The organism is Streptomyces sp. NPDC060232, from assembly GCF_042726555.1.
GTDB lineage: Bacteria > Actinomycetota > Actinomycetes > Streptomycetales > Streptomycetaceae > Streptomyces.
The window spans coordinates 1-41,050 of record NZ_JBHXAG010000039.1 but is presented as its reverse complement, the minus strand read 5'-3'; the positions used below and the strand labels follow the sequence as shown (position 1 = coordinate 41,050).

The window sequence follows — 41,050 nt, the reverse complement described above, 5'->3', positions numbered from 1 at the left end:
CCGAGGAGACACCCCTGCCCGGCACCGCGACCGGCCCGCACCACTCCAGCCCCGCCGGCGTTTGAGGCGCGGGGCCTGGGGCGGAGCCCCAGCACCACCCCGCCCGGCAGGGCGAAGACCCGGGCCCGGGGCGTGCTCCGGATCGCTACCCGCCGCGGGAGCGGAAGGGCGGAGACCCGGGCCCGGGGGCCGCCCCGGACTGCTACCCCCGCGGGAGCGGAACGGCGTGGCGGGAACTTCACCGGCCGCCCAGGAGTCGGATGCTATGCAGACAAAACCGGCGCCCCCGGGGGAAGGCAGGAGCACGTGGAGAACAGCAGCACAGCCGGCGGTACAGCCGGCGGCACCGCCGCGCCGCCGGCGCCGCCGCCCACCCGCGGAGCGTTCGTGTTCAACGCCGCCGACGAGGAGCGCCGCCGCGGCGTCCGCCGGATGAAGGCCACCGCCACCGGCCTGCTGCTCCTGGTCGCGCTGGTGTACGTACTGGCCACGTACGCCGAGCACGCCGGCGCCGGCGGCTGGGCCGGCTACGTCGCCGCCGCCGCGGAGGCCGGCATGGTCGGCGCGCTCGCGGACTGGTTCGCCGTCACCGCCCTCTTCAAGCGGCCGCTCGGCCTGCCCATCCCGCACACCGCGATCATCCCGACCAAGAAGGACCAGTTCGGCGCCACCCTCGGCGAGTTCGTCGGCGAGAACTTCCTCTCCTCCGACGTGGTCCGCACCCGCCTCCACGCCCTCGGTATCGGCGGCCGCCTGGGCGCCTGGCTGACCGAGCCCGGGCACGCCGACCGCGTCACGGCCGAACTGGCCACCGCCCTGCGCGGTGCGCTGACCGTCCTGCGCGACTCCGACGTGCAGGCCGTCGTGGGCGAGGCCATCACCCGGCGCGCCGAGTCCGCCGAGATCGCGCCGGGGCTGGGCAAGACCCTGCAGAAGGTCGTCGTCGACGGCGGCCACCGCCGCGCCGTCGACCTCGTCTGCGCCAAGGCCCATGACTGGCTTGTCACCCACGGGGACTCGATCACGGACGCCGTCCAGGGCGGCGCCCCCGGCTGGACCCCGCGGTTCGTGGACCGCAAGGTGGGCGAGCGCGTCTACAAGGAGCTGCTCCGCTTCGTCACGGAGATGCGGGACATGCCCGAGCATCCGGCGCGCGCGGCGGTGGACCGTTTCCTGCGGGACTTCGCGGCCGACCTCCAGTCGGACACGGAGACGCGCGCGAAGGTGGAGCGCCTGAAGTCCGAGATTCTGGCCCGTGACGAGGTCCAGGACGTCATCGCCTCCGCCTGGTCCGCGATCCGCTCGATGATCCTCTCGGCGGCGGAGGACGAGCAGAGCGAACTGCGCCTGCGGGTCCGCGCCTCGCTGATCTCGCTGGGCGCGCGCCTGGCCACGGACGGCCGCCTGCAGGCGAAGGTGGAGGGCTGGATCGAGGGCGCGGTCGTCTATGTCGTCACGACCTACCGGAGGGAGATCACCTCGCTGATCACCGACACGGTGGCGGGCTGGGACGCCGAGCACACCTCCCGCAAGATCGAGGCCCACATCGGCCGCGACCTGCAGTTCATCCGTATCAACGGCACGGTGGTCGGCGCCCTGGCGGGCCTGCTGATCTACTCGGTGTCCCGCGCCTTCGGCGCGTAAGGGGGGCTCGGGAGCGGCAGTTCCAGCTGGGCGTGGCCGCGGGCGGTGACGCGGGGTGGGGCGGGGCGGGCGGCGCCCAGGGCGAGGAGCGCGCGGAGCGCGGCGATCAGGTCCGCCGGCTCCTCCCGCAGGAGCCCGGGTGTCGTACTGGCCACCAGGACGCCCCGGGCCTCCATCCGCAGTCTCCGGCGCAGGGTGGCCTGCCAGGAATCGCGGGTGTAGTGGTACTCCGCGGAGTCGATCTCCAGTGCCACGCCCTCGTCGGGCCAGTACGCGTCGGGGCTGGCGAGGAAGGCCCCGTCGGGTTGGTAGAGCCGGGCGTTCCAGAGCGGAGCGGGCAGGTCCGTGGCAGACAGGGCGTCGCGTGCGCGGCCTTCGGCGATCGAGCGGACTCCGGCGAGCAGCTCGGCGGCCGCCGTCCGGACGGCCGGGCGGTGCCGGACCCGGCCCGCGCGCAGTTCGGCGTGCAGGTCGTGCGGGTGGCACCAGCCGCCTTGGACGACGTTCGCGAGGACGGAGCGCACCAGGTCCGGGTCGTCCGTACGGGCCGCGAAGTCGGTGGCCGCCCGGACCGGACGGGTGCTGGGCACCCCGGCGATGGTGATGGTCGCGGGCCAGCGGGCGGTCGAGAGGGGCCGGACGCGGCCGGTGGCCGCCACCGACCGCGGGGCGCGGACGAGGACGTCCAGTGGTTCGGGTGGCGCGTCGCGGATGCCGAGGAGTGCGAGGGCCGCGCCGCCGGTGAGCGCGGCGGCGGTGCCGGAGAGCGGGTCCGCGGAGGACGGGGCGGCGTACAGGACGGCGGCGAGGGCCTGCTGCCGGGGGTCGGGCGGGCCGGTCTGCAGGAGGTACACCCTGGGCAGGAGCCGCTGCCAGGGTCCTCCCCGGCGGCTGCGGCCGCTGATGGTGGCGGCCGGGATGCCGGCTTGGCGGAGCTGGTGGCTGGTGGCCATGTTCAGCTGGCGTTGGGCGGTACGAGTGATCACGCCCCCGGTATGCCCGGTGGCGGGCCGCCGACGCTCAGGCCGAAGGGTGGTTCGGGGCGAGGAAGACGGCGACGCCGTTCTCGGTGCCGGGCAGCGGCGCCACCTCGTGCCAGCCGAGCCGGTGGTAGGTGGCCACGGTGTCGGTGGCCACGCGTGCGGTCAGCAGCCAGGCCCGGTCGTCGGGGGCGTCGGCGGTGATCTCCGCCAGCAGGGCGCGCCCGGTGCCGTGCCCGCGCGCGTGCGGGCGTACGGCGAGCTCGTCGATCTCCAGGGCGCCGACGAGGAGTTCCCGTACGCGCTGTCGGCCGAGCTGGGCGGCGACCTGCCGGTAGGCGCGGTCGGTGGGGAGGGTGCGCGGCGTCAGCCAGGCGGTGGCGAATCCGTCGACGCCGTGGGCCGACTGTGCGAAGGCGGTGCGGAAGCCGGCGCGGCGGCTGTCGGCCTGCAGCCGGACGGCGAATTGGCGAATGGTTTCTTCATCCTCGTTCCACGGCGGGGCGGAGAAGACCTCGCCATAGGCGTCGGCGAGTTCGTCCGTCAGGTCGAGGACGGCCGGTCCGTAACAGATCACGTTTGCAGCTCCTTGGGCCGGCTTGGGTGGCTTGGGTCGGATCGCCCCTATCGAAGACCGAATCTACGCCCGGGACGTTCCCTGGAGGGGAGGTCCGCAGATCCGGAGGGTGTGCGACAAATCCGACGTCCGTACGGTGTCGTGGACCACCCGTATCGACCCGCCCGGCCCGGCGTTGAGCCCGGCGTGCGCAACAACCTCCTGAGCAGAGCCCTGATGGGTCTGGCCGCCTGCGCGGTGGCGTTCTTCGTGGTCCTGGGGGTCATGGCCGTGCTCCCGCGGGGCCTCCAGGACGCGCTCCCGGACAACGTCCTGGGCGGGGCCGCCGTCGTGCTGGCGGTGGCGCCCGCGCGCCGCTTCGCCCGCCGGGCGCGTTAGCCTCGTGCGGTGACGTTCGAACGGCTGGAGGCCCCCACCATGGCGCAGTTCCCCACCTCGCTCGTAGCCGCGGGCGGCCTCGTCGGCGGGTACGCCGCCGCCCGCTGGAGCGGGAAGCGGCCGCTGGGCGGTGTGGTCCTCGCGGCGGCGGGCACCCTCGCCGCCCGCGAATGGCACCGCCGCACGTCGCCGACGACGACGGCCCTGCTGGGCGCGGCCTATGTCGCCGCGTTCGCGGCCTCGCACCCCCTGGCCAAGAAGATCGGCGCCTGGCCGGCAGTCTTCACCGCAGCCGCCGCCATGGCCGCCACCACATACGCCACAGCCGACCGCTAGCCGGCCGAAAATGCTCGCTCGGCCCTTGGGAATCCTTGGCATGATGCGCGGATGACTGCGCGTTCAAAACCGGTTTCCTTCGGTACTCCTGACGGCGTGACGGAGGGGGATTGGTTCAAGAGCCATGCCGATCTCTACGCTCACGGCCTGCACCGCTTTAGTGGCCGCGGCATCTCAGGGACGGAAAAGACAGGCGCCGATTCGATCGTGCTCTCCGGCGGATACATCGATGACCGCGATGAAGGCGACGTGATCGTCTACACGGGCGAAGGTGGGCGTGACCGGCACTCGGGGCGGATGAACGCTGACCAGTCGCTCGGCGATAGCGGCAACGCGGCGCTGGTCATTTCTCAGGCCCTGGGGCACTCCGTACGTGTGATCGAGGGACTGGGGATCACCAAGGGCAAGCGGAGGCGGGCAACCAAGGGCTACGTCTATCGCGGCCTGTTCAGGGTCGCCGAGCACTGGATGACGGTCGGGCAGGAAGGTTTCCGCATCTGCCAGTTTAAGCTCCGGAAGATCGAGCCGGGGCAGGTGCCGCCCCCTCAGCCGATGGACCCATTGGCCGGAACCGAGACGACCTTCGAAGAACAGGCCCGCCGCTACATCTCTCAGGACCGCCTGTTGCGCGATTCCCGAGTGGCCAGCGCGGTGAAGAGGATGTACGACAACACCTGCCAGATATGTCGCGCACGGCTGATCGTCTCCCCCGAGGGTGAGGCCTATAGCGAAGCGGCGCACATACAGGCCGTCGGCAAGCCGCACCACGGTGCCGACCGGATCGAAAATGTGCTGTGCCTGTGCCCGAATTGCCACGCCCTGTTCGACCGGGGCGCACTTCAGCTGACGGATGACCTCGACGTGATCAACGGGGTCACCGGTCAGTTCCGTGCGGCGCTTGCGCAGGTCAAGGGGCACAACATCGGCATCGAGTTTGCGCGCAAGCACCGCGAACGGTGGGCGGGCCGTCTCTTCTGAGTCGTTCTCTCGCGCCCGCTACCCCCCGTGGCACTCCGAGTACGGCTTGCCCGAGGTGCACCAGCAGGGGGAGGTGGGGGTGGGGGGCCAGGGGGTGGCCTTGCCGCGGGCTGCGAGGGTCGTGGCGTATTCGGCCAGGAGGCTGGGGGAGGCCGGGGAGGTCTTCTCGGAGGCCGCGAAGGCCTCGTACGAGGGGACGCTCGCCGTCACGATGCCGAGGTTGGTGGTGCCCGAGGCGGCCAGGGCGCGCAGGGAGGTTTCGATGTCGCGCAGGTGGGCCTCGTGCGACGCGTACTCCGAGCCGAGCGTCGGGTAGCTGGTCAGCAGTTCGGACAGTTCGCGCTGCGGCCAGTGGAGGATCGCCACCGGGAACGGGCGGGACAGGGCCGCGCGGCGGTCGCCCAGTTCGGCTCGCAGGCGGGCGATCTCGGCGCGCAGCTCGGCCGGGTCGTCGGAGCCCAGGGCCCAGATGCGCTTGGGGTCGTGGAGCTCGTCGAGCGGGATCGGACCGATGTGGCGGGTGTCGGCGACCATGTCCCAGTCGTCGTGGGGGCGCCCGAGGAGGCGGCGTACCCGGTGGCGGCCCGTCAGGAGGGCGGTGGTGGCCGGGGTGAGCGGGGTCGAGTCCGCGATCAGGAGAGTGGCGGCCTGGGTGAAGCAGTCCTCCGCGGCCTCCAACTCGTCGTGCGCCTCAAGGGCTTCCGCGATGACCTCCCACGGGGCCGGGTCCTTGGGGGAGGCGGCGCGGATGCCCGAGATGAGGGCGCGGGCCTCGGGCTCGTGGCCGTACTCCCAGAGGTTCGCCGCCTGGAGGGCCTTGATCAGGTGGGGGTCGGAGGGGGAAGAGGACAGGAGTCGGTCGTAGAGGGCGCTCGCCCGGTCTCGCTCGTCGGCCAGTTCGAGGTGGGCCGCGGCCTGGAGGAGCAAGGGCTCCTGGTCCTCGGGGTAGCGGGTCGCCGTGCGGATGAGGCGCTCGGCTTCGGCGATGTGCTCGGCAGGCGTGTCGGGGCGCATGGTTCACACCGTACTGCCGCTGGTCAGTTGACGGGGGAGGTCTTAAGGTGCGGCCGTGCGGGATCACATACCTGTGGTGGTTCAGGGCAGTGGCCGGCGGGCGCGCCGGGCCGGACTCGTGGGGGTCCTGTGGGCGAGCGCCGAGCTGACCGTCACCGTGGGCGTGGTGGTGTTGTTGCTGGTGGTGCACCAGGTGTGGTGGACCAACCGGCAGGCCGCGGCCGCGGCGCAGGAGCAGGTCCGATCCCTGGAGCGGGACTGGGGGCACGAGCCCGACTCCGGGCCTCCGCCGTCCGAGCCGCCCCTTCCGTCCCGTCCGTCTGAGGCCGCGTCGCCTTCCTCCCCCTCCTACTCGTCCCCTTCGCCTCCTCCGGCCCGGCCCCCCGCCGCCGAGCCGTCGGCGGTGCGGGAGGGGGCGTACGCCGTGCTGCGCATTCCGCGTCTCGGCCTGGCCGTGCCCGTCGCGCAGGGCATCGACAAACGGGCGGTCCTGGACAAGGGCTACGTGGGGCAGTACCCGGGAACCGCCGGGCCGGGGGCGGACGGGAACTTCGCGCTGGCCGGGCACCGCAACACCCACGGCGAGCCGTTCCGGTACATCAACCGGCTGCGCGCGGGCGACGAACTGATCGTCGACATGAGGGGGCGCAGGTACACGTACGTGGTGGGGAAGACCCTGAGCGAGACGACGGAGCGGGACACCGGGGTGATCGCGCCGGTGCCGCGGAGTGTGGTGAAGCCGGGGTACGGCTACAGCGAGCCCGGCGCGTACATCACGCTCACCACCTGCACGCCCGAGTACAGCTCGAAGTACCGTCTGGTGGTCTGGGGGACCCTCAGGTCCTGATCCCACGTCCCGTTGTCGGTGGGCCCGGTTACCATCGATGGGGAACAGGGTTTCGAGAACACCGAGCGGAGAGGGGGAGGTTCATATGGCCAGGCCGCGATGCGACGTCGTGCCGTTCGCCCGGATCGCCCGGGTCCTCTCCACGCTGCTCCCGCTCCTGGTGCTGGTCGGGGGAGCCCTCGGCCCGTTCGCCGGGGAGGGCGGGCTGGGCGCCGTGGTGGTGGCCCTCGCGGCGACCGTCGCCGCCGTCTCCGTGGGCGCCGAGGCGCTGGCCGCCGCGGCACGGCTCGTACGGCCCGTGCCGCCGCACCGAATTCGCACCGCGATCCGTGATCGCGAGCAGCGCACGGCGTTCCTACCGCAGCGTGATCCCGATGCCTCGGGCCGGTCCCGGCCCAGGGCGCCCGGCCGTCTCGTCCCGACGGCCGCGTAGGGGCGCGCAGTACCTCTCGCCTTCTGCTGACCGATCACTGTTGTCGCCCCTCGCGGGTCGTCACGCCGAAATGCACCTCTTTCGACGTTCGACGAGACCCCTCGGAGGGCCCACGTGTCCGTTTTCCCTCATGTTGTTGCTGAGCTGGGCCGGCTTCTGGAGCCGGCGCTGGCCGAGTCCGCGACCGCTGCCGCGATCGTGCTGTTCACCGTGCTCGTACGGCTCGCCCTGCACCCGCTGAGCAGGGCCGCCTTCCGCGGCGCGACCCCGGCGGCCGGCTGTCTGCCCCTGCTGCTGCAGCTGCCGGTGTTCTTCCTCATGTACCAGACGTTCACTTCGGGGGGTGAGCTGCTGAGCCACCGGCTCTTCACGGCGCCGCTGGGGGCCCGGTGGACCGAGGCGCTCGGGGAGGGCGGCCCGTTCGGGGCGCAGGGGCTGGTGTTCCTGGCGCTGTTCGGGGCAATCGCGGTGGTGGCCGCGTGGAGTGCCGTGCGTGGACGCCGGTCGGCGGCCGCGGCCGCGCAGGCTGCCGCAGCCGCCGCGGCTTCCGCTGCCTCTGCTCCGAAGAAGAAGCCCGCAGCCGGGGGTGCGGCTGTGCCGGAGCTGAGCGCCGAGCAGCAGGAGGCCATGCGCAAGCTGGGCGGGGTGCTGCCCTTGCTGTCCTTCGGGACGCTGATCACCGCCGCCGTGGTGCCGCTGGCCGCCGGGCTCTACCTGCTCACCACCACCGCCTGGTCGGTGGCGGAGCGGGCCTGGCTGGAGTACCGCAAGACGCGCGCCGCCGAGCGGGCATCCGAGGGCGCATCCGAGGGCGCCGCCGAACGCGCCGCCGAGCGCGGTGCGGGGCGTGGTGCGGGGCAGTCGGCAGTCGGCTGACGGAGCGGTGCGTTCCAGTCTGTGAACAGGGTCTTGCGGACGGGGTGGGCATCTTGGAGGATCGACCAATCCTCCGATGGCCGCAACCCATCGTCCGGCCCGGGGCATGCCCATGGGCCGACCACCCACGACCACGGGAGAATGCCCATGAAGATGCTGCGTGTCGGACCGGTCGGGTTGGAGCGCCCCGCGCTGCTCGACCAGGACGGGACCCTGCGGGACCTGTCCGGCCTGATCACGGATGTGGACGGCGCGGTGCTCGCCGACGACTGCGCGCTGTCCCGGGTGCGGGAGGCGGCCGCGTCGGGTGAGCTTCCGGTCCTGGACGCCGAAGGGCTGCGGATCGGCGCACCGCTCGGCCGCATCGGCAAGATCGTGGGTATCGGTCTGAACTACTTCGGGCACGCGGCGGAGATCGGCGCGGAGCCGCCGGCCGAGCCGATCCTCTTCCTGAAGGCCGCGGACACGGTGGTCGGCCCCGACGACACCGTCCTGATCCCGCGTGGCAGCGTGAAGACCGACTGGGAGGCCGAGCTCGGCGTCGTCATCGGCAGCACCGCCCGCTACCTCGACTCGGCGGAGCAGGGCCTGGCGCACGTCGGCGGCTACCTGCTGGTCAACGACGTCTCCGAGCGCGAGTTCCAGATCGAGCGCGGCGGCACCTGGGACAAGGGCAAGAACTGCGAGACCTTCACACCGCTCGGCCCGTGGCTGGTCACGGCCGACGAGATCCCGGACCCGCAGGTCCTGGGCGTCAAGCTGTGGGTCAACGGCGAGCTCAGGCAGGACGGCAACACCTCTGACCAGATCTTCCCGGTCGGCGAGGTCGTCCGGTACCTGAGCCGCTTCATGACCCTGCACCCGGGCGACGTCATCGTCACGGGCACGCCTGCCGGTGTGGCGATGGGCCGGCCGGAGCCGAAGCCGTACCTGCGGGCAGGCGATGTCGTGGAGTTGCAGATCGACGGGCTGGGCCGTCAGCGCCAGGAGTTCAAGGGCGCGTAGCCGCCGCGGAGCGGGTAGGCGGGACGGGCGGGGCCTCCGGCGTTGCGGCCCCGGCCCTTCCGTGTGCGCGTGGGCGTGTCCCAGCCGCATGCCCCGGAGGTCACGCGGCTCCGTGTTCCGTGGTGACGACGGGAAGCTCGACCGCCACGCCCTCGTGGGACGACATGCGGGCCGCCTCCAGTACGTCGAGGCAGTGTGCGGCCTCGCGCGCCGTGACCGGGGCCGGCCCGCCCGTCCGCAGGGCGGCCGCCACCGCCGCGTAGTACGCCGGGTAGTCGCCCAGCTCGGTCGGTACGGGGGCTCCGCCGCCGGTCAGCGGGGACTCGCCCGAGCCCACCCGCCCCCACAGGTGCGGGGGTTCCTCGCCCCAGGGCAGCCGCCCGTCCGGCCGCAGCCCCTCGCGCAGGGCGCCCTCCTGCGGGTCCAGCCCGTACTTGACGTAGCCGGCCCGCGAGCCGAGCACGCGGAACCGCGGCCCGAGTTGGGCGGTGGTCGCGCTGACGTAGAGGTGGGAGCGGACCCCGTTCGCGTGGGTGAGGGCGATGAAGGTGTCGTCGTCGGTCTCGGCGCCGGGGCGGCGCGCGTCGGTCTCGGCGTAGACCCGTACGGCGGGCCCGAACAGCACGAGGGCCTGGTCGACGACGTGGCTGCCGAGGTCGTACAGCAGGCCGCCGATCTCCTCGGGGGCGCCCGACTCGCGCCAGCCGCCCTTCAGCTGCGGGCGCCAGCGCTCGAAGCGGGACTCGAAGCGCTGGATCTCACCGAGTTCGTCGTCGGCGAGGAGGCGGCGCAGGGTGAGGAAGTCGTTGTCCCAGCGGCGGTTCTGGAAAACGGAGAGGAAGGTTCCGCGTCGGTCCGCCAGCGCGGCGAGTGCCCGGGCCTCGGCGGCGGTGGCGGCGAGCGGCTTGTCCACGACCACCGGGATGCCGGCTTCGAGGGCGGTGGTGGCGAGCGGGACGTGCGTCTTGTTGGGCGAGGCGACCACGACGAGGTCGAGGTCGCGCTGCCACACCTCGTCGGCGGTGGCGGCGGTGTGGACGTCGGGGAATTCCGCGCGGGCCTGGGCCTGCCGGGCCGGGTCGGAGGTGACGACCGTGTCGAGTACGAGTCCGTCCGTGGCGGCCACGAGGGGGGCGTGGAAGACGGAACCGGCGAGTCCGTAGCCGATGACGCCGACGCGAAGTGGTGAGGTGGGGGCGATGGGGGCGGGGGTGCTCATGAGGATCACTTTGGCAACAGTGTTGTCGAAGTGCAAGGAGGGTGGACAATGGGCTGGTGGACAGGGGTAGCAGGAACAGCGGACACGGCGGCTACGGCGGTCACGGCGGTCACGGCGGCCATGGCGGTCACGGCGGTCACCGGGATACGCACGGTCGGCGTGGCGGGGTGAACCTGCCTGCTCTGCGAGGCCACAACGACGCGCTGGTGCTGGAGTTGCTGCGCGGCGCCGGACCGGCGGGCCTGGGCCGCACGGAACTCGCCGCCCGCACGGGACTCACCCGGCAGGCCGTCAGCAAGATCACGGCGCGGCTCGGCGAGGGCGGCCTGGTGGCGGAGGCGGGCCGCGCCGCGTCCACCGGCGGCAAGCCGCGCACCCTGCTCCGGCTGCTGCCCGACGCGCGGCACGCCGTCGGAGTACACCTGGACCGCGACGCGCTCAGGGCGGTACGGGTGGACCTGGCGGGCCGCGTCCTCGCTGAGAGCGGCGGCCCGCTCGACTTCGCGGCCGGACCGGAGGCGGCGGTGGAGGCGGTCGTACGAGCGGTCGCGCGGGTCGCTGCCCCGGTCGGAACGCCGCTCGTGGGCGTCGGCGTGGCCGCGCCGGGCCCCCTTGACTACCGGGCCGGGGTGATGGGACGGGTGACGGGGTTCCCGAGCTGGAAGGGGTTCCCGATGAAGGGGGTGCTGGAGGGGCGGCTGGGCCTGCCGGTGCTGCTGGACAAGGACACGAACGCCGGTGCGGCCGCAGCCGCCGGGGCGTGGCTCCGGGTGAAGTGGCCGGATGCGGATGCGGATGCGGATGCGGATGCGGATTCCGGTTTCGGCGCAGATGCGGATGCCGATGTCAACGCCGATGCGGGGTGTGGTGTGGGGGTCGGGGCGGGTGTGGGTGCGGATGCTCTGGCCGGCGGTGGGCCCCGTACCTGTGTGTACCTGCACGTCGGGACCGGGCTCGGCGCGGGGTTGTGGCTGGGCGGCGGGGTGTACCGGGGTGCCCGCTCGGCGGCGGGGGAGTTCGGCCATCAGGTGCTTCTGCTGGACGGGCCGCCATGCCGGTGCGGGGCGCGTGGCTGCGTGGAGGTGCTGTGCCTGGAGGCGGTGGCCCGAGGCGACCTTCCCGAGGCGGCACGGATCGTGGGCGAGGCCGCCGCCAACCTGGTCGCGCTGCTGGATGTGGACCGTGTGCTGCTCGGCGGGCGGGTGGTGGCGGCTGCGCCGGACGTCTTCGTGGCCGGTGTCGGAGCCGTTCTTGCGGCCCGCGCGCTGGATCCGGCTCGGCCGGTGGTCGCCCTGGCGGGGGCCGGGGTGGCGGAGGGGGCGGCGGAAATGGCGCTCGCGCCGTTGTTCGGGCGCGGGTAGGACTGAGGCTCCGCCGCGGGGTTCATGTCCGGGTGCGGCTCCGTGCGGGCCCTTGTCCGGGTGAGGCGCCGTTGCGGGGGCGCTGCCCCCGAGCCCCTGCGCCTCAAACGCCGGCGGTGCTGAGATGAGCCGGCGGGGCTGGGAGGGGTCGGCGGGGCTGGGAGGGGGTGGTCGGTTGGGAGAGCGGGCCCGCGGCCCCGGGCCTTGGGCGTCGGCGGGGCGGCCGGGCTGGGGCTGGAGGGGGTGGGGTTGACGCCTGGGCTGTTCGGGCGTAAACCGGGATGACTCAGGCGTGGTGTGCGGTGAGGGCTCGCGCGTGGGTGGCATGGTGCGGGCAGGCCGGGGTGATAGTCACCTCGTCCGATGATCGTCCTGTCCGGCGAGCAGCGAAGGTCTTCCATGCGACTGCGCAAAGCCCTTGCCCTCACCGCCTTCCTCTCCGCCGCACTGGCCGCCACCACCGCGTCTCCCGCCGGTGCGGACATCGGCACCGGCGGCGGTGCCCGCCCCGCTCCCGCGCTGCCGTCCCGCGTCCAGGCCACCTGCGGGGACGGCAAGAGCGCCGCCTTCCCCATCGGGGCGCGCATCCGCGGTGGCCCCGCCGTGTACCGCACCGGCGGCGAGCCGCAGACCTGGTTCCTGGACCTGACCAACACCACGAACTCCGAGTGCACGGCCATCCACCCCGTCGTCGTCCTCACCGACAAGGCCCGCGCCCTGCGCCCCACCCATCTGCGGATGGAGTTCGAGGCGCCGGGCGGCACCCTGCCCGCCGGACTGGAACGCAGCGACCGCGACGAGATCATCGCCGTCTTCGACGGCGGCGACGCCTTCCCCGGATTCACCGTCGGTCCCGGCGGCACCCGGACCGTCAAGGTCGCCCTCGCCTTCGCCCCCGACGCCCCCACCGGTGAGGTCGTCGCCGACGCCGCGCTCGTCCAGCGCAAGGGCGACGACGGGGACTGGGTCGGCGAGGCGGGTGGCTACCGTTTCTCCGTCGAGCAGTCCGACGATTCCGTCGAGGGCGGTTCCCTCGCCCATACCGGTTCCCGCGAGTGGGCGTACGGCGCGGCGGCCGCGGCCGCCCTCGCCGCCGGCGGAGGTCTCCTGCTCGGGGCCCGCCGGCTCCGCACCCGCACCCGTACCACCTCCTGCGACCACTGACCGCGGCCCCCGCTCCGAACCCCCGCACGGCCGTCCCGGCCGCCCGCATACCTTCAGGCCACCGCTCCGGCGTTCCCGAGCAGGCCCGGTTCGCGCCGAGCTCCTCCGGCAAGAACTACGCCGCCCACCCGGGCTGACCTGGGGTTTGTCGCCCGCGACGCAAGGGGACACCAGCCGGTCACCAAGACGGTAGGCCCTCCCAAGGCATCGGGAGGGCCTGCTGCGTACCCGTCGGGACGGTCAGATGCGGTCGACGAGGTCAGCGATCGAGTCCACGACCGTGGTCGGCCGGTAGGGGAAGCGGTCGATGTCGTCGTTGCCTGTAAGCCCGGTCAGGACGAGGAACGTCGCCATGCCGGCCTCCAGCCCGGCGAGTACGTCGGTGTCCATCCGGTCGCCGATCATCGCGCTGGTCTCGGAGTGGGCGCCGATGGCGTTCAGGCCGGTACGCATCATCAGCGGGTTGGGCTTGCCGACGAAGTACGGCTTCTTGCCGGTTGCCTTCGTGATGAGCGCGGCCACGGCGCCCGTAGCGGGGAGGGCGCCCTCGGCGGACGGGCCGGTCTCGTCGGGGTTCGTGGCGATGAAGCGGGCTCCGTTGTTGATCAGGCGGACAGCCTTCGTCATCGCCTCGAAGGAGTAGGTCCGCGTTTCTCCCAGGATCACGAAGTCGGGCTCGTGGTCGGTCAGGATGTAGCCGATGTCGTGCAGGGCGGTGGTCAGACCGGCCTCGCCGATGACGTACGCCGTTCCGCCGGGTGCCTGGTTGTCCAGGAACTGCGCGGTCGCCAAGGCGGAGGTCCAGATGTTCTCCACGGGGACTTCCAGGCCGATGCGCGTCAGACGAGCGTGCAGATCGCGCGCGGTGTAGATCGAGTTGTTGGTCAGTACCAGGAACGGCTTGCCGGACTCGCGGAGCTTCTTGAGGAAGGCATCGGCTCCGGGAATCGGCACGCCCTCGTGCATGAGCACGCCGTCCATGTCGGTGAGCCAGGATTCGATCGGCTTGCGCTCTGCCACGGACTTCTCTCCGCTCCGCTGGGCCGCTGACCTGCGGCCTGTGGTCTGTACCACCACCCTATCGGCAGAGGGCGGTGGACGCCGAGGGTGTCCACCGCCCGGGATGTTGAACCGGTCATCCGACTCCGCGGCCGTCCACGCGGCGCTGAGCCCCGCACTTTCACGGGCCGCCGAGTCCACCTCGGCGAACCCGCTCCGCGGGTCGGTGACGTCACGCGACCGCCCGCCCACCGTCCTGATCACCCGCAGCGTCCAACTCCACCTCCTCCACCTTCTCCACCTCCTCGACGCCGACATCGGTGTGGCCGACGCATGCTGCCGCTGATACGACGGCAATCCCCTGGCACCGGTGCCAGACGGGCGACACCGGCGAGTCGCCCCCGAGTTGCAAACGGCGTCCATGTCACCTCCGGTGCAGGCGAGGAACTCCGCCCCGGCGACGGCCCAAGGCGCGGCTCGACCTGGCCGCGTGGTGGGCGGCGGCCGATCTCGCGCCCGGGGCCCTGCCGGCGGCGCGCGCCCCGGCGACGGCGCGGCTGAAGCACCGGCTGGCCAAGGCGCGTGTGTGCCTGCGGCCGCGAGGGGCGGACGGCGGGCGGTGGCAGGTGGACGTCGCGGTCACCGTGCGCGGGCGGTGGCTGTTGCGGCCGGTCGCCGCTGTCGTCCTGATGGCGGCCGGCCGCCCGGTGCGGCGGGGCTTCCGGTCCGCGGTGGAGGAGGCGGCCGAGGCATGCAACCGGTCGGTCGGCGAGCTGCTGGCGCTCACTCCGGACGACCTCCGGGCCGAGCTGAAGAGGCAGGCCACCGAGCGGACCCCGGAGGGGCCGATGGGCGCTGCGGACCGCTGAGCCCCATGGGTCGGCTTCCTGGTCTCCGGCTGCCCACAGGGCCGTTCGGCTGCGCCGTGCTCAGCAGTGACAGACTCAGGGGCAGTACCGCGTTTGCGGCGTACGGCTGACACGTACGGCGCCGCTCCGGATGCGGAGCGGCGCGCCGCGCGTGAGTCTCCTTGTCGAGGAGGTTCACCATGCGCAGTGTTCCGATCGCTGTCCGCACCGCCGCCGTGGCCGCCGCCCTGGCGGCGTTCTCCGCGGTGACCGCACCCACCGCCCTCGCGGGCGAGGAGGACCGCGGCGCCCGCGGCAGCATCGCCGTCGACCCGAGCCCGGCCCACCCCGGAGCGCAGGTCAAGCTGCGTGTCCACGGATGCGACGGCAACCGGGGAGCGGCCAAGTCCGCCGTCTTCGTGGCGGACGCCGACCTCTACGGGCGGGACGGCGGGCACCGCAGCCCGCTCTACGGCGACGCGACGATCAGCTCGCACGCCTCGCCCGGATGGCACGCCGTCCGGGTGTACTGCGACGGCGGCGAGAAGTTCACCGGTTCGGTCCAGGTCTCCGCGCACCGGCACCCCTCCCACCACGCCTCACCGATCTGGCCGGTCCACGCGGGCGGCGGCGGCATGGCGGACCGCCCGGCGCAGGCCCCCGGCCTGGTCACCGCCGCGAAGAAGGAGCAGGGGCACGACGGCCCGGGAATGCCGCACACGGTGATCGGTGCCGTGCTCGCCGCGGTGGCCACGCTGGCCATCGCAGGCCGGGCGCTGACCCTGCGCCGCCGTCGCAGCGGCGAGTGAGGGGACGGGCGTCACGTGAGCGAGTGGCGGACGGGGACGGCGGAGGTCAAGGCCTCCGCCGGGGGCCGGCTGCTGACCTTCGCGGCCTGGTCGGTACTGGTGCTGGGCCTGTGGCTGTGGGGCCGTGAGCTCACCCTGGCGCCGGCCCCGCTCTCCGGGCAGGCCGGCGGAGCGGTGGGCACGGGGCTGCCGGCCGCGCACGCCCCCGTCGCCGGGTCCCTGCCGCAGCGCGTCGACGTGCCGTCCATAGGCATCCAGGCCCCGGTGGTGTCCCGGGGCCTGGACAAGGACGGCGCGATCGATCCGCCGCCGTACGACAGCCCGGGCACGGTGGGCTGGTGGGGCCAGGGCGTCCAGCCGGGGGCGGCGGGGACGGCGCTGATGGTGGGGCACGTGGACACGCGGTCCAAGCCGGCGGTCTTCTACGGCCTGAGTTCGGCGCAGGCGGGTGACAAGGTGCGCGTGGTGCGGGCGGACGGTTCCGTCGCAGAGTTCACGATCGAGGACGTACGGGTCTACGCGCGCGCGGCCTTCGACGCGCACAAGGCGTACGGTCCGCGGGTCGCGGGCCGCGCGGAGCTGCGGCTGGTGACCTGCGGAGGCACCTACGACAAGGCGGCCAAGGAGTACACGGCGAACGTGGTGGTCTCCGCCTACCTGACCGGCGTGGGCGTCCGCCCGGGCACGTCGGCGTGAGCCGACCGGGCTCCGGGAACCGGGCGCCCGAAGCCGGGAGTCGGAGCGGGGAGCCCTGAGCCCTGAGCCGACCGGCAAATCGACAATCGGCAATCGGCAACGAAGAAGCCCCTCACAGCTTTCGCTGTGAGGGGCTTCTTCCATCTGTGCGCCGCCAGGGACTCGAACCCCGGACCCGCTGATTAAGAGTCAGCTGCTCTAACCAACTGAGCTAGCGGCGCTTGCTGACAGGGAAAACTCTACCCCACCTCTGCAGGTGTTCGTGACCAGCCACGCCCACCTTGTCCGATTAACCCATGTTTGAGGGGTCTATCGTGCACGATATGTCTGCGCCGACGCATCTGATGCTTTATCAGGTGCGGCCCCGGTCGACCACTGGAACAGCAGGGGAGTGGACGGAACCGCATGAAGAGGCAGCCCCCGACGCATGTGCAGATGCCGATGCCCGCTTTCGAGGAGTACGAGCCCGAGGGCGACTGCGTGTGCCGGGGATGCGCCCAGCGCCGCCGTTCCCTCGCCCGGGCCCGCGCCATACCGCTCCGGGACGGGGGGCACCCCGCGGCGCGCGGGGCGCGGCGGGCGCTGGTCCTCGCCACCGCCGCCGGCGTGGTCCTCGGCGGTGGCGGCGGTACGGCGGTCGCCCTGAGCGCACCGGCCACCGGGCCGGTGGCCCTCGACGACCCCGGCAGCCCGCAGGGCGGCCGCACCCCCCTGCACGGCCCGAAGGGCAAGCCGGGGAACCCCGGGGCCCCGGGCCGGCCCGGGGCCGTGAAGCGGATCGACCGCACGACGATCATCAACCGGGCGAAGCTGTGGCTGGACGCGCAGGTCCCGTACAGCATGTCCGAGTACTGGACGGACGGCTACCGGCAGGACTGCTCCGGCTACGTCTCCATGGCCTGGAACCTCGGCTCGAACGAGTGGACCGGCAGCCTCGACAAGTTCGCCACCAAGATCACGAAAGATGAGCTCCTGCCGGGGGACATGCTGCTCTTCCACAACCCGGCGGACCCCACCAACGGCTCCCATGTGGTCCTCTTCGGCGGCTGGGTCGACCAGACGCGCAATCACTACGTCGCCTACGAGCAGACGCGGCCCACGACGCGGAAGCTGGCCACGCCGTACGGGTACTGGGCCAACGCGGCGAAGTACGTCCCGTACCGGTTCAACGGGGTGACGGGCGGCATCGTCCCGCAGGTCCCGGGCGCCGTCCCCGCCCCCGCGCCCGTCCCCGAACCGCCGGCGGGACCGAAGCCGGGCGACCCCGCCAGGACCTTCCCGGGCGCGGACAAGTTCGCCCCGGGCGCCACCAACGACCACGTGGCGCAGCTCGGCCGGATGCTGGTCGAGCGCGGCGCGTACCGCTTCTACCCCAACGGGGTGGCCGACCGGACGTGGAGCGACCACGACAAGCGTGCCACCCAGGCCTTCCAGCGTGCGCAGGGCTGGACGGGCACCGACGCCGACGGCGTCCCGGGCGCGCACACCTGGCGCCTGCTCGTCGACAAGCAGGGCAAGAACATCCCGCCGACGGTGGGCGCGGCGCCCGGACCTGGCGGCGTACGGGCCTACCCCGGGGCCGCGGTGTTCCGGCCGGGCCAGTCCCACCCGGCCGTCGAGGCCCTCGGCCGGCAGCTGGTGAAGAAGGGCTTCGGCAAGTACTACACGGCCGGCCCGGGCGCCCGCTGGAGCGAGGCGGACCGCCGCAGCGTCGAGGCCTTCCAGCGCGCGCAGGGCTGGCGCGGGGCCGCGGCCAACGGCTACCCGGGCCCGGAAACCTGGCGCCGGCTGTTCGCATGACGGAGGTAACGATGTTCCCCACGCGCACCACCTCGACGACGGGCACCCTGCACGTCCCGGCCGCCGCCGCCACAGCCCCCACCACCTTCGGCTGGGCGACCGCCGCCCACTCGGCACCGCCGAAGCCGAAGCCGTCGCCTGGCGCGGCGGAGCCGCCGACCGCGACCGTCCGCCCGGCCGCCCAGGCTCCACCGGCTGTCCCGGCGCCGGGGGGCGAGTCGCCGCTCGGCGGCGCGGCGGAGGCGTCGCCCGCGCCTGCCCGCCCCGCTGTCCCGGCTCCGCCGGGCGCGGTGCCGCCGGGGGCGGCGGGTCCGCCGGCCGTCCCGGCCCTGCACGGTGTCCCCGTGCCGGCCGGCCAGGCTTCGCCCCGGGCGGCGGAGCACTCGGCCGTGCCGGCCCGGGATTCCGCGCCTCGCAGGACGGACCTGGGCGCCGCCCCGGCGGGGGTGTCGGCGTCGTCCGGCCGGGCTTCCACCGCGTACGCCGTCCCGGCCGCGCCGGAGGAGGTGCCGCCGGGAGCGGCGGGTCCGCCGGCTGTCCCGGTGGGGCACGGCGTCCCGGCACCGGGCGGCGAATCGTCGCCACGCGCGGCGGAGGCGACGGCCGCGCCTGACTCCGCTTCCCACGGGAGGGACCTGGGCGCCGCCTCGGTGGCGGTGCCGACATCGCAGGGCCGGGCTTCCACCGCGTACGCCGTCCCGGCGCCGGCCGGGGACGCTTTGCCCGGCGCGGCGCGGGCACAGGCCGTTCCGGCCAAGCGCGCCGTCGCAGGACCGGCCGCGCCTGCCGCGTACCCTGCGCCGGGCGCGACGGCCCTGGGCACTGTGCCGACGGAGGAGGCCGTCCCGGCCTCCGTCCCGGCCTCCGTCCCGGCCCCGGCCGGGGAGGCGCCGCCCCGCGCCGCGGAGCCGCCTGCCGCACCCCGCGCGACGGACAGGAGCGCTGAGCCGGCGGGGGCGCCCGCCCCGCACGCCGTCCCGGTGTCGGAGGGTGAGTCGCCGCTCGGAGCGGCGGCGCGTGCGGCCGTCCCGGCCACCGACGCGGCCACCCACCCGGCGGGGGTGTCCGTACCGCATCCCGTGCCGGCGGTACGGGAGGCCGGCCCGGAATCCGTGTCGGCGCTGCGCGCCGCGCCCGCGGGGCCGGTGCTTCCGCGGACCGTTCCTGCCTCCGGGGCGGAGACCGCCCCCGCGCCGCTCGGCGCGCACGCTTCACCCCTGGCGGCGGAGCCGCAGGCCGGGACGGGCTCCCGTCCGGCGGTGGTGTCTGCGTCGCATTCCGAGCCGGTGGAGCGGGACCGGGCGGTGTCCGCGCCGGCAGCGCGTGGCGCGCACGCTTCACCTCTGGCGGCGGAGCCGCAGGCCGGGACGGGTTTCCGGGCGGTCGGCGTGTCGGCGGGGGCGGGCGACGGGAGTGGGTCCGGTTCGGAAGTCGGTTCGGACGCCGGTTCGGCGGAGGCGGGAGGCGGGGTGGTGCCCGCCGCGCGGGGGGAGGCCGAGCCCGAGCCGGTGCACGCATCGGAGGAGGCCGGGGCGAGCCTCGACATCCCGCATCCGCAGCACGAGGAGCCCGCCACCCCGCGGCCACGGAACCCCGCCGACGCGGCGAACTCCGGCGTGCCCGGGCCCGGGGTGGCCGAGATCGTCGCCCAGGCGGTGGCCCGCGGCATGGAGGAGGCCGACACGCTGGACCTGCCGAAGGTCGCCGCCCCGCACCGCGGCACCTCCGTCACCGAGGTACCGGTGCACCTCCCCTTCCGCGGCGACGCGGCCAGCGCGCCCCCCCGCCCCGAGCCCACCCGCACGCGCAAGCCCGCCGCCCCGGCCCGGACCGCCCCCGGCCGCCGGGTCCCCCGTAGCGACGACCGCCTCCGCGAGCACCGCGGCCCGGTGCTGCCCGGCTGGGTCGGTGTCGCCGTCGGCGGCCTCGCCCTCGCCGGCTGCACGGCCGTGCTCTGGCGGGCCGGGATCGTCCCCGCCCCCCTCGTCGCCGCCTTCGGCGCGGCCCCCCGCGCATACCGGGGCCTGCACGCCGCCCACTGGCCGCCGCTCGCCTTCCTCGGCATCGTCGCCCTCGTCGCGCTCGGCGGCCTCGGCCGGGTCCGGACCGGCCACGCCTGGGTGCTCACCCTCTTCGGCCGCTACCGCGGCACGGTCCGCCGTACCGGCCTGACCTGGGTCAGCCCCCTGCTGCTGCGCAGCCGGGTCGACGTACGCCTGCGCCACTGGCGCAGCGACCCGATGCCCGCCGTCGACTCCGACGGCCTCGCCCTCCAGGTCGTAGTCCAGGTCGTCTGGCAGGTCGAGGACACCGCCCGGGCCACGCTCGCCGTCGCGGACCACACCGAGTACCTCGCCGAGCAGGTCGAGTCGGCCATGGCCCGCGTGCTCTCCCAGCTCCCGGCAGACGCCTTCCACGACGACACCCCGACCCTGCGCGACGCCGAGGCCGTCGGGGACGCGCTGACCCGGATGCTGGCGGCCGAGACCGAGGCGGTCGGGATCGAGGTGTACTCGGCCCAGCCGACCCGGATCGAGTACGCGCCCGAGGTCGCGGAGGCCATGCGCCGCCGCCGGGTCGCCGCGATCGACGCCAAGCACCGGGACGCCGTGCTGACCTCGGTGGTGGACGCCGTCGACGACACCGTCCACCGGCTGACCTCGCGCGGACTCGTCGAGCTCGACGACTACGAGCGCAAGGCCCTGGTGAAGGACCTCACGGTCGCCTTCTGCACGGGGCGCACCGAGTAGCCGCAATCGCGCATCACGCATCACGCATCACGCATCACGCATCACGCAGCAAAGGGAACGGGTGGCCGGAAGTGACCGGACCACCCGTTTCCTCATTGGTATGGACATGGCCAACTCTCGTCAATAATCTGGGACTTGGTCTAGACCTGAATCCCCATGTGCGCGCGCTCGCCGAACTCCCCCCACGCCCAAGGAGCATCATGCGCCCCATCCGCATGCCCGGAATGCCTGGAATATCCGGAGCGCCCAGAAGGGCTGGTGTCGCCGCGCTCGGCCTCGGCCTCGTCGCCGGCATCACCCTCGTCGGCGCCCCCACCGCCAGCAGCCACGGCTACACCGACACCCCCATCAGCCGCCAGAAGCTCTGCGCCAACAGGGCCGTCTCCGACTGCGGCGCGATCCAGTGGGAGCCGCAGAGCGTCGAGGGCTTCAAGGGCTTCCCGGCCGCAGGCCCCGCCGACGGCAGGATATGTTCCGGCGGACTCCCGCAGTTCGCCGAGCTCGACGACCCGCGCGGCGGCGCCTGGCCCACCACCAAGGTGACCAGCGGCCAGAGCTACGCCTTCCGGTGGCAGTTCACCGCCAACCACTCCACCACCGACTTCAAGTACTACGTCACCAAGGACGGCTGGACCGGCACCAAGGCCCTCACCCGCGCCGACCTCGAACCCCAGCCCTTCCTCACCGTCGCCTACAACGGCGCCCGCCCCGCCATGACCACCGTCCACCAGGGCTCCATGCCGAGCGGCAAGAGCGGCCGGCACCTGATCCTGGCCGTCTGGACCGTCAACGACACCCCGATGGCCTTCTACGCCTGCTCGGACGTTCAGTTCTGACGATACGTCAGCTACCCTCCGGCGGCATGCGGACGACGACGACAGCACCCGAGACCGTCGCGGAGCTCGTAGCGCGCCAATGGGGCGACCACCGGCCCGGGCTGATGTACGAGGACGGCGAACGCCGCGTCCTCACCCACCACCGGACCGCCCAGGAAGCCGCCGCACGCGCCGCGCTCCTCGTCGACCTCATGCCCGCCGGGGCGGAACCGCACCTCGGGGTCCTGCTCGACAACACCCCCGAGTTCCCGTTCTGGCTCGGCGCGGCGGCCCTCGCCGGGGCTGCCGCCGCCGGGATCAACCCCACCCGGCGCGGCCCCGAACTGGCCCGCGACATCCTGCACACCGACTGCCGGCTCCTGATCACCGAGCCCGCCCACCTGCCGCTGCTGCGCGGCCTCGACCTGCCCGGCGTACGCGTCCTGGTCACCGGCACCGAGGAGTACGAGGCCCTCCTCGCGCCCTACGCCGCCGCCGAACCCGGCGAGGCGGCCCTGCGCAGCCCCGCCCCCGGCTCCCGCCTCCTCCTCTACTTCACCTCCGGCTCCACCGGAGCCCCCAAGGCCGCCGTCTGCAGCCAGGGCCGGCTCGCGGCCGCCGGCGCCTCACTGGCACGCCAGTTCTCCGTCGGCCCGGACGACGTCCACTACGTCTGCATGCCGCTCTTCCACGGCAACGCCGTCATCGCCGACTGGCTCCCCGCGCTCGCCGGCGGCGCCGCGGTCGCGCTGCGCCGGCGCTTCTCCGCCTCCGCGTTCCTGGACGACGTCCAGGCCTACGGCGCGACGTACTTCACCTACGTCGGCCGGGCGATCCAGTACCTCCTGGCCACCGAGCCCCGCCCCGACGACCGCTCCCACAGCCTGCGGCTCGGCTTCGGCACCGAGGCCGGGGCCGTGGACGCCGCCCGCTTCGCCGAGCGCTTCGGCGTCCGCCTGGTGGAGGGCTACGGCGCCACCGAGGGCGGCGCCTCCGTCCAGCGCACCCCGGACACCCCGCCGGGCGCCCTGGGCCGGGCGGGTGCGGGGGACGACCTGGCGGTCGTCGACCCGGAGACGGGCCGGGAGTGCCCTCCGGCCGCCCTGGACGAGGACGGCCGCCTGCTCAACGGCTCCGCCGCGATCGGCGAGCTCGTCAACCGGGGCCGCAGCCTGTTCGAGGGCTACTGGCGCAACCCGGACGCGGAAGCCGACCGCACCCGGGACGGCTGGTACTGGACGGGCGACCTCTTCTTCCGCGACCCCGCCGGCTTCCTCTACTTCGCGGGCCGCACCGACGACCGGCTCCGCGTCGACAGCGAGAACCTCGCCGCGGCGGTGATCGAGAACATCCTCGCCCGCTGGCCGGACGCCACGGCGGTCGCCGTCTACGGCGTCCCGGACGAGGTGGCCGGCGACCAGGTGATGGCGGCCCTCTCGCTCCGTGACGGCGCGGTGTTCTCCACGGAGGACTTCGAGGCCTTCCTCTCCCGCCAGCCGGACCTGGGCACGAAGATGGCCCCGCGCTACGTCCGCATCGTCCCGGAGATGCCGGTCACCGCGACGAACAAGGTCCACCGCGTCGCCCTCCGCCGCACCGGCTTCCGCTGCGCGGACCCGGTCTGGCACCGAACCCCTGCCGGGAGCTACGCCCCACTGTCCAGGGAGGACGTGTCCGCCCTCCTCGCCGCCTACGAGGCCCACGGCCGCCTCGACCTCCTGCACCGCTAGCGGCGCACCGCCGCTCCGTTTCAGCCTCGCCGGCAGGGCGGGGAGAAGGCTCCGCGCAGCGGCACACCCGCGCCACCGCCCGGCACCGGCGGCCCTCGCGCACCCCGCGGGTAATGGTTTGGAGCACCCCCGCGGACCAGGTAGTATTTTCTCTGTCAGCAGGCGCCGCTAGCTCAGTTGGTTAGAGCAGCTGACTCTTAATCAGCGGGTCCGGGGTTCGAGTCCCTGGCGGCGCACCTGTCCTTCGGGCGGTTTCCGGTTCACCGGGAACCGCCCGAAGTGTTTTCCGGCCCTGGTAGGGAGGGCCTGGCGTCCCGGCGTCCCGCCCGCCCGCCCGCGCCGGAGCGGAGTCCCGCTAGAGCGTGAGCGACAGCAGCAGCGGTGCGGCCTTCCGGTTCAGGGTGTCGGCCGCGGCCCGCAGCCGGTGCGCGTGCTCGACCGGCATCGACAGGGCCAGGCAGCCGACCGAGGCGCCCGCCGTGATCGGGACGGCCGCGCAGACCGTGCCCACGGCGTACTCCTGCAGGTCCAGCATGGGCACGGTGGCCGGCTGGGAGTCCAGCTTGGAGAAGAGGATCCGCTCGTTCACGATCGTCTTCGACGTGAGCCGGGCGATCTTGTGCCGGGACAGGTGATCGCGCCGCCCGTTCAGGTCGAGCTGCGTCAGCAGGCACTTTCCGACCGCGCTCGCGTGCGCGGCCGACCGGAAGTCGACCCACTCGTGGACCTTCGGAGTGCGCGGGCTGTCCGCGAACTGCGTGATCTTGACCTCGCCGTCCACGTACCGGCTGATGTAGACGGCCGCGCCGACCGAGTCGCGCAGCCTGTCGAGGGTCTCCTGGAGCTTGTCGGTCAGGGCCTGCTGGCGGTCGGTGCCGGACCCGAGCAGGACGAGGGAATCCCCTATGGCGTACGCGCCGTCCGCCACCTGCAGGACGTATCCCTCCCGGCGCAGCATGAGCAGCATCGGGGCGAGATGGACTGCGGGCAGGCCGGTCTCGCGCGCGATCTGCGCGTCGGTCACGCCACCGGTGTGACGCGCGATCGTTTCGAGTACGCGTAGTGCGTACTGCACCGAGTGGAACGGCGCGGTCGGCTCGGGCTTCAGCGCCACGGTTTCCCCCCTAGCAGGTTGTTACCGCTTGCCCTACCACGATAGCCATCAAGCGGCCCATGTGGAGCGCCTGTTGGGGAGATTGATGGCTCGATCACGTCCGTCTGCCTGGATCTAAGCCGCTGGCATATGCCGCAGTCACGCGCACTGCACTGCTGTGCGGGGAATGCCCGGAGGCCGCTCACGGTTCGAGTTCTTCGTACGGTGTCGCACGGACGTCGTGCGGACGTGGAGAACGGGACGGGATCGACGATGAGTGACACCGGGGGCGTGAACGGCGTGCCGACGGGTGTACCGAACGAGGTGCCGGACGAGATGCCGAACCCGGTGCCGAAGGGGTCGGCGCAGGAGAGCCGTAGCGGTATCCGGGGCACCGCCCTCGGCCGGGCGCCCGTACCGCTCTCCGTCCTGGACCTCGCCACCGTCGGCGCCGGCAGCACCGCGCACGCATCCCTGCGCACCAGCGTGGCCATCGCCCGCCTCGCCGAGTCCCGCGGCTACCACCGCCACTGGGTCGCCGAGCACCACTCCATGCCCGGCGTCGCCAGCTCCTCGCCCGCCGTGATCCTGGCCCACCTCGCCGCGCACACCTCCCGCATCCGGCTCGGCTCCGGCGGCGTGATGCTGCCCAACCACGCCCCGCTCGCCGTCGCCGAGCAGTTCGGCACCCTGGAGGCGCTCGCCCCGGGGCGGATCGACCTCGGCCTCGGCCGTGCTCCCGGCACGGACGGTCGCACGGCCGCCGCACTGCGCGGGCCCGGACGCCTCGAAGAGGGCGCGGAGGAGTTCCCGCGCCGGCTCGCGGAGCTCACCCGCTTCCTCGACGACGACTTCCCCGACGGGCACCCGTACGCCCGCGTGCACGCCGTACCCGGCCCGGTGCAGGGCCCGGCCGGGCGGCCGCCGCTGTGGCTGCTCGGCTCCTCCGGCTTCAGCGCGCAGCTCGCCGGCGAGCTCGGCCTGCCCTTCGCCTACGCCCACCACTTCTCCGCGGCCGGCACCCTGCCCGCGCTCGACCTCTACCGCCAGAGCTTCCGGCCCTCGGCGGTCCTGGACGCCCCCTACGCCGTCATCGGGGTCTCGGCGCTCGCCGCCGACACCGACGAGGAGGCCCGCGCCCAGGTCCTCACGGGCGCGCTGTCGATGCTGCGGCTGCGCACCGGGCGCCCGGGGCTGGTGCCCACACCCGAGGAGGCGGAGGCGTACCCGTACACCCCGCTGGAGCGGGAGTTCGTGGACGGCTGGCTCGCCAACGTCGTCCACGGCACCCCCGACGCCGTCGCCGACGGCCTCGACGGCCTCGCGAAGCGCACCGGCGCGGACGAGTTGATGCTGACCGCCAACGCCCACAGCGGGGCGGCCCGACTGCGCTCCTACGAGCTCGTGGCGGATGCGTACGGCATGCCCGCACCGGCCCCCGCCGCCGACTGACCGCGCGACAAAGGGGTTTGGCTGGTTCATTGCCAAAACCTTGCCGGAGCGTGTCTCAAGGGAGCCTTAAACCGCTCGTCACCCGGGGTGGCGAGCGGTTTCTGCTGTGCGCCCAAGTCTCTGACTTGGGTAAATGGCGCGGGAGTGGTCTAGTCCTTCTTTGGTCCGAACCATTGACGCGGGGCTGGAGTGATCGCTATCACTTCTCTCACCCGAACCTCCAGCACTCTCCTCCCAGCCCCCCGGAGGCAGTTCATGCACATCCGTAAACCCCTCATCGCAGCCGCCGCCACGGCCGCGCTGGCAGCCGGAGCGCTTGCCTCCTTCGCGGGACTCGGCACCGCCCAGGCCGCCGACACCGCGGCCGGAGCCGCTGCGGGCGGCGTCCGCATCGCCTACTACGACCAGTGGAGCGTCTACGGGAACGCCTTCTACCCCAAGCATCTCGACACCCGGGGCATAGCGAGCAAGCTGGACATCATCAACTACTCGTTCGGCAACATCCACCCCACCGAGCTCACCTGTTTCGAGGCGAACAAGGCGGCCGGCGACGACAACAACCCCAACGCCGGTGACGGCGCGGGCGACTCCTACGCCGACTACCAGAAGTCCTTCAGCGCGGCCGACAGCGTGGACGGCGTCGCCGACACGTGGAACCAGCCGATCGTGGGCGTCTTCAACCAGTTCAAGGAACTGAAGGCCAAGTACCCCCACCTGAAGATCAACATCTCGCTGGGCGGCTGGACGTACTCCAAGTACTTCCACGACGCGGCCAAGACCGACGCCTCCCGCAAGAAGTTCGTCGCCTCCTGCATCAAGCAGTACATCAAGGGCGACCTCCCGGTGGAGGGCGGCTTCGGCGGCCCCGGCACCGCGGCGGGCATCTTCGACGGCATCGACATCGACTGGGAGTACCCGGGCTCCGCGGGCGGCCACCTGGGCAACCACTACGGCCCCGAGGACAAGCAGAACTTCACCCTGCTGCTCCAGGAGTTCCGCAAGCAGCTCGACGCCGAGGGCGCGGCCAACGGCGGCAAGAAGTACATGCTGACCGCGGCCCTGCCGGCCGGCCAGGACAAGATCAAGTACATCGAGACCGACAAGATCGGCCAGTACTTGGACTACGCCAACATCATGACGTACGACATGCACGGCGCCTGGGACGGCGACGGGCCCACGTACCACCAGTCCCCGCTGTACCCGTCCGCGGCCGACCCGACCGACCCGATCGCGCCGGGCACCGAGAAGTACAGCATCGACAACGCCATCGACTCCTGGATCGACGGCAACCCGGCCTACGGCATCACCGGCGGCTTCCCCGCCGACAAGCTGACGCTGGGCTACGAGTTCTACTACCGCGGCTGGAAGGGCGTCCCGGCCGGCACCGCCAACGGCCTCGCCCAGACCGCGACCGGCGGCTCCGGCGCGCGACCGCTCAGCCAGCAGGCGGGCATCGCGCACTACAAGGAGCTCGGCGGCATCGTCGACAACCCGTCGACCACCTTCTGGGACGACCAGTCGAAGTCCTCGTACTTCTACAAGGACGGCGAGTTCTTCGCCGGCCTGAACCAGAAGTCCATCCAGGCCCGGGTCGACTACGGCAAGCAGCGCGGCCTGGCCGGCGCGATGATGTACTCCCTGCTCGGCCTGGACAACAACGCCACGCTGCTGAACCAGATCTCCGACGCCCTGGGCGGCGCCACGCAGCCGCCGGTCACCACCCCGCCGACCACCACCCCGCCCACCACGACCCCGCCGACCACGCAGCCTCCGACCGGCTGCGGCTCGACCCCGGCCTACGTCGCGGGCACCATCTACACCGCCGGCAACGAGGTCTCCCACGACGGCCGCACGTACAAGGCCCAGTGGTGGACGCAGAACGAGACGCCGGGCACCACCGGTGAATGGGGTGTCTGGAAGGACCTCGGCGCCTGCTGATCTCCCCCCACCCCGCGCCGAGCGACGCCCCCGCCCCGTCCCCTCTCCCGGGGGCGGGGCGGAGGTGTGTGACATGGTTGTCGGATTCCGGACAGCGGGTCGTAGCGGTGTCGCTACTCTCGGCCACAAGCCCGTTTCCCGCTTGGGGGTGCCGTTCTCATGGTCCTGGCCCGCGACATCGATCCCAGCGCCTCGCCGCTGGACTACTACAGCTACGAACTGCGCCGGCTGAGAGAAGAGGCGGGCCTGAAGCAGTCGCAGCTCGGCGCGATCATTTTCTGCACGGGCTCCCTGATCGGCATGGTGGAGAACGGCCGCCGGGTCCCGACGCGGGACTTCTCGGAACGGGTGGACGCGGCCCTCGGCACGGGTGGGGTGTTCTCCCGCCTGGTGGGGCTTGTCCTGCGGAGCCAGTTGCCGAGCTGGTTTCAGCCGTACGCGGAGATGGAGGGCCAAGCAGCGTTCATCTCCACCTACCAGTGCCAGCTGGTCCACGGGTTGCTCCAGACGGAGGCCTATGCGCGGGCTGTTCTCGGAGTTGAGAGGCCTGACAAGCTCGACGCTGCCGTGGCGGCGCGCATGGATCGACAGCGCATACTGACCCGGGAGAACCCGCCGGTGCTGTGGGCGGTGCTTGACGAAGCGGCTCTGCACCGGGAGATCGGAGGCCGCGAGGTGATGCGCGACCAACTGGCGCATCTGCTGAGTCTCGAAGAGCGGCAGTGGCTGGAAATCCAGGTGCTGCCCTTCAATGCGGGCCAGCACGCTGGAATGATGGGCTCGTTCACCTTGCTGCGCTTCGACGGTGCCCCGGACATTCACTACAGCGAGAGCTACGACTCCGGTCACATGACAGCCAACGCGCAAGTGATCAAGGAGCGTTCAGTCGGCTACGCTCGCTTGCAAGCCGAGGCTCTCCCATCCCGGGCATCGGCTGAGCTGATCGCTCGCGTAATGGAGGAACGCTATGGCAAGCATCCGGATGCTGACGGGCGCACAGTGGCGTAAGTCGTCCTACAGCGGCTCCAACGGCGGCGAGTGCGTCGAGTGCGCACCCCACGGCGGCGCCGCCTGGCGCAAGGCTTCGTACAGCGGGAACTCCGGCGGCGACTGCGTGGAGGTGGCTGGGCAGCCCTGCGGGGTCGCCTTGCGGGACTCCAAGAACCCCGACGGCCCCGCCTTCACCGTCGCCCCGGAGGCGTTCACGGCGTTCGTGCGGAGCCTCTGACCGCGTGCCCGGGCGGCAGCCCCCGCCGGGGGCTGCCGCACCGGCATGTCAGACCTGGTACTGGCCGACCGTGATGAAGTGCCGCAGCTCCTCCGGGGTGCCGTCGATCGCCTTCTCGGCCGCCGCGCGCAGCGCGTCGCTGATGCCCGGGCGGGCCAGGATCCGTGCGACGTCCACGCGGTCGTCCTCGGCCCGGGCCAGGCGCAGGCCGGTGGTCAGGAAGGCCACGCGGTCGGCCGGGGTGCCGTCCAGGGCCTTGTTGGCCTCGCGCTTCACGGCCTTGCCGGTGGGCGGGTTGGTGGCCAGGATCCTGAAGATGGCGACCAGGTTGTCCTCGTCCTGGGCCTTGGCGAGACCGGTGGTCAGGAAGGCCACGCGGTCGGCCGGGGTGCCGTCCAGGGCCTTGTTGGCCTCGCGCTTCACGGCCTTGCCGGTGGGCGGGTTGGTGGCCAGGATCCTGAAGATGGCGACCAGGTTGTCCTCGTCCTGGGCCTTCGCGAGACCTGTGGTCAGGAAGGCCACACGGTCCTCGGGAGTGCCGCTGAGGGCCTTGTTGGCCTCCCGGATCACGCCCTTGCCGCTCGCCGGATCGGCGAGGATCTTGGCGATGGCGACGGCGTTCTCCGTGTCGGAGCCCACCACCGCGCTCGCCGGGGCGGACGCCGGCGCCGTGGCCGGCGCGGCGGAGGCGAGGGACGGGGTGGCGAGCAGCAGGGCCGGGGCCAGGGCGCCGGCGGTCAGGGCGAGTGCGGCTCGGGTCAGTTTCATGGTTCCCCCACGATCGAATGGCTGTCCGGGTCTCGACAGCCAGACGATCTTCACAAGCGGGTTGACAGCGGGACAACTGGCCACCGGGCCAGGCCGTTTGGTTCCACCTGCCGACGCATCTCACACTCCCCGTCAGACCAGGGGGTGCCGGGCCGACTCGTCGGGCTGGGAGGGGGCCGCCGCCTCCACGCGGCGGCCGATCATGCGGGCGATCACGTCCGGGGCCACCGCGCGGGAGTACAGCCAGCCCTGGCCCGTGTCGCAGCCGACGCGCCGCAGCCGGGCCGCCTGCCCCGCCGTCTCCACGCATTCCGCGGTCACCGTGAGACCCAGCCGGTGCGCGAGCTGGACCAGGGCCTCGACGATGGTCTCGTCGGCCGGGTTCGGGTGCGCGCCCTCGTCGTAGCGGAAGCCCCGGACGAAGGATCCGTCCAGCTTCAGCACCGAGACCGGCAGCCGGCTCAGGTAGGCCAGGTTCGAGTAGCCGGTGCCGAAGTCGTCGATGGCGATGCGGACGCCCATGTCGCTCAGCGCCTGCAGAGCCTGCAGCGGCCTTCCGGCCGAGCCCATCACCGCCGACTCGGTCAGCTCCAGCTGGAGCAGCTGCGGCGCCAGACCCGTCTCCGCGAGGATCTCCGCGACGTCGCCCACCAGGTCCGAGTCCCACACCTGCCGCACGGCGACGTTGACGGACACGAAGACCGGGGTGTCGCTGGGCTGTTCGATCTGCCAGCGCCGCGCCTGCCGGCACGCGGTGCGCAGCACCCACTGCCCCAGCTGGACGATGGACCCGTCCTCCTCGGCGATACCGATGAACCGATTCGGCGTCAGCGTGCCGAACTGCGGGTGCCTCCAGCGCACCAGGGCCTCGACCCCGCGCAGCGCGCCGCTCTCCAGGTCCACCAGCGGTTGGTACTCCAGCGCGAACTCGCCCTGCTCCACGGCCGGCCGCAGCGTCGAGGACAGTGCCTGCCGGGTCATGCGGTGCGCGTTGCGCTCCGGGTCGAAGAGGGTCCAGCGGGCCTTGCCGTCCGCCTTGGCCCAGTACAGGGTCGTGTCGGCGGCCTGCATCAGGCCGGTCGCCGTGGTCCCGTCCGTGGCCCGCTCCACCACGCCGATGGACGCGGAGACCGACAGCCGCTGCCCGGCCAGGTCGAACGGCTCCTGTACGGCGGCCAGTACGCTGCGCGCCAGGTCCGCGAGCTGCTCGGTGCCGGTGGAGTCCTCCACGAGCAGGGCGAACTCGTCGCCGCCGAGCCGTGCGACCAGGTGGCCGCCCATGCGCCCGTAGCCGGACTGGTCGGCGCACTGGGTCAGCCGGGCGGCGACGGCCGTCAGCAGCCGGTCGCCGACGCGGTGGCCGAGGGTGTCGTTGACGGCCTTGAAGCCGTCCAGGTCCAGGTAGCACAGGCCGATCCGGCCGGTGCCGCCGCCGTGGTCGTAGGAGGAGGCCTCCAGGGCGGCGGAGAGCCGCTCGAAGAACAGTGCCCGGTTGGGCAGCCGCGTGACCGGGTCGTGCATCTGGAGGTGACGTAGCCGGGCCTGGAGGTCGCGCCGGTCGCTGATGTCGGATACGGACAGCAGGACGTTCCCGGTGCCCGGAACGGGCCCCAGCGTGACCTCGGTCCACAGCGAGTGCCCGTCGGGGTGCTTGAGCCGGCGGGTGCAGCGCAGGCGGGCCTGACGGCCGCGCAGGACCTCCTGGTACGCGGCCCAGGTGCGGGCCTCCGCGGCCAGGTCCACCAGGTCGGCGGCGCAGCGGTGGACGAGCGCGTGCGGCTCGCTGCCGAGCAGGCCGGCGAAGGCCTGGTTGGCGGTGACGACGTAGCCCTCGCGGTCCACGACCGCCATGGCGAGGTGGGCCGCGTTGAACGCGGCCCGGTAGTCGCGCAGATCGGAATCGGCGCGAAGGGATGCCGACGGCACTGCCGGCACTGACGGGTGACGCTCCGTGATGGCCGATCGGATGCTGTCGGCCGCCGAACCGGTTCCCTCTGAGGTTCCGCTCACCGTTGGCCCCGCAGTGTTCGTGAGTGTCCGTGCAGGAAAGTGTGCCGATCATAGAGGCTGCCGGGAGGCCCTATCCAGCGGCGTCACCGGTTGAGACGGCGGAGTTCGGCGTGATGACGGATCGTCGGACCAAGATCGCGTGATCGTTTCTGCGCGGCTCTGAGCGGGAGGAGACCCTGGCTGATCTCGGGTGATCGGACGTGACGTTCTGTAGGCATCCGCGTGAAGTCCGGGGGTCACCGGCTTGCCTCATCGCTCACTCGTGTGGGGCAGCGGAACAGGGCATTGGTAAGACGATCGCCTCAAGGTGGCTAAACAGGTACGAATCCACCACCGGAGGTCGATGTGACGCGTCAGCAGACACCCGGGGGAGTGGACCGCTCTCGCGTCCGAAGTACCGCCGCGGCACTCACTTCCCTCACGGCGCTCGCCGCCATGTCGCTCGTCGCGGGTCCCGCGGTGGCCGATTCCGGCGCCGGGCCCTGCGCGCTGACCCGCACGGGGGCGCACCACTCCCTGGGGCTGGACACCTGGAACGGCGCCTACCCCAAGCCCGAACGCACACTCGACGCGGTCATGGTCTTCCTCTCCTTCCCCGACCACCGGAGCACCGTGACGCCCGAGCTGCTCACCCGCGACTACTTCCCCGCCACCAGCGACTTCTTCGAGCAGGCCTCGTACGGGCGGTTCCACCTGGTCCCGCACCCGCAGAAGCAGTGGATCCAGATGCCCAGGCCGTCCACCGCGTACGGGATAAGGCGTGACTGGGCCCCCGGTGACCGGGCCGCCTACCTGCGCGACGCGGTCGCCGCGGCCGACGCCGGGGTGGACTTCGGCAAGTACGACATCGTCTACTTCGTCGCCGACCCGGACGCGCCCGGGGTGGACTCCGACGCCACGAAGGTCGTCAACTTCGACCGCCCGATCGTCGCCGACGGTGCGCAGCTGCGGCGGATCGTCACCGTCTTCGAGCGCCACCCGCCGGACCGCAACGTGCTGGCCCACGAGACCGGACACGTCTTCGACCTGCCGGACCTCTACCACCGGCCCACCGACGGCAAGGGCGACTGGGACACCTACGTCGGCGACTGGGACGTCATGGGCAGCCAGTTCGGCATGTCCCCCGACCTGTTCGCCTGGCACAAGTGGAAGCTGGGCTGGCTGGACCCCTCCCAGGTGGACTGCGTGCAGTCGGGCTCGTCCCTGCACACCCTGCAGCCGCTGGGGCAGGCCCCGCCGAGCGGCGGCACGGGCGGCACCCGGCTCGCGGTCGTCCGTACGGGGCCCGGCAGCGTGATCGCCGTCGAGGCGCGGGGCTCGTCCGGCAACGACGGCGACACCTGCACCGAAGGGGTCCTCGTCTACCGGGTGCGCAACGAGGCGGCGTCGGGCGGCGGCCCCATCGAGGTGCTGGACGCGCACCCGGCGACGGAGGCGTGCTGGGACCGCTCGGTGTACCCGCCGCTGGCGGACGCGCCGCTGCAGGTGGGCGAGACGTACACGGTGCCGGGGGAGCGGATCACCGTCGAGGTGGCCGACCGCACCCGGTCCGGCGCGTACACGGTGAAGATCACGACGTGACGGCGTGGCAACGCTGACGGCGTGGCCGTGGAACGAGGAAGGCCCCCCACTCGCGTGGGGGGCCTTCCTCCGTCTGTGCGCCGCCAGGGACTCGAACCCCGGACCCGCTGATTAAGAGTCAGCTGCTCTAACCAACTGAGCTAGCGGCGCTTGCTGACGAGGAAGACATTAGCAGGAGGATCCGCGGAACGAAAAATCGATATCCCCAGGTCCCGTCGGCGCGGCGGTGCGCGCCGCCCGCACGAAGGCCCAGAGCAGGGCCTCGGGCCCCGGCAGCCAAGGCTCCCGGGCGTCGGGGGCCACCAGCCACCGCGACGGACCCGGGCCGGCGGCGAGCGGAGGCACGGTCACGGCGTCGCCGCGGCCGTGGCACAGGGGCGCGGGGGCGGGCCGGGAGGCCCCCCATTCCTCCCACGCCAGCAGTGCGGGCAGCCGGTGCGCGGTGCCGGGGGCGGCGAAGAGCAGCATCCGGCCGCGGTGCACGGCGACCGGGCCGGAGCCGGGTCCCTCGGCCCAGAGCAGGTCCAGGATTCGGCGCCCGAGGACGAGCGGGACGTTGACGACGTCGAAGGCGCTCCCGCAGGGCAGTGTCGCCGGGAGGCCGGGGCGGGCCTCCCACAGCGCGAGGGTGCGGCGGGGGTGAGCGGAGGCCGAGGTGAGCCATGCGGCGCCCTGCGGGGTGACGTGTGTGGCGGGCGCGGTGCGCGTGCGCTCGCCGCGGGCGTGGAGGGCGGTGCATCCGTGGGCCGTCGTCAGCGTCGTCATATGCCAAGGTCTACCCGCCGTAGCGGGTCGATCTCCGGGAGTCACCGAAATCGGGACAGGGGGGCCGGGCGTGGAGTATGGTGCCCCCCGCATATGACGCGCCGCGATGGACCCGGCCCCGCCCCGCTGCCTACGTCAGGTCGGCGCGGCCGTACTGGAGGGTCTCGCCGAACTCGATCATCTTGCGGGTGTAGTCCTCGGTCCACTCCGCCTGTTCGGCGATGGCCGCGGGGGTGAGCCGGTCGAAGCGCCGCGGGTCCGCCAGCTGGGCCGCGGCCAGGGCCTGGAACTCCACCGCCCGCTCCTGCGCCGCCCGGAAGGCCAGGGTCAGTTCGGTCGCACGGGCCAGCAGCTCGCGCGGGTCCTCGATCGACTCCAGGTCGAAGAAGTGCTCCGGATCCGCCACGGCCTCCGAGGGCTCGAAGAGCAGCGGCGCCGGCCGCAGCCGCCGCTCGGTCCGCTCGGGCTCTGCCATCCCTGTCCTCCTGCTGCGCGTGCGAAAACCTTCCTGGCCACCGTCCATTGTCCAACGCCCCGCAAGAGCGCGCCCCGACGGGTTGGAACACCTGTACGGCCGATGAGGTGCACGAGCAGCCCGAAGGGCTCAGTGGCGGGGGAGTCGCTCAGGCGATCGACCGGCGCCGCTGCCCGCCCCCCGGATCGTGCTGACCGGCCGTCAGTCGCACCCCCGCGTGCGACCGCCCGGCCGGCATCCGGGTCAGGCGGTGACGGCCTCCGCCCCGAGCTCGGCCGCACGCTTCGCCGCCAGCTCGGCCACGTCGGCCAGTACGGCGGCCAGCTCGCCCGCGAGGGCCTCGGGGGCCTCGAAGCCCTCGGCGCCGATCAGCTTCGGGATGCCCGGGACGGCGACGGAGTGCTCGGCGGGCAGCATGCCGAGGCGGGTCAGGACGGGCAGCAGCATCTCGGCGGCCGGGGCGCCGCCGGTGGGGCCGGCGCTGTAGCTCACGATGCCGACCGGCTTGCCCTTCCACTCGTTGTAGAGGAAGTCGATGGCGTTCTTGAAGGGTGCGGTGAAGCCGCCGTTGTACATCGGCAGGACGAAGAGGAAGGCGTCGGCGGAGTCGACCAGTGCGCTCCAGTCGCGGGTGTGCTGGTGGGCGTAGTTCCCGGTGGAGGCGTACTCGGGCTCGTCCAGGAAGGGCAGTGCGATCTCGGCGAGGTCGACGGGGGTGACGTCGAAGCCGCCGTGGGCGACCGCCTGGCCGGTGACCCACTGGGCGAGCGGGCGGCCGGAGGAGGTGGGGCGGGTGGCGGCGGAGATGACGTGCAGGCGGGTCATGGGGTGGGCTCTCCCGGTCGGCGCGGTTGTTGATGTGTCACCTAATGAAAGCGTTATGTGAGTGACGTGTCAACCAGGTAGATGATGTGTCATCGATCTGACTAGAGTGGAAGGCATGACCCCCGCATCCGAGCCCCGCTGGCTCACCGAGGCCGAGCAGGACGCCTGGTACGCGTGGCGGCGGATGTTCCCGCTGGTCAACGCGGAGATCGCGCGCGACCTGGGCCAGGACAGCGGGCTCTCCGAAGCCGACTACGACGTGCTGTCCGTGCTCGGCGACACGGACGGCCACCGCATGCGCATCAGCGCCCTGGCCGAGCTGATGCGCTGGTCGCGCAGCCGGCTGTCCCACCAGCTCACGCGCATGGAACAGCGCGGCATCGTCCGCCGCGAGGAGGTCGCCACCGACGGCCGCGGCGCCGAGGTGGTCCTCACCGACACCGGGGTCGCCGCGATCAGGGACGCCGCCCCGCTCCACGTGGAATCGGTACGCCGCCACCTGATCGACCTCCTGACCCCGCAGCAGCTCCAGGCCCTGGCCGAGGTGGGCGACGTGCTCCGCCACCGGTTCGGCGCCGCCCGCAAGGGGTAGAAGCCGCCCGTACAGGGGCTGCCCGGTGGATCGGGGGTGTGCCCCAGAACCCGCTACGGCCGCCAGGACACCCGGTGCTCCGCCAGGTGCGCCAGCACCGAATGGTTCGCCTCCCAGCCGTCCGGGAACTTCATCGTCACGCCCAGCTGCACCGGCTCCGTCGACGGATGGTCGTCCAGCAACTCCGCGATGCCCGCCCGGGCCACCACCACGCACGCGTGCCGGTGCCGCGAAGCCAGCACGCACAGGCGGCCCGTCTCCAGGTGGAAGGCCGTCGCGTCCGGGCGGCCCGACAGCGGGTGCAGGACCACCGTCAGGTCGTACTCGCGGCCCTGCAGCCGGTTCGCCGTGTCCACCGTGACCCCCGACACCCCCAGCGAGGCCAGCGCCGCGCGGACCGCGGCCGCCTGATCGCGGTGGGCCGTGCCGACCGCGATCCGGTCCGGCGTCAGCGGGGCCGGCGCCGGGGACTGCTCGTCGGAGGTCACCGCCCCCCGGTCCAGGGCCCGGCGCACCACCAGCGCCACCGCGCCGACCGCCTCCGGGTCGGTGCGCGGTGTGTGCCGCGCCGGCAGCTCCAGCAGGCCCCAGCCCGCCTCGGCGGCCTCGTCCAGCACCCGGTCCGGGCCCGACCCGTCCGAGGCCACCCCGTACGACAGCCTCCGCTCGCCCGGGCCCGTACCGCTGCGGAACTGCGTGTACGGGTAGAACGCGCGGGACACCAGCGGCGCCGCCGTCGCCGGGAGCCGCCACGACACCGGCAGCCGGTGCTGCGGCAGCTGCGGGTTGTGCGCCAGCAGCGTGCTCACCGCCGACGCCGAAGGGTCGTAGGACAGCCCCGCCCACTGCTCGGCCCCGACCACGCTGAAGGGGTCCAGCTGCCCCGGGTCGCCCACGAACAGCGCCCGCTCGAACAGCCCTGCGACGGCCAGCAGCGCGTCGGAGCGCATCTGGTACGCCTCGTCGACGATCGCGTGCTGCCACGGCTCGACGTCCTTGACGAACGCCCACTTGGCCGCCGTGGAGATGGTGACCGGCAGCTCCGCGAGGTCCCCCGGCCTGGCCGACAGGGTCACCGACGGCAGCTCCCGCAGCGCCGGGTCGTAGGCATCCCCGTCGCTGCTGTGCAACCGGCCGACCCTCAGCTCAGGGTCCTTGTCGGCCAGACGCAGCACCAGGTCATCGACCTGCGCGTTCGTCTGCGCCACCACCATCAGCCGGCGTCCCGCCGCGGCCAGCTCCCGCGATGCGCGGACGACGAGTGTGGACTTGCCGGCCCCCGGCGGGGAGTCGACGACGACACCCCGCTCGGTCCCGTGCAGGGTGTCGTGCAGGATCGCCGCGGTCGCCCGGGCGGCAGCGGCACCCGGGTCGAAGGCGGCCGGTGCGGTCACAGGAGTCACAGGATGTCCTCGTCGGTGACGGCGTCGGGAAGGTGGGCGGCGGCCCCGGACCCCGGCGGCCCGCCATGGGTCCACGGCGTCTGCTCCGGGTCCGGGAGCTTCGGACCGCCGCGAGCGTCGTGCTCGAAGAGCGTCCAGCACACGCGGTCGCCCTTCTCCGGCACGGAACCCGGCTCCGGGTCCCGACCCCGCCCCATCTTGTCGAGGAGCCGCAGCACCAGCTGCCCGTCCTCCTCGACCCGGACGAACTGCGCGCTCTGCGGCCGCCCGTCCAGCGAGCGGTACACCTTCGCCCCGCTGCCGTCGGCGAGCTGCGGCCGGTCCTCCGTGGACACCGTCACCAGCGGCCGGGGGCTGGGCCGCTTCGACTCCGTCCACTCCATCACCACGTCGGTGACCTCGCCGGCGAAGGCCTCGCCCGCCAGCCGCCGACCCGCCATGACCAGCGGGTCGTCCAGCGCCTCCTGAGCGTCCAGGCGCACCTGCTCGGTCTCCCGCGTGGCCAGCTTCTGCGCCGCCGTCACCGCGTCGTCACGGCGCGGCTGCGGCGGCTCGCCCGCCCGTACGCGGTCCCGGTGCCCGGTGTACGACCAGCGGTCGCGCGTCCAGCGCTCCTCCGCCCGCTCGCCCGCCGGCAGCGCGCGGACCAGGTCGATCGCCTCCCACGTGGCCCACCAGGTACTCGTCATCTGGTCCACCACCAGCCGGCGCACGGCCTGTTCCGCCGTGCGGACCCCGCGGTCGTCGTCCCCGGGCCCGGCCGCCAGAGCAGCGCGCGCCGCGTCGTAGCGGGTGATCGCCGGAGCCAGCAGCTTGTTGTCGAAAGCCGGGTCGGTGGCCGGACCGGCCGGCGGGCACAGCAGTTGGCCGTGCTCGTCGCGGCCCAGCTCCGCACGCAGGGCCGCCTCGGCCCCCGACCGGCCACCGGACGGCGCGATCCAGGCCAGGAGCGCGCCCAGGTGCTGGTCCTCCAGGTTGCTCTGGCCGGTCGCCCAGTGCCGCGACAGCAGGTCCGTCGCCGCCAGCAGCATCGAGGACCCGGGCACCCGCGCCCGTTCGCCGAGGTGCGTGAACCAGCGCCCCAGCAGCGGCACCCGCGAAGGCGCCGGATACGGATTGTCCGGATCCTCCTCCGCGGTGCGCCGGAACCTCATGGACCGCCCGAGCAGCCGCACGTACTCGATGCCCGCACGGCTCGGCACGATCAACTGCGGCGCGTCCACGCACAGCTCGGTCTCGACCTTGACCCGCTTGCCCGTATCCGGATCGGTCTCGCTGCGCTCGGCCGGCTCCACGGCATCGGCGTACGCGTCGATGTGGGCCAGTACGTGGACCGCGAGCTCGGCGAGGAACGCCCAGCGCAGGTCCCGGTCGCGGGGCTGGGGTATCACGAAGACCCGCGGCTCCGTCCGGTCGGTGCCGACCATCGCGCCCAGCGGGGCCCCGGCCTCACCGGCGGTCGTCAGCGGCACGAAGACCAGCGGGTTCCCACTCAGGTGGCGATGGCGCACCGTCGCGAGCGGCTGTGCGCGGCCCGCGCGGACGGCCTCCAACCGGGCCAGGGTGCTCAGCAGGGGCATTCGGGTGACTCCGGGACGTGTCGACGGGGAACGGCGGCGGCCAGTTCCAGCGCCTCCGCGCGCAGCCGGGCCGCGCGGTGCAGGGCGGCGGCCGTGGGGTCCTCGGCGCAGCCGGCGCCGGAAGCAGCCGCGAGGGCTTCCTCGACGGTGGTCAGCGCGCCCAGCTCGCCCCGTACGGAACGGCCCAGCGCCGTGACCTCGTCGGCGGCGCGGGCCCGCTCCCGGCAGTGGAAGGCCAGCTCACAGGCGGCCAGGCACTCGGGGGCGTAGGCGGCGTCCACCGCCGACACGGCCTCGGCCAGCTCCTCCGCGGTCCGCTCCGGGTCGAAGGTCAGCCCTTCGGGCAGCGCGGCGGCCAGCTCCTCGACCCGGGTCAGCCGGTCCAGCTGGCGCCGGGTCACCGCGCGCTCGCGGCGGATGTCGACGGGGGCGGCCGTGGGCAGGTTGGAGAAGTCCTTGGGGCACACCAGCAGCACGGTGTGCCCGACCTCGGCGCCGGGCAGCTTCTCGGCGGTCCGCTCCAGCGCCAGGACGTAGACGGCGGCCTGGCGGGCCGCCGCGCCCACCTTCGCGGCGTCCGCGGCCGCGTCGATCATGGGGAACGACTTGATCTCCACCACGGTCCAGCGGCCGTCGGGGTGCACGACGACGGCGTCCGGCTCCAGATAGGCCGGGGAACCGGCCACCTCCAGCGCCAGCATCGGATGGTCCAGCAGGGTCCAGTCCTTCGCCGCGGTGGCCTCGCGCAGGGCGAGCGCGGTCCGGGCGGCGCGGCCCTCGGGCCCTGCGGCCGTCAGGTCGGGGACGCGGGCGCCGGCCCCCGGCGGGGGCTCGGCGGCCGGATCGAGGTACCGGTGGACCAGCCGCAGCAGCTCGGCGCCGCCGTCGCCCTTGACCTTCGCCTCGAAGGAGTTCCCGCGGACGATGGCGAACTGCGACTGCCCGAAGGCGGCGGGCGAGCCGAGGGCCGTGGCGAGGGCGTTCTTGTCCACACCGGCGCCGTCGAGCAGTGCGCGTCTGCCGCAGCCGGGGTTGGCGGCGAGGGCCGCCAGCGCCCGGGCGTCGAGCGGGCGGGGCTGCACGGCGGGGCCTCGCAGGCCGGCGAGCCGCTGGCGCAGCGTGGTCGGCTGCGCGGGGCTGCCGGGCGGGTAAGAGCTCACCCGCGGAAGTCTCCCATCCGCCACTGACAATCGTGTGCGGAGCGCGAAAACGGGCCGGTGGGAGAGCAGGGCGGGGGCGTGATGGATGATGGACGGACGAGGAAACGCACCGATCGGGAGATTCGCATGGCCCCCCGTATCCTGCTGGCCCGCCACGGCCAGACGGCGTGGTCCCAGCTCGGCAAGCACACCGGACGCACGGACGTGCCGCTGCTGGAGGAGGGTAGACAGGGCGCGAAACTGCTCGGCGAACGCCTCGCCCGCGACCCGTGGAAGGGCCTGCCGGACCTTGAGGTGCGCACCAGCCCGCTGGTCCGCGCGAGCGAGAGCTGCGAGCTGGCGGGCTTCGGGGTGCGGGCGGAGCCGTGGGACGCGCTGATGGAGTGGGACTACGGCGACTACGAGGGCATGACCCCGGCCGAGATCCAGGCGGTCCGGCCGGGCTGGCTGATCTGGCGCGACGGCGTCCCCGGCGGCGAGTCCGTCGCCGACGTCTCGGCACGCGCCGACGAGGTGGTGGCGTGGGCGCGCTCGGCGGAGCGGGACGTACTGGTCTTCGCCCACGGACACATTCTGCGCACGCTGGCCGCGCGCTGGCTGGGCTTCGACGCGTCCTTCGGCGCCCGCATCCGCCTGGAACCGACGTCCCTGTCGGTCCTGGGCTGGGCCTACGGAGCCCCTGCGCTGGAACGCTGGAACGACACGGGCCACCTCGACGCCGATCCGCTCCCGCGGGGGTAGCAGTCCGGGGCGCGCCCCGGGCCCGGGTCTTCGCCCTGCCGGGCGGGGTGGTGCTGGGGCTCCGCCCCAGACCCCGCGCCTCAATCGCCGGCGGGGCTGGGGTGGTGCGGGCCGGTCGCGGTGCCGGGCAGGGGTGTCTCCTCGGCTCGGCGCCCTTCCGCTCCCGCGGCGGGTAGCAGT

At 73.2% G+C, this 41,050-nt stretch carries 38 protein-coding genes, 3 tRNA genes and 2 pseudogenes; 26 read left to right on the top strand and 17 right to left on the bottom strand.

The genetic code is table 11. The annotated features are described in order from the left end of the window. The first annotated feature begins 306 nt into the window (after positions 1-306). Positions 307-1,644 (top strand): DUF445 domain-containing protein, encoded by a 1,338-nt coding sequence (locus ACFWFZ_RS33165; RefSeq protein WP_387127525.1) that lies wholly within the window; start codon positions 307-309, stop codon positions 1,642-1,644. Here ACFWFZ_RS33165 and ACFWFZ_RS33160 read toward each other — a convergent pair. Both ACFWFZ_RS33160 and ACFWFZ_RS33155 read right to left on the bottom strand, forming a co-directional pair. After that, positions 1,614-2,630 (bottom strand): hypothetical protein, encoded by a 1,017-nt coding sequence (locus ACFWFZ_RS33160; RefSeq protein WP_387127523.1) that lies wholly within the window; start codon positions 2,628-2,630, stop codon positions 1,614-1,616. The two genes, ACFWFZ_RS33165 and ACFWFZ_RS33160, sit on opposite strands and share 31 nt — an antisense overlap. Positions 2,631-2,664: 34 nt before the next feature. After that, positions 2,665-3,201: a GNAT family N-acetyltransferase gene (locus ACFWFZ_RS33155; protein WP_387127521.1), complete on the bottom strand. Its 537-nt coding sequence runs from the start codon at positions 3,199-3,201 to the stop codon at positions 2,665-2,667. A 186-nt stretch (positions 3,202-3,387) separates the two neighbouring features. Between ACFWFZ_RS33155 and ACFWFZ_RS33150 the strand changes: the two genes are divergently transcribed. From ACFWFZ_RS33150 to ACFWFZ_RS33140, 3 genes are read left to right on the top strand one after another with little or no spacing between them, the layout of a single operon-like run. Continuing rightward, positions 3,388-3,579 (top strand): hypothetical protein, encoded by a 192-nt coding sequence (locus ACFWFZ_RS33150; protein WP_387127519.1) that lies wholly within the window; start codon positions 3,388-3,390, stop codon positions 3,577-3,579. Between the two features lie 39 nt (positions 3,580-3,618). Then, the gene (locus ACFWFZ_RS33145) at positions 3,619-3,915 is read left to right on the top strand and encodes a hypothetical protein (RefSeq protein WP_387127529.1); all 297 of its coding nucleotides are present in this window, start codon (positions 3,619-3,621) and stop codon (positions 3,913-3,915) included. Between the two features lie 51 nt (positions 3,916-3,966). Next, positions 3,967-4,893: a YDG/SRA domain-containing protein gene (locus tag ACFWFZ_RS33140; RefSeq protein WP_387127517.1), complete on the top strand. Its 927-nt coding sequence runs from the start codon at positions 3,967-3,969 to the stop codon at positions 4,891-4,893. Between the two features lie 18 nt (positions 4,894-4,911). On the opposite strand, the gene ACFWFZ_RS33135 is transcribed toward ACFWFZ_RS33140, so the two are convergent. Beyond that, a complete protein-coding gene (locus ACFWFZ_RS33135) occupies positions 4,912-5,907 on the bottom strand; it encodes an SEC-C metal-binding domain-containing protein (RefSeq protein WP_387127515.1) in 996 nt (331 codons plus the stop codon). A 55-nt stretch (positions 5,908-5,962) separates the two neighbouring features. Here ACFWFZ_RS33135 and ACFWFZ_RS33130 point away from each other — a divergent pair, with 55 nt between their 5' ends. The 4 genes from ACFWFZ_RS33130 (at position 5,963) to ACFWFZ_RS33115 (ending at position 9,068) form a co-directional block, all read left to right on the top strand. Continuing rightward, positions 5,963-6,754: a class E sortase gene (locus ACFWFZ_RS33130; protein ID WP_387127513.1), complete on the top strand. Its 792-nt coding sequence runs from the start codon at positions 5,963-5,965 to the stop codon at positions 6,752-6,754. Positions 6,755-6,839: 85 nt separating this feature from the next. After that, positions 6,840-7,187 carry a DUF6412 domain-containing protein gene (locus ACFWFZ_RS33125; RefSeq protein WP_387127511.1) on the top strand — a complete coding sequence of 116 codons (348 nt, stop codon included), beginning with the start codon at positions 6,840-6,842 and terminating at the stop codon, positions 7,185-7,187. A 114-nt stretch (positions 7,188-7,301) separates the two neighbouring features. Further along, a complete protein-coding gene (locus ACFWFZ_RS33120; RefSeq protein ID WP_387127509.1) occupies positions 7,302-8,063 on the top strand; it encodes a YidC/Oxa1 family membrane protein insertase in 762 nt (253 codons plus the stop codon). A gap of 147 nt (positions 8,064-8,210) precedes the next feature. Beyond that, positions 8,211-9,068 carry a fumarylacetoacetate hydrolase family protein gene (locus ACFWFZ_RS33115; protein ID WP_387127507.1) on the top strand — a complete coding sequence of 286 codons (858 nt, stop codon included), beginning with the start codon at positions 8,211-8,213 and terminating at the stop codon, positions 9,066-9,068. A 100-nt stretch (positions 9,069-9,168) separates the two neighbouring features. On the opposite strand, the gene ACFWFZ_RS33110 is transcribed toward ACFWFZ_RS33115, so the two are convergent. Beyond that, positions 9,169-10,287, bottom strand: coding sequence for a Gfo/Idh/MocA family oxidoreductase (locus ACFWFZ_RS33110; protein WP_387127505.1), 1,119 nt, complete (start codon positions 10,285-10,287; stop codon positions 9,169-9,171). A gap of 167 nt (positions 10,288-10,454) precedes the next feature. On the opposite strand from ACFWFZ_RS33110, the gene ACFWFZ_RS33105 reads away from it, so the two are divergent. Continuing rightward, a complete protein-coding gene (locus ACFWFZ_RS33105) occupies positions 10,455-11,648 on the top strand; it encodes an ROK family protein (protein ID WP_387127503.1) in 1,194 nt (397 codons plus the stop codon). A gap of 399 nt (positions 11,649-12,047) precedes the next feature. Beyond that, on the top strand, positions 12,048-12,812 hold the full coding sequence (locus ACFWFZ_RS33100; protein ID WP_387127500.1) for a hypothetical protein: 765 nt from the start codon (positions 12,048-12,050) through the stop codon (positions 12,810-12,812). A 240-nt stretch (positions 12,813-13,052) separates the two neighbouring features. Here ACFWFZ_RS33100 and ACFWFZ_RS33095 read toward each other — a convergent pair whose 3' ends face one another. Continuing rightward, complete coding sequence (locus ACFWFZ_RS33095; RefSeq protein WP_387127498.1) at positions 13,053-13,832, bottom strand: HAD-IIA family hydrolase; 780 nt, start codon at positions 13,830-13,832, stop codon at positions 13,053-13,055. Positions 13,833-13,935: 103 nt separating this feature from the next. Between ACFWFZ_RS33095 and ACFWFZ_RS33090 the strand changes: the two genes are divergently transcribed. Then, entirely contained in the window at positions 13,936-14,157 is a 222-nt protein-coding gene (locus ACFWFZ_RS33090) for a hypothetical protein (protein ID WP_387127496.1), read from the top strand. Here ACFWFZ_RS33090 and ACFWFZ_RS33085 read toward each other — a convergent pair. Then, positions 14,117-14,273 (bottom strand): annotated as a pseudogene (locus ACFWFZ_RS33085) (IS110 family transposase); the annotation flags it as partial. The gene ACFWFZ_RS33090 and the pseudogene ACFWFZ_RS33085 sit on opposite strands and share 41 nt — an antisense overlap. Positions 14,274-14,437: 164 nt before the next feature. Between ACFWFZ_RS33085 and ACFWFZ_RS33080 the strand changes: the two are divergent. From ACFWFZ_RS33080 to ACFWFZ_RS33070, 3 genes are all read left to right on the top strand, one after another. Continuing rightward, on the top strand, positions 14,438-14,680 hold the full coding sequence (locus ACFWFZ_RS33080) for a hypothetical protein (RefSeq protein ID WP_387127494.1): 243 nt from the start codon (positions 14,438-14,440) through the stop codon (positions 14,678-14,680). Between the two features lie 179 nt (positions 14,681-14,859). Continuing rightward, complete coding sequence (locus ACFWFZ_RS33075; protein ID WP_387127492.1) at positions 14,860-15,468, top strand: hypothetical protein; 609 nt, start codon at positions 14,860-14,862, stop codon at positions 15,466-15,468. Between the two features lie 15 nt (positions 15,469-15,483). Continuing rightward, positions 15,484-16,164, top strand: a complete 681-nt coding sequence (locus ACFWFZ_RS33070; RefSeq protein ID WP_387127490.1) for a class F sortase — start codon at positions 15,484-15,486, stop codon at positions 16,162-16,164. Between the two features lie 147 nt (positions 16,165-16,311). Here ACFWFZ_RS33070 and ACFWFZ_RS33065 read toward each other — a convergent pair. Then, positions 16,312-16,385 (bottom strand) — tRNA-Lys (locus tag ACFWFZ_RS33065). Between the two features lie 214 nt (positions 16,386-16,599). Between ACFWFZ_RS33065 and ACFWFZ_RS33060 the strand changes: the two genes are divergently transcribed. The 5 genes from ACFWFZ_RS33060 (at position 16,600) to ACFWFZ_RS33040 (ending at position 23,495) form a co-directional block, all read left to right on the top strand. Further along, on the top strand, positions 16,600-17,964 hold the full coding sequence (locus ACFWFZ_RS33060) for a peptidoglycan-binding protein (RefSeq protein WP_387127488.1): 1,365 nt from the start codon (positions 16,600-16,602) through the stop codon (positions 17,962-17,964). A gap of 11 nt (positions 17,965-17,975) precedes the next feature. Beyond that, positions 17,976-20,714 carry an SPFH domain-containing protein gene (locus ACFWFZ_RS33055; RefSeq protein WP_387127486.1) on the top strand — a complete coding sequence of 913 codons (2,739 nt, stop codon included), beginning with the start codon at positions 17,976-17,978 and terminating at the stop codon, positions 20,712-20,714. Between the two features lie 200 nt (positions 20,715-20,914). Further along, positions 20,915-21,550 carry a lytic polysaccharide monooxygenase gene (locus tag ACFWFZ_RS33050; protein WP_387127484.1) on the top strand — a complete coding sequence of 212 codons (636 nt, stop codon included), beginning with the start codon at positions 20,915-20,917 and terminating at the stop codon, positions 21,548-21,550. Between the two features lie 26 nt (positions 21,551-21,576). Beyond that, positions 21,577-23,259, top strand: a complete 1,683-nt coding sequence (locus ACFWFZ_RS33045) for an AMP-binding protein (protein ID WP_387127482.1) — start codon at positions 21,577-21,579, stop codon at positions 23,257-23,259. 162 nt (positions 23,260-23,421) lie between these two features. Continuing rightward, positions 23,422-23,495 (top strand) — tRNA-Lys (locus ACFWFZ_RS33040). A 119-nt stretch (positions 23,496-23,614) separates the two neighbouring features. Here ACFWFZ_RS33040 and ACFWFZ_RS33035 read toward each other — a convergent pair. Next, positions 23,615-24,373 (bottom strand): IclR family transcriptional regulator C-terminal domain-containing protein, encoded by a 759-nt coding sequence (locus ACFWFZ_RS33035; RefSeq protein ID WP_030027850.1) that lies wholly within the window; start codon positions 24,371-24,373, stop codon positions 23,615-23,617. Positions 24,374-24,688: 315 nt separating this feature from the next. On the opposite strand from ACFWFZ_RS33035, the gene ACFWFZ_RS33030 reads away from it, so the two are divergent. The 4 genes from ACFWFZ_RS33030 to ACFWFZ_RS33015 all read left to right on the top strand — a co-directional run bounded on the left by ACFWFZ_RS33030 (position 24,689) and on the right by ACFWFZ_RS33015 (position 28,970). Further along, positions 24,689-25,804: an LLM class flavin-dependent oxidoreductase gene (locus tag ACFWFZ_RS33030; protein WP_387127527.1), complete on the top strand. Its 1,116-nt coding sequence runs from the start codon at positions 24,689-24,691 to the stop codon at positions 25,802-25,804. 255 nt (positions 25,805-26,059) lie between these two features. Further along, positions 26,060-27,742, top strand: coding sequence for a glycosyl hydrolase family 18 protein (locus ACFWFZ_RS33025; protein ID WP_387127479.1), 1,683 nt, complete (start codon positions 26,060-26,062; stop codon positions 27,740-27,742). A gap of 159 nt (positions 27,743-27,901) precedes the next feature. Further along, positions 27,902-28,750 (top strand): helix-turn-helix transcriptional regulator, encoded by an 849-nt coding sequence (locus ACFWFZ_RS33020; RefSeq protein ID WP_387127477.1) that lies wholly within the window; start codon positions 27,902-27,904, stop codon positions 28,748-28,750. Beyond that, positions 28,710-28,970: a DUF397 domain-containing protein gene (locus ACFWFZ_RS33015; protein WP_387127475.1), complete on the top strand. Its 261-nt coding sequence runs from the start codon at positions 28,710-28,712 to the stop codon at positions 28,968-28,970. Before ACFWFZ_RS33020 ends, ACFWFZ_RS33015 begins: the two co-directional genes overlap by 41 nt. Before the next feature lie 48 nt (positions 28,971-29,018). Here ACFWFZ_RS33015 and ACFWFZ_RS33010 read toward each other — a convergent pair whose 3' ends face one another. Next, positions 29,019-29,738, bottom strand: coding sequence for an ALF repeat-containing protein (locus tag ACFWFZ_RS33010; protein ID WP_387127473.1), 720 nt, complete (start codon positions 29,736-29,738; stop codon positions 29,019-29,021). 132 nt (positions 29,739-29,870) lie between these two features. Then, positions 29,871-31,748 (bottom strand): putative bifunctional diguanylate cyclase/phosphodiesterase, encoded by a 1,878-nt coding sequence (locus ACFWFZ_RS33005; RefSeq protein ID WP_387127471.1) that lies wholly within the window; start codon positions 31,746-31,748, stop codon positions 29,871-29,873. A gap of 345 nt (positions 31,749-32,093) precedes the next feature. Here ACFWFZ_RS33005 and ACFWFZ_RS33000 point away from each other — a divergent pair, with 345 nt between their 5' ends. After that, complete coding sequence (locus tag ACFWFZ_RS33000) at positions 32,094-33,329, top strand: M6 family metalloprotease domain-containing protein (RefSeq protein WP_387127469.1); 1,236 nt, start codon at positions 32,094-32,096, stop codon at positions 33,327-33,329. A gap of 76 nt (positions 33,330-33,405) precedes the next feature. Here ACFWFZ_RS33000 and ACFWFZ_RS32995 read toward each other — a convergent pair. The 4 genes and pseudogenes from ACFWFZ_RS32995 to ACFWFZ_RS32980 form a co-directional block, all read right to left on the bottom strand. Then, positions 33,406-33,479, bottom strand: a tRNA-Lys gene (locus ACFWFZ_RS32995). After that, a pseudogene (locus ACFWFZ_RS32990) lies at positions 33,470-34,094 on the bottom strand (bifunctional DNA primase/polymerase). The gene ACFWFZ_RS32995 and the pseudogene ACFWFZ_RS32990 overlap by 10 nt, the downstream one beginning before the upstream one ends. A gap of 130 nt (positions 34,095-34,224) precedes the next feature. Next, positions 34,225-34,569: a hypothetical protein gene (locus tag ACFWFZ_RS32985; RefSeq protein ID WP_387127467.1), complete on the bottom strand. Its 345-nt coding sequence runs from the start codon at positions 34,567-34,569 to the stop codon at positions 34,225-34,227. 243 nt (positions 34,570-34,812) lie between these two features. Then, entirely contained in the window at positions 34,813-35,394 is a 582-nt protein-coding gene (locus ACFWFZ_RS32980; protein WP_387127465.1) for an NADPH-dependent FMN reductase, read from the bottom strand. Between the two features lie 115 nt (positions 35,395-35,509). On the opposite strand from ACFWFZ_RS32980, the gene ACFWFZ_RS32975 reads away from it, so the two are divergent. Further along, positions 35,510-35,986: a MarR family winged helix-turn-helix transcriptional regulator gene (locus ACFWFZ_RS32975; RefSeq protein ID WP_387127463.1), complete on the top strand. Its 477-nt coding sequence runs from the start codon at positions 35,510-35,512 to the stop codon at positions 35,984-35,986. A 53-nt stretch (positions 35,987-36,039) separates the two neighbouring features. Here ACFWFZ_RS32975 and ACFWFZ_RS32970 read toward each other — a convergent pair whose 3' ends face one another. From ACFWFZ_RS32970 to ACFWFZ_RS32960, 3 genes are read right to left on the bottom strand one after another with little or no spacing between them, the layout of a single operon-like run. Beyond that, positions 36,040-37,389, bottom strand: a complete 1,350-nt coding sequence (locus ACFWFZ_RS32970; RefSeq protein ID WP_387127461.1) for an AAA domain-containing protein — start codon at positions 37,387-37,389, stop codon at positions 36,040-36,042. Continuing rightward, complete coding sequence (locus ACFWFZ_RS32965) at positions 37,386-38,969, bottom strand: hypothetical protein (protein ID WP_387127459.1); 1,584 nt, start codon at positions 38,967-38,969, stop codon at positions 37,386-37,388. The genes ACFWFZ_RS32970 and ACFWFZ_RS32965 overlap by 4 nt, the downstream gene beginning before the upstream one ends. Next, positions 38,957-40,153 carry a hypothetical protein gene (locus tag ACFWFZ_RS32960; RefSeq protein WP_387127457.1) on the bottom strand — a complete coding sequence of 399 codons (1,197 nt, stop codon included), beginning with the start codon at positions 40,151-40,153 and terminating at the stop codon, positions 38,957-38,959. The genes ACFWFZ_RS32965 and ACFWFZ_RS32960 overlap by 13 nt, the downstream gene beginning before the upstream one ends. Positions 40,154-40,255: 102 nt before the next feature. Here ACFWFZ_RS32960 and ACFWFZ_RS32955 point away from each other — a divergent pair, with 102 nt between their 5' ends. Next, positions 40,256-40,870 (top strand): histidine phosphatase family protein, encoded by a 615-nt coding sequence (locus tag ACFWFZ_RS32955; RefSeq protein ID WP_387127455.1) that lies wholly within the window; start codon positions 40,256-40,258, stop codon positions 40,868-40,870. The last annotated feature ends 180 nt before the right edge of the window (positions 40,871-41,050 follow it).

Bases quoted from the DNA above. Each gene is read 5' to 3' on its own strand.
- ACFWFZ_RS33055 (WP_387127486.1), top strand. From the start codon at position 17,976: ATGTTCCCCACGCGCACCACCTCGACGACGGGCACCCTGCACGTCCCG.
- ACFWFZ_RS33015 (WP_387127475.1), top strand. From the start codon at position 28,710: ATGGCAAGCATCCGGATGCTGACGGGCGCACAGTGGCGTAAGTCGTCC.
- ACFWFZ_RS33135 (WP_387127515.1), bottom strand. From the start codon at position 5,907: ATGCGCCCCGACACGCCTGCCGAGCACATCGCCGAAGCCGAGCGCCTC.
- ACFWFZ_RS32975 (WP_387127463.1), top strand. From the start codon at position 35,510: ATGACCCCCGCATCCGAGCCCCGCTGGCTCACCGAGGCCGAGCAGGAC.
- ACFWFZ_RS33020 (WP_387127477.1), top strand. From the start codon at position 27,902: ATGGTCCTGGCCCGCGACATCGATCCCAGCGCCTCGCCGCTGGACTAC.
- ACFWFZ_RS33110 (WP_387127505.1), bottom strand. From the start codon at position 10,287: ATGAGCACCCCCGCCCCCATCGCCCCCACCTCACCACTTCGCGTCGGC.
- ACFWFZ_RS33090 (WP_387127496.1), top strand. From the start codon at position 13,936: ATGTTGAACCGGTCATCCGACTCCGCGGCCGTCCACGCGGCGCTGAGC.
- ACFWFZ_RS32980 (WP_387127465.1), bottom strand. From the start codon at position 35,394: ATGACCCGCCTGCACGTCATCTCCGCCGCCACCCGCCCCACCTCCTCC.
- ACFWFZ_RS33025 (WP_387127479.1), top strand. From the start codon at position 26,060: ATGCACATCCGTAAACCCCTCATCGCAGCCGCCGCCACGGCCGCGCTG.
- ACFWFZ_RS33060 (WP_387127488.1), top strand. From the start codon at position 16,600: ATGCCGATGCCCGCTTTCGAGGAGTACGAGCCCGAGGGCGACTGCGTG.
- ACFWFZ_RS33125 (WP_387127511.1), top strand. From the start codon at position 6,840: ATGGCCAGGCCGCGATGCGACGTCGTGCCGTTCGCCCGGATCGCCCGG.
- ACFWFZ_RS33050 (WP_387127484.1), top strand. From the start codon at position 20,915: ATGCGCCCCATCCGCATGCCCGGAATGCCTGGAATATCCGGAGCGCCC.
- ACFWFZ_RS33145 (WP_387127529.1), top strand. From the start codon at position 3,619: ATGGCGCAGTTCCCCACCTCGCTCGTAGCCGCGGGCGGCCTCGTCGGC.
- ACFWFZ_RS33100 (WP_387127500.1), top strand. From the start codon at position 12,048: ATGCGACTGCGCAAAGCCCTTGCCCTCACCGCCTTCCTCTCCGCCGCA.
- ACFWFZ_RS33045 (WP_387127482.1), top strand. From the start codon at position 21,577: ATGCGGACGACGACGACAGCACCCGAGACCGTCGCGGAGCTCGTAGCG.
- ACFWFZ_RS33075 (WP_387127492.1), top strand. From the start codon at position 14,860: ATGCGCAGTGTTCCGATCGCTGTCCGCACCGCCGCCGTGGCCGCCGCC.
- ACFWFZ_RS32965 (WP_387127459.1), bottom strand. From the start codon at position 38,969: ATGCCCCTGCTGAGCACCCTGGCCCGGTTGGAGGCCGTCCGCGCGGGC.
- ACFWFZ_RS33115 (WP_387127507.1), top strand. From the start codon at position 8,211: ATGAAGATGCTGCGTGTCGGACCGGTCGGGTTGGAGCGCCCCGCGCTG.
- ACFWFZ_RS32955 (WP_387127455.1), top strand. From the start codon at position 40,256: ATGGCCCCCCGTATCCTGCTGGCCCGCCACGGCCAGACGGCGTGGTCC.
- ACFWFZ_RS33140 (WP_387127517.1), top strand. From the start codon at position 3,967: ATGACTGCGCGTTCAAAACCGGTTTCCTTCGGTACTCCTGACGGCGTG.
- ACFWFZ_RS32985 (WP_387127467.1), bottom strand. From the start codon at position 34,569: ATGGCAGAGCCCGAGCGGACCGAGCGGCGGCTGCGGCCGGCGCCGCTG.
- ACFWFZ_RS33010 (WP_387127473.1), bottom strand. From the start codon at position 29,738: ATGAAACTGACCCGAGCCGCACTCGCCCTGACCGCCGGCGCCCTGGCC.
- ACFWFZ_RS33030 (WP_387127527.1), top strand. From the start codon at position 24,689: ATGCCGAACCCGGTGCCGAAGGGGTCGGCGCAGGAGAGCCGTAGCGGT.